Here is a 54,068-nt window from a genome sequence, read left to right on the forward strand (position 1 = left end):
ACGCGGACGCCGCGCTCGCGGGGCAGCTCGCGACCACCGAGCGCGTCGCCAGTCACGTCCGCGCCATCCGAGAGCTCGTCGCCGAGCACGAGTCCACGCTGATATTCGTGAACACGCGCCAGACCGCGGAGGCGCTCGGTTCGCGGTTCACGGAACTGGACTGCCCCATCGGCGTCCACCACGGCAGCCTCTCGAAGGACGCGCGCATCGAGGTCGAGGACGCGTTCAAGGCCGGCGAGCTCGACGGCCTGCTCTGCACGTCCTCGATGGAGCTGGGTATCGACGTCGGCCGGGTCGACCACGTCGTCCAGTACCAGAGCCCGCGGCAGGTGACGCGGCTCCTGCAGCGCGTCGGGCGCGCCGGCCACCGCAGTGACCAGGTCTCGAAGGGAACGGTCGTGACGACGCGCGAGGACGACACGTTCGAGGCCGCAGCCATCGCCCGACGCGCGAAGACCGGGGAGGTCGAGCCCGCGGGCATCCACGAGGGCAGCCTGGACGTCGTCGCGAACCAGCTCCCGGGGCTCGCGATGGACGGCGACCACGCCGACGGCGGCGCCGACGCCGCCTACGGGCCGAGCACCGTCGGCGAGGAGTCAGGCGGCGTCTCGGCGCGTGCGGCGTACGAGCTCGTCACGAGCGCGCAGCCGTTCGCGGACCTCACCGAGGACGCGTTCCGCGAGGTCGTCGAGGAACTGCACTCGAACCGCATCGTGTGGCTGGACGCGGGCGCGGACCGCATCGAGACCGCGGGCGGCACCCGCCAGTACGTGTACCAGAACCTCTCGATGATACCCGACGAGGAGACGTACGACGTCAACGACGTCGCCTCGAGCCGCCAGGTCGGGACGCTCGACGAGCGGTTCGTCGTGAACTTCGCCCAGCCCGGGGAGGTGTTCGTGCAGCGCGGCGAGATGTGGCGCATCGTCGAGGTGGACGACGACGACGGCGAGGTGAACGTCGCGCCCATCGAGGACCCCGCCGGCGAGGTACCGTCGTGGACGGGCTCGGAGATCCCGGTGCCGCCGGGCGTCGCGGGCGAGGTCGGCGAGATGCGCGCGGTCGCCGGCCCGCAGTTCGAGCGGGGCGCACCCCGCGACGCGGTCGCGACCGAGTTCGCCTCGCGGTACCCCGTCGACGAGCCGACGGTCGCGAGCGCGCTCGACCAGCTGGAACGCCACGTCGACGCCGACGCCCCGATGCCGACGACCGACCGACTCGTGGTCGAACAGCACGGCCGCACCGTCGTCGTGAACGCGCCCCTCGGGCACAAGGCGAACGAGACGCTCGGGCGCGTCCTCTCGTCGATGCTCGGCCAACGCACGGGGTCGTCGGTCGCGCTGGAGACCGACCCCTACAGGATAGAGCTCGAACTCCCGAGCGGCCTCGGGACGCCCGAGGTCGTCGAGGTGCTCGAGTCCACCGACCCCGCGCACGTCGAGTCCATTATCGAACTGTCGCTGAAGCGCTCGGACGCGCTGAAGTTCCGGCTCAGTCAGGTCGCGGCGAAGTTCGGCGCGCTCCGCACGTGGGAGGGGTCGACCGACGTCAGCCCGCAGTACCTCGTCGCCGCGCTCGAGGACACGCCCGTCTACGACGAGGCCGTCCGCGAGGTCTTCCACGAGGACCTCGCCGTCGAGCACGCCGGGGACGTCCTCGACCGCGTCCAGTCGGGGGACATCGCCGTCGAGACCGTCGGCGAACGCACGCCCATCGGGACCGCCGGGCACTCCTCCGGGAAGGAACTGCTCGCACCGGAGAACGCGGACGCGAGCGTCGTCCAGACCGTCAAGGAACGCCTGCAGGACGACAGGGTCGTGCTCCTGTGCGTGCACTGCGGCGAGTACAAGAAACGGACGAAGGTCAAGCGGGTGCGCGACCAGCCCGAGTGCGCCGAGTGCGGTTCGACGCGCATCGCCGCGCTCTCGCCGTGGGACGACGAGACCGTCCCTGCCGTCCGCGCGAGCGAGAAAGACGAGGAGCAGGACGAGCTGACGAAGAAGGCCCACCGCCGCGCGAACCTCGTCCAATCCCACGGCAAACAGGCCGTCGTCGCACTCAGCGCGCGCGGCGTCGGCCCGCACAACGCCGCGCGCATCATCGGCCAGCTCCGCGAGAACGAGACCGACTTCTACCGCGACATCCTCGCCCAGGAGAAACAGTTCGCCAGGACGCGGTCGTTCTGGGACTGACGGCCTGGGAGTCTCCGAGCGGCGCTCACAGCAGGTACTCGAAGACCGGATAAGAGGCGGCGACCGCCATCGACGGCGTCAACACCCACATCGTCACGATGCGCTTGGCCGCCGACGGGTCGAAGAGACTCCGCTCGTCGAGTTCCGCCGGCCCCTCGGAGCCGACGTCCGGGACGTCCGGGAGCTCCTCGGGCGTCTCGGGCGGTTCCTCGTGTCGCGCGATGTCCCCGATGGTCGGACTCGCAGGCGCCTCCTCGGCGCGTGAGGTGACGAGCGCGCCCGTCGCGACGTCCAGGTCCCCGCCGTCGGGCTTCGGCGTCGCCAACTCCGCGAGCGTCGCCGCGCGACTCGCCCGACCCCAGCCGAGACCGATGATAGTCGAGGTCGTACTCACCGCGAGACTCGCGGGAATCCCGGCGTAGGAGAGGAGCGTGATGACCGTGCCGCCGACGATGGACACGATGAGCGACGCGAGGATCGGGAGTTCCGTGATGTCGTCGCCGACCGTCTCCAGGGTGCGGCGGGCGATGGTGAAACTCCCCAGCGCGAACGCCCCCACCGCGAGCAGCACGCCCTGGTCGACGGTGAGCGTCCCGCCCTCGCCGACGAGCGGCGCCACGGCGTTCGCGGCGTTCGACGCGCCCGCCGAGAACGCCATATAGCAGCCGATGGCGACCACCGAGAGCGACCCGACGACGTCCTGAGCCGACGCGTTCGGATTGACGTACGGTCGCGGAATCGCTCCCGAGCGGTCGAGCTGGATGAAGTGGAGGTCGAACTTCGTGAACGCGACGTACCGGTCGAGGTACGGGTAGAGATAGCGGCCGACGACGAGACCGATGGCGAAGCTGATCAGTGGCGCGACGATCCACGCCGAGACGATGACGAACATCAGCGCCTGGTTGAGGGTGTCCGACGCGAGACCCAGGCCGACGATGGCGCCGACGGCCGTCATCGACGTCGACGCCGGAACGCCGTAGAGGTTCGAGACGAGTAGCGACAGCCCGGTGAAGAACAGGACGGCGACGCTCGCGACCGGCGTGAACTGGGCCGCCGGGACGATACTGCTGCTCATCGTGGCGATGACGTTCCGACCGACGGTCCACGCCCCCAGGAAGCCGAAGCCGACGAACAGGGTCGCTGCGGTCGCCTTCCGAACGAGCCGCGAGCCGACCGCCGGACCGAACGCCACGCCCGTCGACGACCCACCGATGTTGAACCCGACGAATACCGCGACGACGATACCCGCGACGACTAGCAGTGACACCATCTTGTTGTACCTTGACAACGTCTCGGGTCACGCTGATATAGTCCCGGGGTGACCGCTCGCCGGCGCTCATCCGAGCAGCCGAGCACGTCGTCGTCCACTGTGGGCTTCGGCCGTGGTCTCGAGGTCCCGTCGACGCGTTCGTCCGGTCGAGTGGTCGCGACCGAAACGCCTTCCCGGATGCCGTCCGGCGTTGGAGTATGCGACTCGCGCCCGGTGCGTACGACTACGCGGCCGTCCCCGCTGTGCTCGCACTCGTCCTCCTCGTCGCGTTCCCGCCGGCGAGCGTGGTGGCGCTCGCGCTCGCGTTCGCGGTGCTCGCGTTCTTCCGCGACCCCGAACGCACTCCGGCCGAGGGCGTGGCGCGCGACGCCGCCGTCGCCGCCGCCGACGGCACCGTCTCGGTCGTCCGGACGGAGACCGACGAGGACGGCCGGGAGCGCGTGCGCGTCGGCGTGTTCATGAACGTCACCGACGTGCACGTGAACCGCGCGCCGCTCCCCGGCACCGTCGAGGCGGTCGAGCACGTCCCCGGCGGCCACATGCCCGCGTTCACGAAGACCGCCGAACGCAACGAACGCCTCCACGTCGACGTCGGGGGCCTGAACAGCGAGAACGAGTACCGCCTCACGCAGATCGCGGGCACCGTCGCGCGACGCTGCCACAGCCACGTCGACGCGGGCGACGAACTCGCCGCCGGCGAGCGCTTCGGACACATCGCGTTCAGCTCGCGCGTCGACGTCCTCCTCCCGCCGCGGTTCGACGAGACCGACGTCCTCGTCGACGAAGGCGACCGGAGCGTCGCCGGCCGCACGCTCCTCGCTCGCGACCCCCGCGCCGCGTCCCACGACGGAGACGAACCCCAGTAACCACGCGACACCACCGCTCTCGCAGTACCCACGCGACACCACCCTTCTCGCACTCCCTCCGCGATACCACCGCTCTCCGGTTCTCGCGCGGCATCGCTCGTGGCCGTCGCTCGCGAGCGTGGAATCGACGGGGTAGGCCAAGTCGGGTCTCGTAGCGTTGCGTGTCAAATGCACGCGGGCAGTTCACCGACTGGCCGTGCCGTCGACCACTAGTCGACGACGTCGGTACAAGAGCCCTCCGGTCGACGCGCCGACGACGCGGACGCGGTCAGCCCCGCGCACGCCGCTGCGGTCAGCGGTCGAGCCGCTCGCGCGCCGCCTCGAAGTGCGCTCGCGTGATCTCCAGCTCGTCACCCATCTCGTTGGCCTCCTCGGGCGACCGACCCTCCGCTATCTCGCGGATGGCGCGCATCGACGCGTCCCGGACGAACGCGTCCAGCTCCGCGCCCGAGTACCCCTCGAGGTCCGCGGCGAGCGCGTCCAGGTCGACGTCCTCGGCGAGCGGCCGACCCTTCGCGACGACCGACAGTATCTCGCGACGGCCGGTCTCGTCCGGCTCCGGGACCTCGATGTGCGTGTCCAGCCGGCCCGGGCGAAGGAGCGCGCGGTCGATGGCTTCCTTGCGGTTCGTCGCCGCGACCACGACGAGGTTCGGGTTGTCCGCCAGCCCGTCCAGTTCCGTCAACAACTGGGAGACGACGCGGTCCGTGACGTCGTCCCCACCGCCCCCGCCGCCGCCCTCGCGGGACTTCGCGACCGAGTCGATCTCGTCGAGGAACACGATCGAGGGCGCGGCCTGCCGCGCACGATGGAACAGCTCGCGGACCGCCTTCTCGGACTCGCCGACGTAGCGGTCGAGCAACTCGGGGCCCTTCACCTCGATGAAGTTCACGCCGCTCTCGCCAGCGAGCGCTCGCGCCAGCAGCGTCTTCCCCGTCCCCGGCGGGCCGTACAGCAGCACGCCAGACGGCGGACTCGTGTTCGCCGCGTCGAACAGCGGGCCGTACGACAGCGGCCACTCCACGGCCTCCTCCAGCGTCTGCTTCGCCGTCGAGAGCCCGCCGACGTCCTCGAACGTGACGCTCGGCTGCTCGGCGACGTACTCGCGCATCGCCGACGGCTCGACCTCCGCCATCGCCCCGTCGAAGTTCGCTCGCGCGACGCTCGGATCGTCGCTCCAGGCCTTCCGCGCCTCCCCCTCCGCCGGCCGATTCCGGATGGCGTGCATCGCCGCCTCGCTCACGAGCACGTCCAGGTCCGCGCCGACGAACCCGTGCGTTCGCGACGCGAGCGTGTCGAGGTCGACGTCGTCCGCGAGCGGCATCCCGCGCGTGTGCACGTCCAGAATCTCTCGACGCCCGACCTCGCTCGGCACGCCGATCTCGATCTCGCGGTCGAACCGCCCGCCCCGCCGGAGCGCCGGGTCGATGTCGTCCACGCGGTTCGTCGCGCCGATGACGACCACGTCACCGCGGGACTCCAGGCCGTCCATGAGCGAGAGGAGCTGCGCGACGACCCGGTTCTCGACGTCGCCGTCGTCGTCGCGCTTCCCCGCCACCGAATCGATCTCGTCGAAGAAGACGATCGAGGGCGCGGTCTCGCGAGCCGTCTCGAACACCTCGCGGACGCGCTCCTCGCTCTCGCCCTTGTACTTCGACATGATCTCCGGGCCCGAGACCGTGTGGAACTCCGCGCTCACCTCGTTCGCGACCGCCTTCGCGATGAGCGTCTTCCCCGTCCCCGGCGGCCCGTACAGGAGGACGCCACGCGGCGGGTCGATGTTGAGCTTCTGGAACAGCTCCGGCTCGCTGAGCGGGAGCTCGATCATCTCCCGGACGCGCTCCAGTTCGTCCTCCAGGCCGCCGATGTCCTCGTAGGTCACGCCCGACTGCTCCTCCTCCTCGTCGCTCTCGCCTTCCTTCCATTCACCCGAGGAGTCGGCCTCGACGTCCCCGGACTGCCCGCCGTCGTTCGCACCCGGCGTCGGGTCGCTCTCGGCGTCGAACACCTCGTTCCGCACGCTCACGTTCGTGTGCCCTTCGACGCGAACCGGCCCGTCAGGTGTCGTCTCGACGACGTGGAACGGCGACTGACTGATGCGCTCCAATCGCACGTGCTCGCCGACGGAGACGGGACGCCCGTCGAGATCGCGGCGGACCGCGCGCTCGACGACGCCCGACGGGACCGACCCCATCTCGCTCGGCGGCGCGAGCGTCACCGACTGCGCGTCGTTTATCTCCCTCGCCGTCACCGTCACGAGCTCCCCGACCTTCGCGCCGGCGTTCGTCCGCGTATCCGCGTCGATACGTATCGTTCCCTCGTCCTGGTCGGTGTCCGCCGGCCAGAACTTCGCCGCCGTCACGTGCGTCCCCTCGATGACGACCGTGTCGCCGCTCAAGATACCGAGCTCGCGACGCGCGGCCTCCGAGAGCCGCGCCACGCCACGCCCGGCGTCGCGCTTCTCCGCCGCCCGCACGGTCAACGTCACGCCGTCGTCGCCGTCCGTACTCATAGCGGTTTTTTCTCGCCTGGATGACTTGAATCGCTCGGGACAGACCACTGAACCGGTCGCCGCGAGTCACCGGGATGCTCGGGACAAACCACTTGTCCGAGGGCGTCGTCGCCCTACGTATGGTCAGCGAGACAGAGCGCGACGGCGAGACGTGGTACGAGTGCGACGCCTGCGGCCTCATGTTCGACGACCAGTCCGACGCGAGCGCGCACGAGGCGAACTGCGACGCCGAGGACCCCTCCTACATCCAGTAGCACGCCGTCCCCCTCGCGGTCGGCCCGCCACAACGGCCGGTCTCGGACCGAGCCCTGCCACGCCGCCACGCGGTCAGTCCGCGCGTTCGCGGTGCTCCGCGGCCAGCTCTTCGGCCTGCTCGCGCGTCTGCACGGGCTTCCACCGCACCTGCGTCGCGCCCCGAGGGCCGTACGATAAAGCGTCCTTCAACTCGTCGGGGAGCACGCCCCAGTCCACCGCGAGGACGGTGCCGTCGTCGTCACCGAGCTCGTACACGCCCAGCCGGTCGGGCGCCGCCCCGACCGCCGACCGGTCGAGCGCCCGCCACTGTTTCCGGAGCGGCATCAGACGATCTCGTACGCGTGCTCGGCCGTCTCGTCCTCCGCGAACACGAACACGCGACCACGCGCGGTCTCCGGGTCCGCCTCCACCTCCACCGCGTACGCCTCCGCGCGCACCGTCACGCCCGGGAACAGCTCCTCCTCCGCGTCGTTCTCGAGCATCACGCGACCGACGCCCGTGTCCTCCAGGATGGACTCGTCCGTGTTCCGGTCGTTCACGTACATCAACACGCCCTCGGTCTCCGTCGGGTCCGTCACGAGAACCTGCGTCAACTTCCCCGGCGGCGCCCGCACCGACTCCTCCACCGTCTCCGGCGGACCATGATAGAACACCGTCCGCCCGTCCAGATACTCGACGACCACGCCGTCCTCGGTGAGTTCCACGCCGAGCGTCGACGGCGCGACGTCAGCTCGAAAAGTCATGCTCGAACGTAGGAGGCTCGCACGCAAAAACCACTCCGTTTCCGGCCGACCCCGCGAGACCGCGCTCCCCGGCCTCGCGCGGTCGACCCCAGCGACCTCAGGCGGGCTTGAACGTCTTCGCGATAGCGGAGACGACCGCGTTCAGGACCGCGTCGCGCTCTCCGGCGAGGTACTCGAGATGGCCCTCGCGTCCACCGACGACCTCGATACCGGCCTCGGGTGCCGCACCCGCTGCCTGCTCGGCGACCCGGCGAACGTCCAGGGACTCCTCGGACCGCAGCCGCATGTCGTCGCGACCCATCCCGACCGTGACGACCGGCTCGTCGTACTCCTCGCGGAGCGTCCGGTGGAGCTCGTCCACGAGCAGCGCCTCCGGCGGGAAGTCGAACCGATGCGAGAACGCGTCCGTGTCCACGACCGCGAACGTCACGCCTTCGGCGGTCCGTTCCGTGAGGTTCCGGCGCGCCGTCTCGACCTCCTTCTCCATCTTCTCGCGGAACTGACTGCTCACGTGCCCGGACAGGCCCTCGCGGCGACCGAACAGGAGGTCGTCCACGAGCTCGCGCTTGTCCTTGTACGACTGGTAGAACGCCTCCAGGGCGACCGCCTGCCGGAGCTCAGTGACGTCCTCGACGTCGTAGTCGGCGTCGCGCGCCAGAGCCACGTAGCCCTCAGGGGTGTCCTCCCAGTAACTCACCGCGGGCAGGTGCGAGAGGTCCTCGCGGACGGACTCGTTCACGTGCGCCGCGACGTTCGCCGCGAGCGCGGTCGTCGTCACCGCATCATCGGCGCCCGCCGTATGCGGGTTCACGTACGCCGCGAGCCCGTCGAGGACGTCCTCGTCGGGCGTCGTCGCGTCCACCGCGACGCGCTCCACGTCGTAGACGTCGAGGAACTCGTAGCCCTCGACCGACTCGGCGGTCGACCCGGCGTCCGCGAGGACGACGAGCGGGAACTGCTCGCCGTGTCGCTCGCGGTCCGAGAGCATCTCCGTGACGTCGTCCGTCGCCGCGTCCATCCCGTAGAACGGGTCGTCGAGCGGTCGGCGCTCGAAGAAGTGGTACTCGGCATCGTCGCGCGCGTGCTCCTCGCGGACGAGCGGGAGGACGGCGCGCTCGATGGCGGCGCCCGCCGCGTAGCCGTCCGCCGTCGCGGTGTGACGCACGACCACGGGGCGTCCCGTGAACACGGCCTGCCGGATGGTCGCCGCGACGTCCCGGATCTCGTCGCCGACCGCCGCGACGGACTCGTGGTCCGCGAGCAGGTCGACCGCGCCGGGGTCGGCCTCGGCGGCGAGCGCGTCTTCGAGGCGCGTGCGGACCGCGTCCGCCTCGTCGCCCTCGAGGACGTTCAGGACCTCCGTCTCGATCTGGAGGTCGCCGTTGTGCCGCTCGACCTCGCCGTCGATGCGGACGACGTCGTCAACCTCGACGTCCGGGTACGCGCGAACGCCAGCGGACTCGAACGCCGCCGCCTCGATGACCGCGGTCTCGTCGCGCAGCTCGAACACCGTCGGGCCCGAGGTCTGCCGGATGCTCACGACCTCGCCCTCGACGCGGACGACCTGCCCGACGTCGTCGGCGACGGCCTCGAGCGTCGTCCGCGACAGCTCCTCGCTCGCCGCGTCGTCCTCGTCGTCGGCCGCGGCGTCGTCGTGCTCTTCGCTTCCGGTGTCCTCGTCCGCCGCATCGACCGCATCGTCTGCATCGACCGCGTCGTCCGCGTCCCCGTCGTCCGCATCGCCAGCGTCCGCGGACGCCTCGGCCGCCGCGTCCGCGTCCTCGCCATCGTCGCTCCGCGTGGCGGGTGCGGCGCCGGCGTCCGGGTCGGCCTCGGTCGTCGTCGTATCGTCGGTCTCGGCCTCGCCGGCGCTCGGCGCGTCGGACTCGGTCGTCCCCTCGGGCTCGGCGTCCGCCGCGGAAGGCGTGCGCGTCTCGGTGTTCCCCGAGCGCGACGCACCCTCAGAAGGGCGGTCGTCGTCCTCGTCGTCCGCGTCGGGCAGCTCGTCGCCCTGCGGCGTCTGGACCAGGTGGCCGCGGAACTCGCGCTTGCGCTGGCGGATCGACCAGCCGAGGTCGACGTTCCCGTTGTCGCGGACGTCCGTCACCTGCACGTAGACGCTATCGCCCGGCTCCCAGTCGAGGGAATCCAGGCGCTTGTCCAGTTCGCTCCGATGCAGGAGACCGGTGACGTGGTCGCCGATGTCGACGAACACGCCGAACTCGGCGTAGCCGTCGACGGTGCCTTCGTAGTAGCGTCCGGGCGTGAGCTGTTCGGGGTTGCTGCCTTCGAACTCGAAGACGGCGTCCTCTTCGTGACTCGAACAGATGTGCCCGTCCACGGGCGTACCGCAGATGATACAGTTACCCATTTGCTCTGGTAGAAGGAACCCGGCCTAAAACTGTTGTCGAAAACCGCTCGCGCTCGACGAACCTCGAACTGACGGTGTCGACGACCCGGCACCGCTCGCTTCGCGGCCCCGTATATCGCCCGACTGAACGGGGTCGATCGGTCGGCGCTGATTCCTCGTCGCGAACCTTTACGGAACGTGCAGGCGTATCTCGGCACGACCATGGAAATCACCTGGTACGGTCACTCCACGTTCGGCGTCGAACTCGGCGAGGCCAGCCTCCTCATCGACCCGTTCTTCGACAACCCGAAGACCGACACGGACCCGGCCGACCTCGAGCCGGACTACGTCCTCCTCACACACGGGCACGCCGACCACGTCGGGCACGTCGGGCACTACGAGGGCGCGACGCTCGTCGCGACGCCCGAGGTCGTCGAGTACTGCCGCGACGAGTTCGGCGACTACGAGGCCGTCGGCGGCATGGGGATGAACATCGGCGGGACCGTCGAGTGCGGGGACGCGTACGTCACGATGCATCGCGCGGACCACACGAACGGGATGGAGACCGGCTACGGGACGAGTGGCGGGATGCCCGCCGGGTTCGTCGTCTCGGACACGAAGCCGACACAGGTCAGTGACGAGGACTCCGTCGCGTTCTATCACGCCGGGGACACGGGACTGATGACGGAGATGCGCGACGTCATCGCGCCGTTCCTCGAACCGGACGTCGCCGCCGTCCCGATCGGCGATCACTTCACGATGGGGCCGTGGCAGGCCGCGGTCGCGGTCGACTGGCTGGACGTCGACCACGCGCTCCCCATCCACTACGACACGTTCCCGCCCATCGAGCAGGACCCCCAGGACTTCGCGAAGGAGGTGACGGCGACCGGGAGCGACGCCGAGGTGCACGTCCTCGAGGGCGACGAGACGTTCGACCTCAGCGAGAACCGCATGGACTGACCGCGAGCCCACGACCACGGACTACCGACCGCCGACCACCGACCGCCACGTCGCACCGGTTCCCGGGCCTCGTCGACGCGCGGAACCCACCTCTCTCGGGCCGGCTCTCGCGGGGGCACGCCACCGCGTTCTCACGCCAACGGAGTCCCACGAGAACGCGTCCCCACGGGAGCGCGTGGCGAAGCCCTCCGGCGACGAAACGCTTAATTACTGGGGACCATTGAGAAGGTGAAAACGGTGATTCTCTATGGAACTACATGTCGACGATACGGCGGCCCAGAACGAAGCGATAAGCACCCACACCGGTCGGTCCTTCCGGCCGCTGGACCCGGCACCCGAACAGATCGCGCTCGCCGACCTCGCGCACGGGCTGTCTAACGTCTGCCGCGGCGCGGGCCAGACCGCGTTCTTCTACAGCGTCGCCCTGCACTCCATCCACGTGACCGAGGAGCTGAAGCGCGCCGGCGAGAGCGAGCGGGTCCAGTTCTACGGGCTCCTGCACGACGCCGCGGAGGCGTACGTCACGGACGTCCCCAGCCCCCTCAAACGCCACCTGCCGGGGTACCGCGAGATCGAGGACGACATCCAGGCCGCGGTCTGGGCGGCGTTCGACGTTGCCCCGCCCAGCGACGAGCAGTACCGCGCCGTCAAGCGCGCCGACCGCGCGCTCGGCCAGTACGAACTCCCCGAGCTCTTCCCCCAGCAGACCTGGGAGGGCGAACGCCCCGACCTCGACTACGACCTCCGCGCAGACGCCCGGTTCGACGTCCCGCGACGGTTCGAGGCGATGGCCGGCGACCTCGCCGACCGCGTCGGCGCGAACATTCCGAACTGAGCGACGCTTTCGGCGTTCCCGTGAGGCGCAGTCGAACTGCTGGCGAGGACGCCACCGACGTCGACCGTCCTGCACCTAACTTCCTCGTGGACCGGCGTTCCGGTGACGACGAGTCCCGGTCTACCCAGAGATTCCCCGCCTGCATTGTGTGTCAATAAAACGTTAGATATCGGGGCGCTCCTCGGGTTCGGACTCAAGTACAGTTATAACAGATAGTTGTAGTGATTCCGGTATGGAAACAGAGCCGTCTCCAGAGCTGAATTCGCACCTCCGGGCGATTCGAACTGCGATCGTCGGTGTAGCGCTGGGAGTGGTTACTGCTGCCCTTATCGTTCATAATGAACCCTTGGCATTCCCGCTGCTCATCATGACGTGTCTTGTTTCGGGGTACGCGTTCGTCCCGACTCTCCGGGCCTGAACTGCCCGATGTCGAGGATTCACCCTCCCAATGTGAGCGTAGACGCCGTCACTTCGTCGCGTCCGCGACCCAGTCGCCGTAGGCGTCGAGCAGCCCGCTCTCGTCGAACCGCTCGATGCACGGGACGTCGTAGGGGTGGAGTTCCGCGACGCGCGCTTCGAGGTCGTCGTAGCGGTCGTCGGTGGTCTTCGCGAGCAGGACCACCTCGTCGTCGCGCTGGATGGCGTCCGCGCCGTCGGCGGCGCCCTCGTCGGCGTCGGTCCAGCGGTACGTGGAGCGGCACTTCAACTGGTTCACGCACGCGGCGAGGCGCTCCTCGACGAGTGCGGTCGCGAGGTCGGCGGCGGCGTCGGGCGGTGCGGTGACGAACGCGGTCGGCATCGTCACGCGAGCACCTGCCGGGCGGGACGTTCGCTCGCGTGCATCGCTACTCGATGGGGCGGAACGACCCGTCGATGTCCCACTCGTGCACGCAGTGAACGTCGCCGACAGCGCTCGCGTCCTCGCGGTCGGGGACGCGCCACGTGTCGTGGTCGTCGTCCCATACCTCGCGTCGCCCGCAGCGCTCGCACTCGCGTTCGTCGGGTTTCCGTAGGTCGGCCATGCGTCGTCGTCGTCGCCGCGTGAACTTGAACGTTCACCGTCGCGGCGAATCTCGTCGAGCGACGCGGCCGGTCCGGGCCGTTCGACGCTCCGGCCGCGGCCGGTTTCGTTCCGAGCGTGGCCGTCCGACGACGGGTCGCGGGTCGTGCGGTCGCCGACCGGGGAAACGCTGATGTTGGAACGGAGACACGTTCTGCGTATGGGCAGTCACTGGTCCCCTCTGGAGGTGTCGCACTGATGCCCGGTGCAGGCCGGTCGAACTCCCGCACGATGCGGGTCGTCGGTGCGCTCGTCGCCATCGTCGCCGTCCTCGGCGGCGCGTTCGGCGACTGGAGCTTCGACGGCCTCGCCGACGGCCCCCTCCCGGTCGTCATCGGCGTCGTCGCGGCCGCGCTCGCGCTCGGCGCGACGTGGTACGCGAGAACCGACTGAGCGAGCGCGTCGACGCCCGGAACGGTCCGAACGCGAACGCGAGTAACCGCCCGTCTGTCCGGGCGCGAGCAACTGTCCGCCTTCGGCTCAGTAGACGGCGTCGAGGACGTCGTCGTCGAGCTCGGGGAACCCGGCGAGGTACTCGCGGCGCTCCTCGCGCAACTCGGCGGCCGCGGCGTCGTAGTCGTCGACGTGGTCGGGAACGCAGAACTCGTCAACGTCGATACCGGGAACGCGACTGGGGACGGTCATGCCCGTGCGGTCGTCGCGCTCCCAGTCGACGCTCCCGCGCGCGAGCTCGCGGAGGATGGTGACGGACTCGCGGACGCCGACGTCCTGCGGGTCCTCGGTCGTCCCGACGCAGCCCGTGTTGAGGACGTAGCACTCGACGTCGAGGTCGCGAACGAGCTCGCGGAACCGGTTCCCCTCCTCGCCCTCGCTCCCCATGATGAACGGGTTCGTGCCGACGACGCGGATCGCCTCGCCCGCGGCGTCCGGGTCGCCCGCGCTCGTCTGGATGGACTCGCCGAGCATGAACGCGACCGCGGCCTCGGTCTCGTCGAGCTTCGCGACCGGCGGCATCAGCGGGTTGCGGGTGATGAAGAACACCTGGTCGACGCCCTCGAGGTCGACGTCGTCCGCGGCGCTGTCGAGGTGCTCGCGCTGGACGACCGCCCGCGAGTTCGTCCCGTACCGGTCCTCGTCGAAGTGCACGGTGCCGTCGTCGTCCACCGCGACGTTCTCGAGGACCGCGGACTCGTGGGTCGCGGCGTCGTACAGCGCCTCCTGTTCGTCGCGGTCCAGCCCGATGGTCTTGATGTAGAGACCGGCGCCTTCGCTACCCGCGACCTCGCCGTCGGGCGTGAGCGCGCACACGTCGTCCTGGAGCATCGTCGCGGACTCGCCGTCGCCCTCGTCGAGCCAGAGACCGTGCGCGGTCAGCGTCGACTTCCCGGTCGCGGACAGCCCGAGGAACACCTGTCCCTTCGTCTGGAGGTCGCCCGCGTCGTCGCGGACGGTCACGCGCTTCGAGCCGGCGTGCAGGCCGAGCCCTCCCTTCCGCTTGGCTTCGAGCATGAACAGCCGGAGGAAGCTCTTCTTCGCCTCGCCCGTGTAGTCGCTGCCGACGACCGCGGTCACGCCCTCCTCGGCGAGCACGCGGATGGCGACCTCGTCGGCGTCGGGCACCTGCACCGTCACGTAGTCCGGCTCGACGGGCTCGCCCCCGGTGTCGACGGGCTCGAAGAGCTTCGCCCACGCGAGCGCGATCCGGCCGTACTCGCGGGGCACGAACAGCCGACAGACCGACGACGCGTCCTCGTGGCGACCCATCCGGCGGTCGAGGCACACCCACTCGCCGTCACCGATGCGGTCGACGGCGTCCGCGACGACGCGGTAGTCCTCGGCCGCGAACTCGTCGTCGACGGTGGTCTTCGTCCGGTCGGCGCTCCGCGACCGGTACTCGCTCACGTAGCTCGGCGAGCCGTACTCCGTCGTCGTCTCGAGGTGGGAGGAGGCCTCGCGGAGCGCGTCGAGCGACGGGTTGTACGTCACGTTCGACGCCGACCGCGGGTCCGGTAGGTCCGACCGTCGTGTGACGGTCGCAGGTATCCCCATGTCTGACATCGTGATTGATTAGATTGCGTAACGCTGTATAAATATGCTGGAAGTATTCGGCGAGTAGGCGGTGGCTTCGCGCCCGAATCGACGACGGATTCGCGCCACGCCCTCCCACGGTCCGAATCGGGCGAGGAGGACGTCAGCGACCGTCACCTGTAAGTCACGGCTCCGCGTGGGTCAGCGCATGATTAAGCTGGTGAACATGCTCGTCCGCGCGGACGACCTGACCCACGAGGAGTTCGTCGAGTACTGGTACGAGGAGCACGTCCCGCTCGCCGAGGACCTGCCGCACGCGAAGAAGTACGCGACGAGCGTCGCCACTGACCCCGAGCGCAGCGCGTACGACGGCGTCGTCGAACTGTACTTCGAGGACATGGGCGACCTGCAGGCGGCGTTCGAGTCGGACGTCGGCCGCGAGGTCCAGGCGGACCTCGAGCACTTCGCGAAACCCGACGAAGGGCCGACGCTGTACGTCGAGGAGACGGTGCAGTTCGACGAGACCGCCGACGCGGCGGCAAGCGATTCGGACGCGGCGGCCGACTCCGGAGGCGACGCGGCATGAACACGGCCGAACGCGTCGTCGAGACCCTGGACGCGCTCGACGTCGAGTACGTCTTCGGGTACCCGGGCGGTCGCGTCATCGAACTGTTCGAGACCATCGCGCACGGCGACAGCGACGTCACGGTCGTCCGGCCGCGCGACGAGCGCGAGGCGAGCCAGATGGCCGAAGCGTACGGGCGGATGACGAGTACGCCCGCCGTACTCGCCGGACAGGGCCCCTGGATCGGGAGTCTCGGGAACATGGGGCAGATGGAGGCGCGACTGGCGTCGTCGCCGCTCGTGACGCTCACCGAAGCGAGCGAGCGCGGGGACTACTCGACGCTCGCGCCCTACCAGCAGTCCCGCGGCGACTACGGCGGGCTGTCGCTGCCGAAGATCCTCGACGGCGTGACGAAGGAGTGGTGGTTCCCGCGCACGAGCACGGAGACGGTCCGGTCGGTCCAGCTCGCGTTCAAGCACGCGACCGCCGGCCGGCCCGGTCCCACCGCGGTCATCCTCGACGGTGACGCGGTGAGCGACGAGTTCCCCGAGGACGCGACCCCGTCGGTGTGGGACGACGAGCGCCAGGTCCGGAACTGGCAGAGCCAGCCGACCGACCGCGACGTCGCGACCGCGGTCGAGCACCTCGAAGCCGCCGACCGGCCCGTGATAATCGCGGGGAACGGCGTCCACGCCGCTGGTGCGTACGCGGAACTGGAGGCGGTCGCGGACGCGTACGATGCCGTCGTCGCGACCTCCTATCTCGGGAAGTCCACCATCCCCGAGACGGACGAGCGCGCGGCGGGCGTCATCGGGTCGTTCGGCCACGAGGGCGCGAACCAGGTCGTCTCGGAGGCCGACACGCTCCTCGTCGTCGGCTGCCGCATGAACCCGATGGACACGAACTGGCAGGCGGCGTCGTTCATCCGCCCGGACGAGCAGACCATCATCCACGCGGACATCGACACGCGGAACGCCGGCTGGGTGTACCCCGCGGACGTCGGCCTCATCGGTGACGCCGCGGAGACGCTCCGCGCGCTCGCCGCGACCGGCGACGGCGAGAGCGGCGACGACGGCGACTGGGCGCTCGACCGCGCCGCGGAAGCGCGCGACGACTTCGCCGTGGAGAAATGCGAGAGCGACGCCGTCCCCATCAAACCCCACCGGGCGTGCAAGGCCATCGAGTCCGTCGTCGACGAGAACACGGTCGTCACCGCGGACTCCGGGAACAACCGGTTCTGGCTGCTGAACTACCTTCAGACCGACTCGACGGGGTCGTACTACGGCTCCGGTGGCGTCGGCGGCATGGGATGGGCTCAGCCCGCCGCGGTCACCGCCGCACTCCTCGGGAAGGACGCCATCGCGGTCGCGGGCGACGGCGGGTTCACGATGACGATGACCGCCGTCGAGACCGCGGTCGACCACGACGTCGCGCCGACGTTCGTCGTCCTGAACGACACGAGCCTCGGGATGGTCCGCCAGATGGACGAGGACATCGCTGGCGTCGAGTTCCACGACACCGACTTCGTCAAGATGGCCGAGGGGATGGGCGGCCGCGGCGTCCGCGTCACCGACCCGGACGACCTCGTGCCCGCGCTCGAGAACGCGAAGGGCGCGAGCAAGCCGACGGTCGTCGACGTCCGCATCGACCGCGACGAGGACATGGCCGACCAGCTCGCCTCGTCGTTCTACGACGAGGTCGGTGGCCTGCACGAGTAACGCGTGGCTCGCGACGGGTCCTCGCGACTCCACGCGACCCTCCACTCCGTCCGGCGGTCGGTCGACACGTCGGCGCTCCTCGACGTCCTCGTCGCCGCGTTCGCGCTCGGCGTCGCCGACCGCGGCTTCCTGCTCGCCGCCGCGACCGCACACGACGGTGCGACCGGCTACGTCTCGGCCTCCGCCGCGCAGGACTACGCCGGCTGGGGCGTCGCCGCACAGCTACGCGTCCTCCTCAGACCCGACGCACACGCCTGGTTCGGCGTCCTGTCCGTCATCCTCGCGTTCTGGCCGTTCGTCGCCGGGTCCGTCGTCGGGTACGCCGCCCGGTACGCGAGCGGGTCGTGATTCGGTACCACGTCGAGCGACCGACGCGCGATATCAGGCGGTCGCGGGCGACGGCGGGTTCACGATGACGATGACCGCCATTTCGTCCCTGTCAGGGCAGCGTTCGCACTGGGTGGAACTCCCTCGTTCCGGCTAGCAGTCGGCCCGAAAGCACAGGGAGCCTGCGGGATACCCCTCGCCTGCGTTCCCGTCACCGCCGTCGCGGTCGGCGGTCGGTTCGACGAGCTCCCGGAGTTCGAACCCGGCGTTGAGCAGCGGAGAAACGACGGCCTCGAACGACGCCGGTAGTACGTGCCTCGGTTGGCGCTGGGGCCGTCGCCGTAGACGACGTCGAAGCGTTCCGTGTCGCCGTAGGTCGGCTGGTCGGCGTACGAGTGGACCGTCGTTTCGGGGTCGCTCGGTTCGGGCTGGTGTTCGTTCCGGACGACGCAGAAGTCGTACGCGGGGTTGTGCGTGGAGACGACGAGCGTCCCGCCGTCGTCGAGGACGCGCGAGAACGCTTCGTAGGCCGCAGTCAGGTCTTCGACGTGGGAGAGGACGTGCTGGCAGAGGACGACGTCGACGCTGTCGTCGTCCAGCCAGTCGAGCGAATCCGTGACGTCGTCGCGTCTGAACGCCGCATCGGGGACTCGGTCGCGCGCCTCCTCGAGCATCTTCTCGCTCACGTCGACTCCGACGACGTCCGCGCCCGCGTCGACGAGCCGTTCGGAGTAGACGCCGGACCCACAGCCAGCGTCGAGGATGCGCTCGCCCGCCACGTCCGGCAGCATCGATTCGAGCGTCGACCAGAGGACGTCCTCGCGCGCTCCCATGTCGACGATCTCGTCCCACTTGTCGGCGATGGCGTCGTAGTGCTCGCTGATCTGCGGCTGGTCGCTCATGCAGGCCCTCCGCCGAAGACTTCTATAAAGGCTGGGACGGTGAAGCATTCGGTGACGCAAGCACGTTCGACGCGTCATCGCACTGCTCAGAACGGCAGGAGCGACCGGACCATCCAGTACGGCCCTTCGAGCTGGTTCTTGAAGGCGCCGACGACTGTCGTTCGCGGTGCGCTCGCGGGGTCGAGCGCGTTCGCGTCGGCGGCGTCGACGCGCACCACCTCGCCGGTGACCTCGCGGCGACCGTCGGCGTCGGTGACGCGCAGGCAGACGAGCGCGTCATCGGGGGTGCCGACGACGCGGTAGACGCCTCGCGGGGCGGGTCCGTCCGCTGGCGATTCGACGAACTCGCCCACCTGAACGGCGTTCGAGTCGACCATGCGACCACGTACTCGCGGCGCCGACGTAAACGTCGGTGCCGCCCCGGCGTTCGCCGAGTGTGCAACCTTTTTCGTGCCAGTGCGTGAACCACCGGTCGATGAGCGACAACACAGTCCTCGTTACCGGTGGCACGGGATTCATCGGGTCGTACGTCGCGAAGGACCTCGTCGAGCACGGGCACGACGTGGTCGCGTACGACCTGTCGACGGACGAGCGCATCCTCGAGAAGGTCGGCGTGGCCGACGAGGTCGAGACGCGTCGCGGCGACGTCACCGACCCGACGGACGTCGTGAACGCAGTTGCGGAGACCGGGACGACGCACATCGTCCACCTCGCGGCGCTCCTGACGAACACCGCGGAGGAGAACCCGCGCGCCGCGATGAACGTGAACGTCGAGGGCACGAGCAACATCTTCGAGGCGGCGCGCACGCTCGACGACCAGGTCGAGCGCGTCGCGTGGGCGTCGAGCGCGGCGATCTACGCACCGCCCCGGCACTACGACGACGGCGGCGACTGGTGGGTCACGGAGGACGACCTCACGTACCCCGACACGCTCTACGGCGCGACGAAGGAGTACAACGAGCACCAGGCCCGCGTCTACCGCGAGGAGTACGGCGTGAGCGACGTCGCGCTCCGCCCGACGGTCGCGTACGGCCCGTACCGCGAGACCGGTGGCTCCGCGTTCCTCGCGAACATCATCGAGAAGCCGGCGCTCGGCGAGCCGTTCGAGGTCGACTACGGCACCGAGGAGATCGACTGGCAGCACGTCGCCGACATCGCGCAGGCGTTCCGCCTCGGCGCGTTCGCGGACGAGGACGACCTCACCCAGCGCGTGTACAACGTCCGCGGCGAGCTCGCGAGCGTCCGCGAGGCCGCCGAGACCGTCGAGGGCATCATGCCCGACGCCGACATCACCGTGAACGACGACGGGGAACTCCCGTGGACGCAGCGCCTCGACATGACCGCCGCGCAGGAGGACCTCGGGTACGACCCCGAGTACGACCTCGACACCGGGTTCCGCGACTACATCAACGTCCTCCGCCAGGAGAACGGCCTCGACCCCGTCTGACCTCGTCGGACCGCCACGTCAGACGTCGACCGTCGTCGGCTCCGTTTCGGCCGCGTGTTCGAGCGCGGACGCGAGGACGACGGTCGCCGTACTCGTCGCCACACCGACGACGACCGGTGGGACCGTCGCGAGCACGGGGCCGAGGACGGCGGTGGCGTCGGCGAGGACGTGCCAGGTGACGACCGCGCCCAGTCCGGTCAGGACGCCCGCGAGCGCGCCCACGGTCGTCGTCCGCTCCCAGTGGAGTCCGAGGAGAATCGGCGCGAACAGTGCGCCGGCGAGCAGGGCAGCGTACAGTGCGACGATGAGCTGGACGAGCCCGCCGAGGAGCGACGGCCGGACGACGAACGCGAGCGGGACGACCGCGGCGAGGGCCGTCGCAGCACGTGTGGCGACCAGCACGTCGTCGACCGACTCCAGTCGGTCGAAGCCGCCCGTCGGTCGGAACACGGCGGCGTAGAGGTCGTACGCGAGCGCCGACGAGGAGACGAGTAGCACCGAGTCGATGGTGCTCAGGACTGCGGCGAGCACGGCGAGCAACAGCAGTCCACCCGCCAACGGGCCGAACAGGGACATCGCGAGTTCGGCGACCGCGGTGTCGGGGTTCGCGAGCTCGGGGAACGCGACGCGTGCGACGAGTCCGAGGACGGCGATGCAACCGGCGACGAACGCCTGCAGGACTATCGAGCGCCTGATCGCGGACGTGACGGTGTCGGGGTCCCGCATCGCGTAGATGCGACTGACCTCGTAGGGCGCGACGGTCATCCCGAGCCCGAACGCGAGCGCGAACCCGAGGATTCGCGTCGGCGCCATCCCCCACTCCAAGAGGGTCGCGTCGACCGTGCGGACGCCGTCGAGGAGTTCGCCGACGCCACCGACGTGGTGGACGCCGACGACGACGGCGACCGCGAGCGCCACCACCATCAGCGCCATCTGGAGCGCGTCGGTGACGATGCTGGCGCGAATCCCACCCGTGGACGTGTACGCGAGCGCGACGGCGACGATGGCGAGCGCGCCGTACAGGCGCGGGATGCCGAGGACGGATTCGAGGACGACGGCGCCGGCGACGTACTGGGCGGCGGTGTAGACGAGGTAGACGACGGCGATGGCGGTGGCGACGAGCGCTCGCGACCGCGCTCCGTTCGCGCCGTCGTCGTCGAACCGGTCGGCGACGAAGTCCGGAACCGTCATGCCGGCGAACGCCCGGAGCTGCGGGGCGACGAGGTACATGGAGACGAGCCACCCGAGCCAGATGCCCGGCCAGATGGCGAGGAAGCTGACGCCGACCGCGTAGTGGATGCCGACGGTGCCGACGAGCGTCCCCGCGCTCATCTGGGTGGCCGCGAGCGACGCAGCGCCGACGGACGCGCCGACGTCGCGGTCCCCGACGAAGAACCGCTTCACGTCCCCGGAGACGGACGGGCGGTTCGACGGCCCGCCGTCCGCCGCTACGTCGGGTGACCGGTCGCCTGCGTCCGCCGACCCGTCATCCGCGCCCGTCGACCCATTGGCCGCGCCCGTCGGCCCGTCGCCATCGGAGGGAGAATCCCTCGGCATACGAGAGAACAGTTCATAACTGAGTCCAAACGACATAAACCGTTTGGGCCCGAAAACGGGTTCATGACACTCGGTCGTGAGGAGGTGACGGTCCTCCACGTCGACGACGACGAGGCCCTCCTCTCGCTGCTGGAGGCGATGATGGAACGCGTCGACCACCAGTTCTCGGTTTCGACGCTCCAGCGACCGACCGAAGCTCTCGAGCGACTCGACGACGGGGACATCGACTGCGTCGTCTGCGACTACGACATGCCCCGGATGAACGGACTGGAGGTCTTGAAGGCGATCCGCGAGGAGTACCCGGACCTGCCGTTCATCCTCTACACCGGGAAGGGGAGCGAGGAGATCGCGAGCGACGCCATCTCCGCTGGCGTGACGGACTACCTCCAGAAGGGCTCGGGGAGCGAGCACTACGAGTTGCTCGCGAACCGCATCCGGAAGTACGTCGAACGGTATCGCGCGAACCGCGAGTACGAGCTCACCGAGGAACGGTATCGTCGACTCGTCGAGCAGTCGATGGTCGGCATCGGGCTCTCGCAGGACGGCGTGTTCGAGTACGTGAACCCGAAGTTCGCGGACATCTTCGGGTACGAAACGGCGGAACTCACGGGAGCATCCATCGAAACCGTCGTCGCGCCGTCGGACGAGGACCGCGTGCGCCGTGCCCTGGCGTCCCGCGAAGCCGGCGACGTCGAAAGCGTCCACTACGTCATCACGGGCCAGCACAAGGACGGCGAGCGCTTCGACGTCGAGGTGAACGGGAGTCGCGTGACCTACGACGACGGCCCGGCGGTGCTGGGGCTCGTCCAACCGCTCTCGACCCGTCGTCGGGCCGAGGCGTCGGTGGACGCGGCGACGCGGACCGAGCTCCGGGTTCGACTGGAGCACGCGCTCGCGGAGCTCTCCGACGGCGGACGCGATGGCGACGCGGTTCGAGATTCCATCGTCGCGGCTCTGGAGGTGCTCGGGAAGCCCGACGACGGCGGCGAGGCGGCCGACCGAGCGAGCGTCGACCTCGCGAGCGCCTGCCGGAGCGCGCTGTCGGCGTCCGACTCGGACGTCGACCTCACCGTCGAGACGTCCCGTCTCGTCGTCGGGAGCCAGACCGCAGTCGAGCAGCTGTTCCGCTCGCTCTGGGACGTCTGGGGCGAGACGGGCGTGGCGCCGACCGCGACGCTCGACGTCACCGAGGACGGCTTCGAGGTCGCGTTCCGGCCGAGCTCCGCGCCGGCGGGGTTCGAGCATCCACCGAATCCGCCGGCTGTCGGTCGCGCCGCGGAACTCCTCGGGTGGGACGTCCACGTGTCGAGGACGGCCGAGGGCGGACGGACGTACGCGTTCCACGGCGTCGGCGACGGCTGATTCCGACGGTGTGGTCGACCACGCGAGAATCGGGAGGGAGAGGGGTGTAACCGGCCGAACGGTCGCCCGTGGACGGACACCGGGGTAACGTCGTAGATGCCCGGCCCAGACTCACGAGTCATAGCTACGGAATGGCTGTGGCTCGGGTTCCGTCGTCGACCGGGTCACACAGACCCGATTTCACCAGCGGGGAAATATTTATTATCTGAAAACTGGACCGTTGACCATGGAGAGACGGAGGTACCTCGGTGCACTGGCGGGTGTCGTGGCGTCGACGGCGGTGGCGGGCTGTCTGCAGGGGGAAGCCGTGCTCCACGAGAATCGGATCACGGCGACGACGCCGACCAAGGAGTGGACGGTCGACCTGGAGGAAGGGAACAACATGCGACTCGAGGTGAACAAGGAGGACGACGACGGCGTCGCGACCGTCACCGGATACGTTCATCGGTCCGACACGGGCGAGGAGGTCGTGGCGACGTCCGCGAGCAGCGGACACGAGCGGTTCGACGTCCCGGCGACGGGGACGTACGTCGTCTCCATTGAGGTGAACGGTGGAACCGGCGAGATAATCCTCCGGGACATGAACTGAACGACGTCGACGCGCTCGGCGGTGGCGCCCTCGCCGCCGGCGTCCTCGTGCTCGCCGCGGTGCGGGCGCAAAAACGCTGACCTCGGGGCTGGTCCGGCGGTGCGCGAGTGCTCGCTGGTCGTCGTCGGTTCGCAGAAGGCGCAGGGCGTTCGACCGCCACCCACCGGGGTCACGGTGACTGTACGTGGCCGTCGCGGCTAGCGCGGGATGGCGGCGTTCTCCATGTCGCCGCCGCACTTGCTGCAGGTTCGTTCGACGTGCGGTGTCTGGCGGCCGCACGCTGTGCACTCGTACCGAGACATCACCTGCGTCATGTGGTAACAATCGACGCGTCCCGTCATAAGGGTTGTGGGGGTATCGAGTCTCGCAACGAGACCACCGAGAACGCCCGAAGGGACCCGCCAGCCGACCGCCCGCGCTAGTCCTGTGTCTGGCTGTACTCGTCGACCCACTCCTTCAGCGTGATACCCATCGCGGCGTCCGTGATGGCGTTCGAGGACGCCGAGTTCGCGGACTTCACGAGCTCGGCCTCAAGCGTCCGCGTCGGGACCTCGCCGAGGAAGTGCGGGATGGCGCGCTGCACGCTGATGGGCGCCCCGACCTCGTGCGCGAGCGCGTACCCCGAGATGGAGTGCGGGACCGCCTCGGTCGCGTAGTGCTCGCGGTCCGGGTCGACGAGCAGTTCGGCGTCGACGTGGTCGACGTACTCGTAGCACTTCCCGACGTCGTGCAGCAGGCACGCCGCGACGACGACGTCGACGTCGACGTCCGCCCCGTGGAACTCCCGCTGGACGTGCGCCGACTCCAGCGCGACCTTCGTGACGCCGCGGACGTGCTCGACGTTCGACACCTCGTGGATGTTCCACGCGTACGGGATGTCCGCGATGTCCTGCCAGCCGCCGCGTTCCAGCCCGAGCGTCCACGCCTCGACGACCTGCTCGCGGAGCGCGTCGTCACCGATCTCCGCGAGCTCCGGGTACGCGTCCCGGACCTGCGCCTCGTAGTCCGGCGCGTCGGTGGCGTCGTCGTCGCCCATCAGTACCCCTCGGCGTCGACCTCGTCCTTCTGGACGACCTCTCGGCCGATGAACCGCGGGCGCTTCTCGACCGCGAGGAAGTTGTTCACGTCCTCGCGGGCCGCCGCGGCGACCTCGCGGGTCGGGTCGTAGTCGCGGGAGCCTTCGCTCCCGAGGGCCTCGTGGAGGTCGTCGAGCGTCTCGAAGTACAGTTCGGCAACGCCGTCGAACTCGGCGTTCTCCGGGTCCGTCGGGTACACGGTCTGGTAGCGGACGACGCCCTCGATGTCCTTCGCGAGCGGACTGTGGTTGTTCTCCCAGTAGTCGCGGAACTCGTCGTGGGTCATCCCGTCCTTGCGGACGAGGAACGCCGAGTGCTTGTAGAGGCCGTCCGTGTCGCCGTCGACCTCGTCCTTCCAGACCTTCTCCTCGCCGATGAAGCGCGGTCGCTCGTTCACCGCGAGGAAGTTGTTCACGTCCTCGCGGGCCGCCGCGGCGACCTCGCGGGTCGGGTCGTAGTCGCGACTGCCTTCGCTCCCGAGGGCCTCGTGGAGGTCGTCGAGCGTCTCGAAGTACAGCTCAGCGAGCCCGTCGAACTCGCTGTTCTCGGGGTCGTTCGGGTACACCGTGTGGTAGCGGACGACGCCCTCGATGTCCTTCGCGAGCGGCGAATGCTGGTTCTTCCAGTAGTCGGTGAACTCCTCGTGAGTCATGTCGTCCTTCCGGACGAGACAGGCGACGTGCTTGAACATACGTTCGAGTCGACGCCCGGCGAGCCGATAAAATGGGGGGAACCGTCGCGGCGTGCTCCCGCGACGGTCCGTGGGGCGTTATCGCATCTCGTCGAGCGTGTAGACGGTGTCGGACATGATCCAGGCGTCGTCCTCGTCGGCTTCCTCGATGGAGATCGCGTAGAACGAGTCACGGCCGTCGTCGACCGTGATGTGGTAGCCCTCGCTCGTGAGGACTGGGCCGGCCACGGGAGCTGATTCAGGCATATTCACACGTTCCCTCGGGGAGGGCCATGGATAACGGGCACGGTTTCGGTCGTTCGCGGCCCGAGACCGCCCTTGAGGGCGGTACGCGGGGTCGCCGGCTGGTGGTTTCCGTGCGGATGCAGCGCTCCTCGGGACGAACCGCCGTCCGCGTCGCTGCGGACCGCGTTCAGTGCCCGCCGCGGTGGTCGTGGACGCGTTTGACCTTCCCGACCTCGGTGCGGTCGATGGTGTCGGGCGGGACGACGTCGACCTCGTCGGGCGTGAGGCCGAGGGCGTCGGCGAGCCGGTCGGTGACGTCGCTCGCGAGGTCGTTCCGGGTGGGGGCGGCGACGTCGTGGTCGGGGTCCACCTCGACGGTCACCTCGATGGTGTCGAGGCGCTGCTGTCGGTAGACGTCGATGCGGTACTGGGGGGCGAGCGCGTCGAACTCGAGGAGGACGTGCTCTATCTCCGTCGGGTAGACGTTGACGCCGCGGACGACGAGGAGGTCGTCGCTCCGCCCGACGACCCGGATGCGCGAGTGGGTTCGGCCGCACTCGCAGCGGTCGGTGGTGCGTTCGACGACGTCCCCGGTCCGGTAGCGGAGGACGGGGACGGCTTCCTTCTGGAGCCCGGTGAGGACGAGTTCGCCGCGGTCGCCGTCGGGGACGCGCTCGCCGGTGTCGGGGTCGACGACCTCGACGAGGTAGTGGTCCTCCCAGACGTGCATGCCGTCGGTGGCTTCGGCGCATTCGGTGGCGACGCCGGGCCCGTAGAGCTCGGTGAGGCCGTAGTTCTCCGTGACGACGGCGTCGAACGCGTCCGCTATCTCCTCGCGCATCGCCGCGGTCGAGGCTTCGGCGCCGACGGGGACGTGCGTGATGGGGAGGTCGCGCGGGTCGCCGCCGCGGTCGCGGACGTGGTCGGCGAGGTAGAGCGCGTAGCTCGGCATGCAGACGAACCCGGAGACGCCGAGGTCCCGGACGAGGTCGGCCTGGCGGCTCGTGTTCCCGCCGCCGGCGGGGACGACGCACGCGCCGAGTTCCTCGACCGCGTCGTGCCAGCCGAGACCGCCCGTGAAGAGGCCGTACCCGCACGCGTTCTGGACGACGTCGCCCGGTCGGAGGCCCGCAGCGTACAGCGAGCGGGCGCCGAGCGCACGCCACTTCTCGAGGTCGCCCGCGGTGTACGCGACGAGCTTCGGCTTGCCCGTGGTCCCCGAGGAGGCGTGGACGCGCCGGAGGTCCTCGCGCGGAACTGCGAACAGGCCGTCGGGGTAGTTGTCGCGGAAGTCCGCTTTCGTGGTGAACGGGAGGTCGGGGAGGGTCGCGTGCGCGAGGTCACCGGGTTCGAGTCCGGCGTCGGCGAAGCGCTCGCGGTACAGCTCGACGCTCGTGGCGCGTTCGGCCGCTCGCCGGAGGTGTTCGCGCTGGCGGTCGCGGAGGCGTTCGCGCGAGACGGCCTCCACGTCGTGGTACGTCATAGCTACACGCGCGTCGGCGAAGACGAAAAGCGTTGCCCGCGACCGCTGTCGGCGGCAGGAACCCACCCGTGTTGCAGTCGACGCGCACCGCGGCTTGGACGCCAACCGTTAACCTCTCGCACGGAGAACCCCGACGCATGCCGACAGACCCATCGACCGTCGACGACGAGCGAAGGGCCGACGACGGCGACCGCACGGACGCGACCGTCCTCCAGGGACTCGTCGACGACCTCCTCGTGCAGGACGCCGACCGCCACGAGCGCGCACTCGCCGAACTCGCCGCGGTCGGCGACGAGCGCGTCGTCGCGCACCTCGTCGACGCCGCCGCCCTCCAAGCGGTCGCGAGCGACTGGGAGAACCTGGGATTCCCCGAGGTGTTCAGGGGCCGCGACCCACCGTACGCGTTCCAGCACCCGGAGACGCGGTTCCCGGGCGTCCTCGACGCACTCTGCGCGGTCGCTCCCCCGGAGTTCGACCAGCCCGGCGTCGCCTGGCTCCAGTGGGAGTCCTGGTACACGCAGACCGACCCCGACACGCTCGACGGCTACGTCGACTGGAAGGTCCGCTTCTACCGCACGTACCACCCGACCGTCGGGCACCTCCTCGACGTCGAGCCGAAGCACCCCGACTTCGACGGCGTCCGCTGGGGGAGCACCGACCCGACCGTCCTCCATCCGCTGAACTTCCCGGACTGGACGACCGACGACGCGCACCTGGCGGACGACGACCTCGTCTACGGGTTCCGCGCCGACGACGCCGCGTACGCCGTCCCGCGCTACCTCCTCTTCCCCCACGAGTTCGCGAACCTCGACGTCGGCGACGACCCGCTCGCACTCACCTACTGCACGATGTGTAACTCGCCGATCCTCTACGACGCCACGGTCGAGAACGGAAGCGTCGACGCCCCCCGCCAGTTCGCCTCGACCGGCTGCCTCTGGAACGGGAACAAGCTCATGTACGACGAGGAGACCCTCACGCTCTGGAACCAGCAGACCGGAACGCCCATCGCTGGCCCCGACTACGCTCGCCACTGCGACCCGAACGAACCCGACGTCGCGCTGGAGTTCCGCCCGGTCACGCAGACGACGTGGGGCGAGTGGCGCGACGACCACCCCGACTCGGCGGTCGTCTCTAGGGACACCGGCTACGACCTCGACTACGAGTTCTACCGCGACTACGACGGGTTCGTGAAGCGCCACTACTGGGAGAACGACGACGTCTTCCATCCCGGCGTCCGCGCCGAGGAGAGCGCGCTCGACGACCGCACCGCCGTCTACGGCGTCGAGAGCGACGACGGCCTGCACGCGTTCGTCGTCGAGCGCGTCCGCGACGCGTGGCCGGTCGCGGACGAGATAGACGGCCGCGCCGTGGTCGCGCTCCCGTTCGACGGCGACGTCGCGGTCTACGACGCCCCCGGCGGCTCCCTGGAACGGGCCGACGCCGCGGACGACGGCGCGGTCCTCGTCGACGGCGACGGCCGCCGCTGGCGGCCGACCCACGACGCGCTCGTCCCCGCAGACGACGAGGGGTCACCGAGGGACCGCGTCTCCGGGCGGCACGGCCTCTGGCTCGCGTTCCGCCCGCACTACGAGACCGTCCACGTCGCCGGAACCGACTCGCCCGGAACCACCGGGAGCGACGAGGAGGCACCGGAGCGATGACTCACGGCACCCCCATCCGCGTGGAGCACACCGGTATCGCGGTCGCGGACTTCGACGCCGCCGAGAGCGTCCTCCAGGTGCTCGGCGCGCACAAGTACGTCGACGACACCGGCCCCGACGACGGGTTCCGCTGGGCCGGGTACGTCCTCGGGGACGCCAGCCGGCTCGAACTCGTCACGCCGCTCGACGACGACAACTTCATCCGCGAGTTCCTCGACCGGCACGGTCCCGGCCTCCACCACGTCACGTTCGAGGTCGCGGACATGGACGCGGTCGTCGACGCCTGCGAGGCGAACGACATCACCGTCGTCGACCGCGCGCAGTACGACACCTACGAGGAGGCGTTCCTGTCGCCCGCGAACCCGACGGGCGTCCTCTTCCAGTTCATGCGGTACCGCGACGGGTACGCCGACAAGTACGACAGTCCCGACACGTACGTGAACGGGATGCCCGTCCGCGACGCGTTCGCGGACGAGGACTGACCGCCCGGCGAACCCCTGGGCGTCGTCGCGCTCGCCGCGACGCGAACCGTTAGGTGCGCCGCGAGCGACCGCCTCGACATGACGACACCGTCCGTGACGCTCCCGAGCGGCGACGCACTCCCACTCGTCGGGATGGGCACGTACAAGCTCGAAGGCGCCGCCGTCCGCGACCCCGTCCACGCGGCGCTCGACGCCGGCTACGACCACGTCGACACCGCGGAAGGCTACGCGAACGAGGACGCGCTCGGTGACGCGCTCGCCGCGAGCGACGTCGACCGCGACGACGTCTTCCTCACCTCGAAGGTCCTCCCGAAGCACCTCGCGTACGAGAGCGTCATCGACGCCTGCGAGCGCACGCTCGACGCGCTCGGCGTCGACGCCCTCGACCTGTACCTGATTCACTGGCCGAACCCCGCCATCTCGATGCGGGAGACGCTCGACGCCATGGCGACCCTGCACGACCGCGGGCTCGTCCGGAACGTCGGCGTGTCGAACTTCGACACCTACCAGCTCGGGGTCGCCCTGCACGTCTCGGACGTCCCCATCGCCGTGAACCAGATCGAGTACCACCCGTGGCTCCAGCGCCCGCAACTCGTCGACTTCTGCCGCGAGCGCGACGTCGCCGTCGAGGCCGCGGCACCGCTCGCCCGCGGCGAGTTCCTCGACGACGACGCGCTCGTCGATATCGCCGCGAAACACGAGAAGACGCCCGCGCAGGTCGCCCTCCGGTGGGCGATCGAGGACGACGTCGTCGTCCTCCCGAAATCGAGTTCGCCCGAACACGTCCGCGAGAACCACGACGTCCTCGACTTCGAACTCGACCCCGAGGACCGCGAGCGCATCGACGCGCTCGACCGCGACCACGCCGTCTACGACGACCGCGAGCGCGACTGGACGCGCGACGTCTTCGGCATCGCCGAGTGAGGAGGCCGGTGCGAAGCGCGGTCGCGCGCTCGCGGTCAGTCCGCGAAGGAGACGCCGAGGTAGCGTTCGACGGTCTCCTCGTCCGCGCGCAGGTCCGCTGGCGTGGCCTCGTGAACGATCTGGCCGTGCGCGAGGACGTACACGCGGTCGGCGAGGTCGAGCGCGACGCGGACGTTCTGCTCGACGAGCAGGACGGTGATGCCGGCGTCGCGGACCTCCTCGACGACCTCCATCACGCGGTCGACGATCATCGGCGCGAGCCCCTCCGTGGGTTCGTCGAGCATCAGGAGGTCGGCGCCGGAGACGAGCGCGCGAGCGATCGAGAGCATCTGTTGCTCGCCGCCCGAGAGGTCGCTCCCGCGGTTCTCGCGGCGTTCGCCCAGGTTCTCGAACGTGTCGTACACCCACGCGAGGTCACGGCGGTTCTCGGTGTCGGCACCGCCGTAGCTCGCGAGCTCCAGGTTCTCCTCGACGGAGAGCCCCGGGAAGATGCGCCGTTCCTCGGGAACGAGACCGATGCCGCGACGCACGGTCTCCACCGGGCCGAGGTCCGTGACGTCCTCACCGCGGTACGTGACGGTGCCGTCCCACGGTTCGACCGACCCGAGGACCGTCCGGAGGGTCGTGGTCTTCCCGACGCCGTTCCGGCCGACGAGCGCGACGATCTCGCCCTCGTCGACGTGCGCGTCGATGCCTTCGAGGACGCGCGTCTCGCCGTACCCCGACTGGACGTCGTCGAGTTCCAGCATGCTCATCGCTCGACACCTCGCTCGTGGTTGTCGTGGTCGACTCCCGTCACCTCGTTCGCTCGCGGTTGCGGTCCATTCATGCGTGACTCCCTCCGAGGTACGCCGCCTGCACCTCTTCGTTGCTCGCGACCTCCTCGGGCGTCCCCGTCGTCACCACGCTCCCGCGGTTGAGGACGGTGATGCGGTCGGAGACGTCCATCACGAGGTCGATGTCGTGCTCGATGAGCAGCAGCGTCTGGTCCGCGAGGACGTCGTCGACGAGGTCCATCGTCGCCGCCGTCTCCTCGACGCCCATCCCCGCGGTCGGTTCGTCGAGCAGGACGACCTCGGGGTCGGTCGCGAGCACCAGTCCGATCTCGAGTCGGCGCTGGTCGCCGTACGCGAGCGTCGAGGCGCGCGTCGCCGCCTTCTCGCCGAGTCCGACGTCCTCGAGCACGCGCTGGGCGTGCTCCGTGACGTCCTCGAACCGGGTCTTGTCGCGGAACAACTGCGCGCCCGCGCTCATCCGTCGACTCGGGATCGATTGCGCGGCGAGCCGGACGTTCTCCAGGACGGTCAACCCGCCGAAGACGTTCGTTATCTGGAACGACCGGCCGATGCCGCGACGCACGCGCTCGTAGCTCGGGAGGTCCGTGACGTCCTCGCCGTCGAACACCACCTGGCCGTCGCTCGCACGGAGCGCGCCCGTGATGGTGTTGAACAGCGTCGTCTTCCCGGCACCGTTCGGGCCGATTACGCTCCGGAACTCGCCGGCCTCGACCGAGAGGTTCACGTGGTCGACCGCGACGAGCTCGTCGAACCGCCGCGTCAGGTCGTGCGTCTCGAGGATGGCCATCAGTCGCCCACCTCCGGGTCGGTCGACTCGGTGACGGATTCGCCGCCGCCGCCACCGCCCGCGCCGAATCGCGCGCGGAGCGTCTCCGGGAGCGACACGAGCCCTTCGGGGACGTAGATGACGAACACGACGAAGATGAGGCCGAGGATGCCCTCCCACTGCGAGAGCAGTTCCCCGGCGAGTCCGGGCGTGGACTCGCCGAACGTCAGGAGCACCTCCTTCAGGCCGAGGAACGCGCCGGCGCCGAGCATCGGCCCGTACAGCGTCCCCATACCACCGAGCAGGGTCATGACGATGACCTCGCCGGACTTCAACCAGAACAGGAACGACGGGCCGACGCCGAAGCTGTTCACGGTCGCGAGCCCGCCCGCGAGCCCGGCGAGCCCACCGGACACCATGAACGCACGGCGCTTGTACGCGACCGTGTCGTACCCGAGGAACTCCGCGCGGTCCTCGCTCTCGCGGATCGCCTGCAGGACGCTCCCGAACGGCGCGCGCATCATCTGGCGCGCGACTAGGTACGAGCCGACGACGAGCGCGAGGACGACGTAGTAGAACAGCTCGACGTCGCCGAACAGGCTCACCTGCCCGACCTCGCCGATGCCGATGCCGTACGTCGGGTCGTAGCCCGTGTAGAGTCCGTCGCTGCCGCCGGTCGCGTCGAACTTCGTCACGGCGTTGTACGCCAGTTGCGCGAACCCGAGCGTGATCATCGCGAAGTACACGCCGGAGACGCGGATGGAGAGGTAGCCGACGAACCACGCCACGGCGAGCGAGAGCACGATGCCCGCGAGCAACCCGACCCAGAAGACCTGGGTGACGTACAGCGACATCATCACGGTCGCGTACGCGCCGACGCCGTAGAAGAGGACGTGCCCGAGCGACACGAGCCCGGCGTACCCCATCACGAAGTCGAGACTGAGCGCGAACAACGCCCAGACGAGGATGTTCAGGACGAGCGAGTTCGGGATGTAACTGGAGTAGACGACGCCGATGCCGAGCGGCACGAGCGCGAGGACGCCGACGAGCCCGACGGCGAGGTACCGTCGCGTCGTCGTGTCGAGGACGCCGTCGCCACCGCCGGTCAACAGGTCGCCCTCCTCGCCGCCCTGGTTCTGCCATTCGGGGTTCCCGAACAGCCCCTGCGGTTTGACGAGGAGGATGCCGACCATGAGGAGGTAGACGACGACGCCCGTGAGCGCCGGGACGTACGTCTGCGTGAGCGTCTGCACGATCCCGATTCCGAGCCCGCCCGCGACCGCCCCGCGGAAGCTCCCGAGTCCGCCGAGGACGACGACGACGAACGCCGGGATGATGATCGAGTTCCCCATGCCGAGCGCGACCTCCTGCTTCGCGCCGAGGACGATGCCCGCGACCGCGGCGAGCATGCAACCGAACGCGAACACGAGCGTGTAGTACCGGTCGATGTCGATACCGAGCGCGCGCACCATCCCGCGGTCCTGCGCGCCGCCGCGGATGATGATACCGACGCGAGTCTCCGTCAGCGCCAGCCACGTCCCGAGCGCGAGGACGCCGCCCGCGACGATGACGAAGTAGTTGTACAGCGAGTACTGGAAGCCCGCGATCGTGACCGGGCCCGCGAGCAGCGCGGGTTTCGCGAAGTTCTGCGGTTGCGTCCCCCAGATGAGTTCGATCGCGTCGGCGATGACGAGCACGAGCCCGAACGTCAACAGGATGTGGTAGAGCGGGTTCCGGCCGTACAGCGGACGGATCGTGATGCGCTCGGTGAGGCCACCGACGACGCCCACGATGAGCGGTGCGACGACGAGCGCGATCCAGAAGCCGCCCGACGCACCACCGATAGCACCCGCTATGCCGACCGCGAGGTACGCGCCGAGCGCGTAGAACTCGCCGTGCGCGAAGTTGATGACGTCCATCACGCCGAAGATGATGGACAACCCCGCGGCGAGCAGGACGTACACCATCCCGACGCTCAGGCCGTTCAGGAGCTGCGTCAGCAGCGCGCCTCCCGTGACCATTATAGGGAACAGTTCGTCGATTCGCAGGAGGGGATTGCGTCCTCTCCGCTGAACTTCTCGATGAGTTCGACGTCCGCGACCTCACCCGAGTCCGGTTCGACGTTCTGTCCGACCCACACGGGGTTCATCGCTTGCTGGTCGCACTCGCGATACCGGTTCGTGCCGAGGACGCTGTTCGTCTCCAGTCCGGCGAGGGCGTCCTTGACCTCCGTCGGGTCGGTCGAATCGGCCTCCTGGATGCCCATCGCGGTCATGCGGATGGAGTCGTAGCCGACGCGCGCGAAGTTCCCGGGTGCACCGTCGTCGGGGTACTCGCTCGTGTACGCGTCGACGAACTGCTGGTTCCATCCGGTCTCGAGGCTCGCGTTGTACCGGACGCCGCTGTAGATCCCGTAGCCGGCGGTGCCGAGGCCGGCGCGGAGGGACTGGAACGACGCGGTGGTCGTGATGATCTCGACGTCGTCGCCGAGGCCCGCGCTCGCCGCCTGGTTCCCGAACCGCACGAAGTCCCCGCCGGTGGAGCCGACGACGAGCACGTCCGCGTCCGAGCTCTGGATCTGGGAGATGTAGGACTCGTAGTTCTGTGCGCCGAGTTCGGCGCGCGACACGCCGACCTCGTTGAACTCCGCGTCCGCGGACTTCATGCGCGACCGCCACTCTCGGAGCACCGACTGCCCGTACGCGTAGTCCGCGATGTGGAACCAGACGTCGGACCCGAGGTTCTCGAGCGCCCACACCGCAGCGCCCTCGGCGATCTGGGCGGTGTTCGTCTCGGAGCGGAACACGTACTCGTTACAGCTCTCGCCGGTGATGGGGATCGCTGCCGCGCCCGGGTTATAGATCACCTCGTTCTCCTGAGCGAACGAGTTGAGCGCGAGCCCGACCTGACTGGAGATCGCGCCCATGACGAAGTCCGCGCCGTCCTGTTCGACGAGCTGGGACGCGGCCTGCGTCGCGGTCGACGCCCCGGTCTCGGTGTCGCCGTAGACGCCCTCTATCTCGTAGCCGAAGTCGTCGCTCTCGTTCAGGTGCTGGATGGCGAGCTCCGCGCCGTGGCGCTGGAACGGACCGAGCGACGAGTAGCTCCCCGAGATCGGGCTGACGACGCCGTAGGTGACGGTGCCGCCACCGCTGCCGCCGATGTTCGAGAGGCACCCGGAGAGCCCGGCGACGCCAGCGACGCCAGCGGCCTTCAGGACGTCGCGTCTGTCGACGCGGCCCCTGGATGCTCGCCGTTCCGTGCCACCATCCGTTCGAATGGTATTGTCTGCCACATGCTGTCTGCGTCGGGAGTCCTCTAAAGCGTAGTCGTTTATATCACGAACTTTTCTTCGAAACAGGGCGACCGCAGGTGATTCACCGGCAAGATTGACGACGACCGTCGGCGGGACGCGGTCGGGAGACGTGACGGGGACGAGTACCTGCCGCGGCCTGAACCTATATACTGGCGGGCGATATCGTTTCACACATGGTCTACAACGAGGTCGAGACCGCCAGTCGGGACGAGCTCCACGAGCTCCAGACCGAACGCCTCCGGGAGACGGTCGAGCGCGTCTACGAGAACGTGCCGTGGTACCGCGACCACTTCGAGGACGCCGGCGTCGCGCCCGCGGACGTCGACGACATCGACGACCTCTCCGCGCTCCCGTTCACCACCAAGGAGGACATCCGCGACAACTACCCCGACGGGCTCTTCGCAGTCCCCCACGAGGACCTGCGGCGGATCCACGCGTCCTCCGGGACCACGGGCAAGCCGAAAATCGTCGCGTACACCGAGGACGACCTCGGCGTCTGGCACGAGGTCATGGCGCGGTCGCTGTACGCCGCCGGCGTCCGCGAGGGCGACATCGTCCAGAACGGGTACGGGTACGGGCTCTTCACGGGCGGCCTCGGGTTCCACGACGGCGTGGAGGAACTCGGCGCGTGCGTCATCCCGACCGGCGGCGGGAACACCACCCGCCAGATCGACATGCTCCAGGACATGGGTTCGGACGTGCTCTCCTGCACGCCCTCGTACTGCCTCTACCTCGAAGAGCGCGCCGAGGACATGGGTATCGACCTCTCCGAGCTCGACCTGGAGCGCGTCATCATCGGCGCGGAACCGTTCACCGACCCGATGCGCGACGAGATCGAGGCGGCCCTCGGCGTCACCGCCATCGACGTCTACGGCCTCAGCGAGATCATCGGTCCCGGCGTCTCCATCGAGTGCGAGCACGCCCAGGACGGCCTGCATCTCTGGGAGGACCACTTCTACCCGGAGGTCGTCGACCCTGAGACCGGCGAGGTCCTCCCCGAGGGCGAGGAGGGCGAACTCGTCGTCACGAGCCTCACGAAGCAAGCGTTCCCGATGATCCGGTACCGGACCGGCGACATGACCCGCCTCAACTACGATACCTGTGACTGCGGGCGCACGATGGTCCGCATGGACAACGTCACCGGGCGCGCGGACGACCTCCTCATCGTCCGCGGCGTCAACGTCTACCCGAGCCAGATCGAGGAGGTCATGGTCGACATCGCCGACGTCGCACCGCACTACCGCATCGACCTCTACCGCGAGGGGAACCTCGACACGCTCGAACTCACCGTCGAGCACGCACACGACTACGACGACAGCCACGAGGCCCTCGAGGACGACATCGAAGCGCGACTCAAGGAGGTGCTGGACGTCAAACCCGACGAGGTCGAGGTCGTCGGCCCCGGCGTCATCGACCGCACCGAGGTCGGGAAGGTGAAGCGCGTCTACGACCACAGAGATGAGTGAACTCATCTCCGCCCCCGTTCGCTATCGCTCACGGGGACATCGGGACGAGTAGTCAGCCTCCGTCCTCGTTCGCCCCGTAACGCCTTCGGGCGTCGGCGTCGAAGCACGCACCATGGCCGACGCGAACGCGACCGCGGACGCGCCGACGACGTACGGTGGGCTGTCGCCGGTCGACGCGCTCGCGCTCGTCGGGAACGAGACGCGCGCCGGCATCCTCCTCGCGCTCTCGAACGCGCGGGAGAGCGAGGGCGACCCGCCCGTGCTCTCGTTCTCCGAGCTCCGCGAGCGCGTCGCGCCCGACGTCCCGTCGAGCCAGTTCAACTACCACCTCCAGGAGCTCGTCGGCCAGTACGTCGAACGCCGCGACGGCGGCACCCCCGACGGCGACGTCGCGACGCTCCACGACGATCGCGGCGCCGGGTACGCGCTCCACTCCGAGGGCACGTTCCTGACGCGTCTCGTTCGCGCCGGAACGTTCACCGGGCCGCGGACGCGCGGCCCCGTCCCGCTCGACGTCGACTGCTATCACTGCGGTGCGGGTCTCGCGCTCGAGTACGCGAACTGGATCGCGGAGGTCCAGTGCGACGACTGCGAGCACGTGTACGAACACAACCTCACTCCGCCGGGCGTCCTCGCGGCGGACCCCGAGGTGATGCTCGCGCAGGTCGCCGCGTTCAATCGCGCGCACCGGCTCGCGTTCGCTCGCGGCTCCTGTCCGCTCTGCGGGCACCGCGTGACCGCGTCGTTCGTCGACCCGGCGAGCACGTCGTATCCGCGCCCCGACCACCGCGAGGTCCTCGTGCACCGCGGCTGCGAGCACTGCGGGCACCTCGACTACCTCACCGTCGGCGAGCTCCTCCTGCGCGACCCCGCCGTCGTCTCGTTCTGCTGGACGCACGGCGAGGACGTCACCACCGCACGGCTCTGGGACCTCGCGTTCGCGATGACCGACGACGCGGTCACCGTCCGCGACCGCGACCCGTGGCGGGTCGCGTTCTCGCTCGACCGCGGCGCCGACCGACTGGAGGTCGTCCTCGACGACGACGTCACCGTCGTCGAACGCACTCGAACGTGACCCCGGAGTCTCCGTTCGTTCGCGCGGGGAACCCAGCTCGTCCCGCCTTCGAGAGAACCGTAATCGATGCCGACAGCGACCGAGGTCGCCCGTAACCGCCCGTTACGCGTTCGTGTCGGCGAGCGAGTCGTTGTTTCGTCCTGATTAACGATGCCGTAGTTTTATGCAGTTACTTCGAGGAATCATGACGTATGATGGACGAGCGAACGCGGCGAGCCGGCGAGCGCGCGGCGCAGGCACGCCGCCGTGCGTTCTCCGAGGGCAACGTCACGCCGAGTCGTGCGCGACCCCTCGGCGTCGTCCCCGTCCTCCTCCTGTGTCTCGTCGGCGCGGTCGTCGACGGGTACGCCGTCGTCGCGTTCGCCGCTGGACCGGGGTTCGCGGTCGTGAACCTCGGGCTCGCCGCGAGCGCGCTCGTCGCCGCGTTCGCGCTCACGACGGAGCTCTCGTGGGCGTGGACCGTGACGTGGATGTACCTCGCGCTCCACGTCTTCGTGGACTTCCTCACGGTCGACGTCGTCGGTCCGGTCGGCTTCGGTATCGCCGCCGTGTACGCCCTCGCGTTGACGTACGCGAGCGCACGCCGTATCGGCGAGGTCGCTGGTTGACGGCGGTCGGGCCGCGTGGTTCAGGCGTCGAGGCGGTAGACGCGACCGCGGAACGTCGCGACGCGGTCGCCGCCAGCGGTCACCTCGACCTCGTACTCGGCGGTCCGCCCGCTGACGTGGGTCTCCTCGGCCGTCGCGGTCAGGGTGTCGCCGACGTCGACGGGCTCCAGGTACGAGACGTTCGTCTCCAGGGCGACCGCGGGGTCGCCGCGGGAGTTCGACGCCGCGGCGAACGCGGCGTCCGCGACCGAGTACACCGCGCCGCCGTGGGGCGTCCCGTGGAAGTTCAGGAGGTCCTCGGTGACGACGAGTTCGGTGACGGCGTACCCGGGTTCGAGCGCGGCGAGGTCGATGCCGAGCGTCTCGCAGTACGCGTCGCTCCGGATGCGGTCCGCGACCTCGTCGGGGACGTGCTCGCGACCGTCGGCGGTGTCGTCGCTCATGAGTCAGTCGACGGCGACCGACAGCAAAACCCTACCGGCAGTGGCGTCGCGCTCGGCCGACAGCGGAACCCGACCGCGGTGGGTCCGCCGTCGGGACGGGTCGGTCAGACGTTCCGCTCGATGGTGTCGGCGAGCTTTCGTTCGGCGTCCTCGGCGTCCGCGGTCGCGAGGTCGAAGCGCGCGCGACGCTCGTCGGTCTCAGCCATCTCCGCGAGCAGCCCGCCGCGGCGGTCGACCTCGGCCTGGACGGTGAGCGCGTCCCCGCCGGGGACGAACACGAGCTCGATCTCGTCGAGGTCGCTCGCGTACGGGCCGCTCCGGGCGCGGAACTCGAACTCCTGCAGGAACGGCTGGCTGGTCCCCCAGGCCGCGCGCTGGCATTCGGACGTCGAGAACGATAGCCCGAGCGCGTCCGCGGCGTCGAACACCGCCTGCATGCGCTCGGTCGGCTCGACCTCGATGGGGTCCTCGTCGGTGGGGTCGACCGCCCAGTCGATGTCGAGTCCGGTCTTCAGGTGGACTGTCGGGCCGCCACGGGTGACGGGCGTCGACCGTGGAACCTCGAGGTCGACGCTGAACTCGCGGCGCTCGCCCTCGCCGACGGTGAACGACTCCCGGAGCGTCGACGTGCCCAGGACCGTCGACTCGTACCCCTCGTCGTCGCGGTAGCGCGTGACGAACGCGAAGTCGACGCGGTCTATCTCCTGTTCGGTCGACCCGCCTTCGACGTCGACGGTCGCGGCGACCGTCTCGCCCGGACGGAGGGTCGTCCGCGGCAGGACGGTGTCGACGGTCGCGGAGCCGATGCCGACGCTGGAGAGGATTCGCTTCATGTTCGCCGCTGACTCGGGCACCGACATATGTCTTCTGACGCGACTCGTCGGCGGGACGCGGATCGGCCGTTGCGCACGGCGGCGGGTCCAGGTACTTTCTTGGTGTCCCGGAGCGCGCGTTCTTGTATGTACGAGCGAACGTTCATGGAGGGGACGCGCGGCACCCAGGCGGTCGACTGGGAGGAGCGCATCGACGTGAAGCGCATGCGGACCGAACGCTACGAGAAGGCGCTCGACCGCCTCCAGGACTCGGAGCTTGGGTCGATGCTCCTGGTGTCGGACCCGAACATCCGGTACGTCACCGGACTGGCGATGACGGGCGGGAGCGGCGCGGACCACTACACGCTGCTGACGGAGGACGGCGACGTCGTCAACTGGGACACCGCGGACCACGCGAGCAACCAGCGGTTCAACTGCCCGTGGCTCACCGACGTCCGGTACGCGTGCCCGGGGCTCGGGAACGTCCCGCGCGCCAGCGGCCGCGACTCGGCGCGGGATTTCCTGAAACAGAAGATGGCTGACCTCGTGACCGAGGCGATGGCGGAGTACGGCGTCGACGACGCGCCCATGGGACTGGACGTCGGGAACGCCGGCCTGATGGACGCGTTCGAGCGCAACGACGTCGACGTCCGCACGAAGGCGTGCGTCGACCTGATGCACGACGCGCGGAAGGTGAAGACTCGCGACGAGGTCGAGTGCCTGCGGATGGTCGCCGCGATCTGCGAGGCCGGCTTCCAGCGCATCACGGAGACCGCCAAGCCCGGCATGAAGGAGAGCGAGGTCTGGGGCGAAGCCGTTCAGGAGCTGTGGCGTCACGGCGCGATGGCCCAGGGCGGATACGTCACCTCGGGGCCGAACACGTGGCCGAAGCACCAGGCGAACACGACGGACCGCCAGATGCGGCCCGGCGACATCGTGTACGCAGACTTCTACAACATCGGGTACCTCGGCTACCGCTCCTGCTACTACCGGACGTTCAGCCTCGGCGAGCCGACGCAGGCCCAGAAAGACGCGTACGAGATCGCGCGGGACAACCTCTACGACGTCCTGGAACGCATCGAGCCTGGCGCGACCACCGACGAGATCTGCAAGGGCTTCCCGGACATGGAAGGCGAGCACGCGGACTGGTACGACGCCGACGAGCACTGGCAGATGACGACGAACCACTGGGCGCACGGCCTCGGCCTCCAGCTCTACGAGCAGCCGCTCATCTGGCGCGGCCTGAGCCCCGAGCACCCCATCGAGATCGAGGAGGGGATGACGATGGCCGTCGAGACGATGGAGCCCGCGGAACGCCAGGGCGTCCGCGTCGAGGAGATGGTCGTCGTCCGCGAGAACGGCGTCGAGATACTCAGCGAGTGGCCGGTCGAGGAGATCACGCGCATCGACCACTGAGCCTCCCGCCGTCGACGACTGACTGCGCGGTCGGCGACTACCGCTTTGCTTCTCGCTGGAAGTGCGTCCAGTCGCTCGCGGCGTCGATCGCTGGCGGGTCGCGCATCTCGACGGCGGTCGCCTCGGCGCGGACGGTCGGGTCGCCGTCCTCGGGGCCGGCCTCGCAGACGACCTGGGTCTTCGGGCCGACGTCGCCGTCCACCCACGCGCGGAGGTGGATGGGTTCGTCCATCGGCGTGGGTGCGAGGTACTGCGTCGTCAGTTCGCCGGTGACGTACATGTGCAGCGGGTCGTCGTCGAGGAGCGGGCGTCCCGCGTCCGCGTACCGGAAGGTCAGGGCGGTCCAGATGCTGTGGCAGTCGACGAGGCTCGCGGGGAGGCCGCCGTACGCGAACTCGGGGTAGCCGGCGGCGTGGGTCGGCTCGGGGTCGAACGTCGCGACGAGCGCGTCGCAGTCGTCGTCGAGGTAGCTCTCGAGCTGGTGGCCGTCGGGGTTCGCCTGCCCGCAGCCGTAGCACGTGTTGTGCGGCCACGCGGCCTGCACGGGCTTGTCCGCGGGCCAGACCTCGGAGGTCGTCTCCGCCTGCGCGTCGTTCATTCCACGAGCCGGTACGCTCGAACCGGTCTTGAGGGTTGGGAAGCCGCCGCGGTCGCGGGTCGACGACCTAGAGATACTTGAGGTAGACGCGTTCGTCGTAGCCGTCGCCGCCGATGGTGGTGGTGTCGGTGGCGACGTGCTCGAACCCGAGGCGTTCGTAGAACGCGGTCCCGGGGTCGTTGCGGGCGAGGACCATCGCTTCGGCGCGGTCGCAGCCGCGGTCGCGGAACGCGTCGAGGGCGGCGTCGACGAGGCCGCGGCCGAGGCCGTCGCCGCGGGCGTCGGGGTGGACGTACGCGCGCAGGAGGACGCCGCGGTCGCCGTCGACGACGGCGTGGACGAATCCGACGACATCGGCGTCGCGGTCCTCGTCGTCCCCTGGGCCGTCGCCGGTATCGGTGGCGTCTCGTCGGTCGGCGACGAGGACGAGCGCGTCGCCGCGGCGGACGTCGGCGGCGAGCTGGTCGGCGTCGTACCACGCGTCGACGGTGTCGGTGATTGCCTCGCGGTTCACGACGGTCGGGTAGTCCGACTCCCAGGCGGTTCGGGCGACGTCGCGGATGGGCTCGACGTCGGCCGCGGTCGCTTCCCGGTAGGTGACGCTCGCGATGCTTGCCATGTGTTACCGTACGACGTCGGGCGTCCAAAGCGTTGCGGACGTCAGGCAGTCTCCGAAGCGTTGCGGACGCCGCGCCCGGTCGGGCGTCGCACCCCTCGCTCGGCTCGGCCTACTCGGCTCGCCAGCCTCGCGGCGAGTCGTTGAGGCGCTCGCAGCCGTCCTCCGTGACGACGACGAGGTCCTCGATGCGGACGCCGAAGCGGTCCTCGAGGTAGACGCCGGGTTCTATCGAGCACACCATCCCCGGTTCGAGCTCGCGGTCGTTGCCGTCGACGACGTACGGCGGTTCGTGGACGTCCAGGCCGACGCCGTGGCCGGTGCGGTGGAAGAACGCGTCGCCGTAGCCGGCCGCCTCGATGACCGCGCGCGCCGCCGCGTCGACCGCCCCCGCCTCGACGCCCGGTTCGACCGCCTCGACGCCCGCCTGCTGGGCGTCGCGGACGACCTCGTGGACGCGCTCGAACTCGTCGGGCGGGTCGCCCGCGAACACGACGGTGCGCGTCTGGTCGCCGGGGTAGCCGTCGACGAACCCGCCGAAGTCGAGCACGACGGGGTCGCCGCGCTCGATGACGCGGTCGCCGTGCGTGTGATGGGGCATCGCCCCGTTCGGCCCGCTGCCGACGATGACCGGGAACGCCGGGCCACTCGCGCCACGCTCCCGGAGCTCGCGCTCCAGCTCGCCGGCGAGGTCGCTCTCGGTCATCCCGACCACGTCCTCGCCGCGGGCGCGCACCCACTCGCTCACGTCGTCCGCCACCGCGCCCGCGCGCCGGAGCGCCGCCAGTTCCGCGTCGTCCTTCCGGACGCGCACCGGTTCGAGCGCCTCGCTCGCGAGCCCCCACGACGCGCCCGGGAGCACGTCGCGGAGGTCCTGCGTGAACGTCGCCCACATCGAGTCGTCCACGAGCACGCGCGGCGCGCTCCCCGAGTCGACCCCGAGGTCGTCGAGGACGCCCGCGACGACCCGCATGGGGTCCTCGCCGTCGCCGTACGCGCGAACGTCGGCCACCCACGACTCGTGGCGGACCTGGGTCTCGTAGAGGTCCGGGACGACGAAGACGGGGTCACCGGTGCGCCCGAGCAACAGGAACAGGTGGCGTTCGGCGGGCTCCTCGTCGAACCCCGAGACGTAGTCGAGGTTCGAGCTCGGGAACAGGACGGCCAGGTCGGCGTCGGCCGCGCGGAGCGCGTCCTGCACGCGGTCGGTCCGGTCGCGGAACACCGCCTCGTCGAAGTGCTCGGTCATGTCCGACCGGTGGAGCGGCCGACGCTTCAGGGTTCCCCACCACGACCGCCCCGCCGCCTCTCACCCACCCCGACCGCACCCGGCGTCCCCTCGGTTCGAGACGCGCCGCGGTCCCCACGGTTCAAGAGGCAGGCGGTCGGATACTGGAGTATGACCGACCGAACGCGAGCGCACGTCCACGTCTCCGGGCGCGTCCAGGGCGTGTTCTTCCGAGACACGACCCGGCAGACCGCGCAGGCCGAGGGCGTGGACGGCTGGGTGCGGAACCTCGACGACGGTCGCGTCGAGGCGGTGTTCGAGGGCGACGCCGACGCCGTCGACGCGATGGTCGAGTTCTGTCACGACGGGTCGCCCGCCGCGCGCGTCGACGACGTCGACGTCGAGTACGGCGACCCCGAGGGCGTCGACGGGTTCCGCGTGCGTCGCTAGGTTCGAAGGGCGGCCGTCGCGGGAATCGACGACGCGTCGACGCCTTCTTTTTCACCCCGGCGGGCGAACCGCCACGCATGATATCCAGCGACCGGATGGCGGTCGTCGACGCGAACGCAGCGGCGCTCGGCGTGCCGCGGAAGCAACTCATGGAGTCCTCCGGGCACGCCGTCGCGCGCGTCGTCCGCGAGCACGCCGACGCCGGCGACCGCGCGGTCGTCGTCGCCGGCCGTGGGAACAACGGCGGCGACGCGTTCGTCGCCGCGCGCTTCCTGGACGAGATGGACGTGACGACGCTCCTGCTCGGGCGCGCGTCCGCCATCGGCACCAGCATCGCTCGCGAGAACTGGGACGCGCTCCAGGCCGGCGAGTACGACGCGCGCGAGGTCGGCGACTCCACCGCGCTCTCGCTCCCCGAGTGCGACGTCGTCGTCGACGCGATGCTCGGGACGGGCGTCGCGGGCGCGCTCCGGGAGCCCGCGGCGACCGCCGCACGAGCGATCAACGACGCGGACGCGACCGTCGTCGCCGTCGACGTCCCGAGCGGCGTCGACGCCGACACCGGCGAGAGCGAGGGGGTCGCCGTCGACGCCGACCACGTGGTGACGTTCCACGACCAGAAACCGGGGCTCGTCGACGTCGACGCCGACGTGACGGTCGCGGACATCGGCATCCCCGCGGCCGCGGAGACGTTCGTCGAACGCGGCGACCTCCGGGCGGTCTCCCGACCGGCGGACGCGCACAAGGGCGACTTCGGGCGCGTGCTCGTCGTCGGCGGCGGCCCCTACACGGGCGCGCCGGCGCTCAGCGGGCAGGCGGCGATGCGCGCCGGCGCGGACCTCGCGTTCGTCGCCACGCCCAGTCGCGTCGCCGACGTGGTCCAGGGGTACGAGGAGGGGCTCATCGTCCGCGAACTCGCCGGCGACCTCGTGCTCGAACGCCACGTCGACCAGCTCATCGACGAGGCCCTGGACGCGGACTGCGTCGTCCTCGGGCCCGGCCTCGGCGCGTCCGAAGGCACGCTCGACGCCGTCCGGGACTTCCTCGAACTCTACGACGGCAGGGTGGTGGTGGACGCGGACGCGCTCCGGGTGGTCCCGGACGTCGACACCGACGCCGACCTCCTCTGCACGCCCCACCAGGGCGAGTTCGCGCGGATGGGTGGCGAGCCCGCCGAGGACTGGCGCGAGCGCGCCGAGAACGTCGAGGCGCTCGCCGCGGACCTCGACGCGACGCTCCTCGTGAAGGGCGCGCACGACGTCGTGAGCGACGGCGAGACCACGCGCGTGAACCGCACCGGGAACCCGGGGATGACCGTCGGCGGGACCGGCGACGTGCTCGCGGGCGTCTGCGGCGCGCTGTTCGCGACCCACGACGCCGTCACCGCGGGCGCGGTCGGCGCGTACGTGAACGGTGCGGCCGGCGACGCCGTCGTCGACGACCAGGGGTACGGCCTCCTCGCGAGCGACCTGCTCGCCGAGCTGCCGCGAGCGACGTGGGGCGAGACCGATGCCTGAGGGCGACGACGGTGACCGCCGTGATGCCGACGCTCCGGCCCCGGACGCCGACAGCGAGGACCTGACGCACGTCTCCGACGGCGAGGCGAGCATGGTGGACGTCGGCTCGAAGCCGGAGACGGCGCGGCGCGCGGTCGCCCGCGGTCGGCTCGCGCTCTCGCCGGCGTCGATAGCCGCCATCCGCGCGGACGACGTCGAGAAGGGCGACGTGCTCGCGACCGCTCGCGTCGGCGCCATCCAGGCGGTCAAGCACACGTGGGAGACGATCCCGCTCTGTCACCAGATCCCGGTCACGAACGTCGACGTCGACTTCGCGGTCGACGATGACGCGGTCGCGCTCTCGGTCGCCGTGGAGACCACCGGGAAGACCGGCTGCGAGATGGAGGCGCTCGAAGGCGTGACGACGGGACTGAACGTCGTGTTCGACATGGTGAAGGCCGTCGAGAAGGACGACGACGGCGAGTACCCGACGGCGTGCGTCGAGGACGTCCGCGTCGTCGAGAAGACCAAGCGCTCGCTCGCGGACTGACCGGGAGATGGTCCGTCGCTGACGGCCGGAGAACGGCCGGTCGTAGACGGCCTGGCAGACAGTCGGTCCCGGTACCGTGGGCTCCGTCGGGGTGGATGGTCGGAGAAGCGGTCGCGGCGCGGCGGTGCTGTCGGCGCGTTCAGGGAGCGGTGTGCTCGTAGGCGTGCTCCGTGGCCTCGACGAGGCGGTCGACCGGGAGCGTGAACCCGAACCGACGGGTGATGAGTGCCAGCGGGAGGAGCGCGATGCCCATCGCGATGGTGACCTGATACAGCGCGAACAGCGCGGCAGCGGATGCCCGTTCTATCATCGAACTTCACCCGGACCTACCCGACTGGCTATATAAGTCTGTCGGGCGGATTCCGGGGCAAGATGGGTGTGTTCCTCTCGCACGACCCGACGCAGTCTGCGGGTTCAAGCGGAGTTGTCTCCGAGACGACCTGAGTGGTGTTCGGGGCGTCCGTACGGGTCTCCAACCTCGCGCCAACCACGGTCGTTCGCCCCTCGTCTCCGTGACGTCGCCATAACTTACGCAATGATGGGACACGCCGGCTCGGTTCGAGTGAGGGCGCGGGACGCGGGGACCGGTGGTGGGTCGAGTGACGGTGCGGGTCGTGGCACGCCACGCCGGCCCGTGGGGCGGACGAACCGCAAACCTAGCCTTACTCGAACCCACACGGGTTGGTATGAGCAATTACCTCGTTGCGATGGAAGCCGCGTGGTTGGTTCGTGACGTCGACAACGTCGAGGACGCCATCGGGGTTGCGGTGAGCGAAGCCGGGAAGCGACTGAACGACAAGGGGAAGGAGTACGTTGAGGTGAACGTCGGCGGCACGCAGTGTCCGGCGTGCGCCGAGGTGTTCGACTCTGCGTTCGTGGCGGCCGACACCGCGCTCGTCGGCCTCCTCCTGGAGATGGACGTGTTCAACGCGGACAGCGAGGAGCACGCGAAGCGCATCGCGAAGAGCGAGGTCGGGGGCGCGCTGCGGGACGTCCCGCTCTCGGTCGTCGAGACGATTCTGACCGAGGAAGACGAGGACGAAGACGACCAGTAGCCGCGACCGACAACACTTTTATTACTTCGGGTAATCGCGTTCGGGTATGGAACTGCCGACGGAGGAGGAGTTGCGGGAGCGCCGGGAGGCGCTCGACCTCACACAGAGCGAACTCGCGGACGCCGCGGACGTCTCCCAGCCGCTCGTCGCCCGCATCGAGGGCGGTGACGTCGACCCGCGGCTCTCGACGCTTCGCCGGATCGTCGAGGCGCTCAACGAAGCCGAGGGCGAGATCCGGCGAGCGCGAGACATCATGCACGTCGACGTCTACACCGTCCGGATGGACGATAGCGTCGCCGGTGCGATAGACATCATGGGCGAGGCCGGGTTCAGTCAGCTCCCGGTCGTCGACGAGACCGGAACGCCCGTCGGAATCATCTCGAACAGCGACATCCGCGAGCACCGCGAGGACCGCGACGTCGAATCCCTCCCGGTCGCGGACGTCATGAACGAGGGGTTCGCGACCGTCGCGCCCGAGGCGACCGTCGACGAGGTCGACAACTACCTCGACCACCAGGACGCCGTCATCGTCAAGGACGGCGGCAAGCTCGTCGGAATCGTCACCGAGGCGGACATCGCCACGCACCTCCCGGTCTGACCAGTCGCGGCGGCGGGTGGCCGTCGCTCGACGTCGGCCGACCGAACGCACCGCCTAAGTATCACCGACGGTAATCGCCGCGTATGGTATCCGGATCGACGACCAGGCGTGGCGCCGGGCTCGTCGTCATCGTCGGCGCGTTCGTCCTCCTGTACGCACTCGCCGCGAGGAACGACCTCACGCCGGCGTTCGTCGCCTCGACGCTCCCCCTGTTCGGGCTCGGAGCGGCGCTCGTCGTCGGCGGCGGACTCGTCCGCCGGTACGTCCACCACCTCCACGGACCGACGGACTGAGCACCAACTACGCGTGTTTGTACCGCGGCCCGCGTCCGAGTAGCTGGCAGTCATCGTGGAGTTCACCATCGACGCGGACGCGTTCGACGCGGCGCGAACAGCGGTCTGAGTCTGAGAAAGGCGCTCGACGAGCATACGGGCGGCGACGGCGTCCAGCGGCGGTCGCGGTCGCTACAGTTCCATCCCGCGGACGGCGACGCAGTCGCCCTCCGCGACCCCGCCGATGACGCGGCCGTCCTCGGTCGCGTCAGCGAGCGCCGCGCCCTCGCCCTCCGGCACCGCCGCGACGAACCCGGTCCCCATGTTGAACGTCTCGTACATCTCGCGCGGCGCGACGTCCCCGAGCTCCTGGACGACCGCGAACACGTCCTGTGCCGGGAACGGGTCGTCGATCTCGTACCGGAACTCGCCCATCCGGGAGAGGTTCCGCCAGCCGCCGCCCGTGACGTGCGCCGCCGCGCGAACGTCGTGCTCGCGCATCGGCCCGAGGAGGTCCGTGTAGATCCGCGTCGGCTCCAGGAGGGCCTCCCCGACGGTCCGCTCGGGGTCGGCGGGGAACGGATCGTCGTACTCGTACTCGGACCGGACCGCCTTCCGGGCGAGCGTCAGACCGTTCGAGTGGATGCCCGAGGACGGCCACGCGACGAGTTCGTCGCCGACCCGGGCGTCACCGTCGAACACCTCGTCCTTCCCCGCGAGCCCCGCGGCGGTCCCCGCGAGGTCGAGCCCGGACACGACCTCGGGCATCACCGCCGTCTCGCCGCCCAGGAGGGAGACGTCCGCGCGCTCGGCGGCCACCCGGAGGCCCTCGCCGACCTGCTCCGCGAACCCCTCGTCGGGTTCGTCGACCGCGAGGTAGTCGACGAACGCGACCGGTTGCACGCCCGCGGCGACGAGGTCGTTCACGTTCATCGCCATGCAGTCGATGCCGACCGTCGAGTAGTCCTCGAGCGCCTCCGCGACGAGGAGCTTCGTCCCGACGCCGTCGGTCGCGAGCGACAGGAACTGGTCGCCGATGTCGAGCAGTCCGGCGTACTCGGTCTCGACGACGTTCCCGACCGCCGAGAGCAGGGCGGCGGTCGCCTGCTCGCTCTCCTCGACGTCCACGCCCGCGTCCGCGTACGTCATCCCCTCGTCGTCGTCGGTCGATTCGGTCGCGTCGGCGTTCCCCTCGGCCGCGTCTTCGGTCATGCGTGAACGCCCGCCCGGCCGGCACATAGGTCCGTCGGAATCCCCGACCGCCGACGCCGTGACGTCGGTGAATCCAGGGACCCCGACCGCCGACGCCGTGACGTCGGGGAATCCCGCACGGATTCTAGAGAGAACCCGGAAAACCCTCTTGCCCGGGAGGTGCCTTCCTTCCAGTCAGCATGCCACTCTCCCGCGACGACGCGCTCGTCGTCCTCGCCGCCGGCGTCCTCTCGGTCGTCGGGAACGTCGCAGCGGTCGGGTTCGCGACGACCAGGCTCGTCCTCGGTCGCGTCGACGCCGTCGTCGTGAACGCGACGCCGTCCGCGCTCGTCACGTTCAGCATCCAGCAACTCGGGAGCGCCGGCAACCTCCTGCATCTCGCGCTCTCGGCGGCCGTCACCGTCGGCGCCTTCGCCGCGGTCGCACTCGGCGGACTCGCCGTCGCCAGGCGGACCGAGACGACCGCCGCGGGCGTCACCGCGACCGCTGGCGTCGCCGCCCTCGGCGCGTACGCCGCGACCGCGTCACCGCTCGCCGCCGTCGGCTCCGGCGTCGGCGCGAGCGTCCCCGTCGCGGTGGCGGTCGCGCGCTCGCCCGGGTCGACCGTCGACCTCGACCGACGCCGCACCATCGAGTTCGTCGGGAGCGTCTCCGCGCTCGCCGCCGTCGGGTCCGCGGCAGGCGTCCTCCGAACGCCCGAATCCGCCGCCGACGTCGGCGGGCGGGAACCCCGCGAGATGCTCGACGCCGCCGCCGCGGCCTCGTTCGACGTCGACGGCCTCGGCGGCCTGGTCTCCACGCGGCGCGCGCACTACGAGGTCGACATCAACGCCATCGACCCGTCACCCAGCGCCGGCACGCACACCCTCACCGTCACCGGCGCGGTCGACGCGGAACGCGAGTTCACGATGGCGCAACTCCGCGCGCTCCCCACCGAGAGCCGCTACAACACGCTCCGGTGCGTCGGCGACGACCTGAACGGCGAGAAGATAGACACCGCCGTCTGGACCGGCACGCCGACCGACGTCCTCCTCGAAGGGCTCGAACCGGAGGGCGACTGCGAGTGCGTGATGCTGCGCGCCGCCGACGGCTACCACGTCCAGTTCCCGCTCGACGCGCTCCGCGGCGGCCTGCTCGCGTACGGCATGAACGGGAAAGAGCTCCCGAAGGGCCACGGGTTCCCGGTTCGCGCGCTCGTCCCCGGACACTGGGGCGAGACGAACGTCAAGTGGCTCACGGAGATCGAGTTCCTCGACGAGGCCGCCGACGGCTACTGGGAGAAGCGAGGCTGGCAGGGGACCGGCCCGGTCGAGACGGTCGCGAAGATCCACGCGACGGAGCGCCACGGCGACGGCCGCGTCACCGTCGCCGGACCCGCGTACGCCGGGACCCGTGGCGTCGAGCGCGTCGAGGTCTCGACCGACGACGGCGACACCTGGCAGGACGCCGCCCTCACCGACCCCCTGCCCGGCGACGACGTCTGGCGACAGTGGCGGGCGACCGTCGAGCTCGACGAGCCGACGGAGGTCGTCGCGCGAGCCACCGACGGCACCGGCCGCCTCCAGCCCGCCGAGCAGTCCGGGTCCTACCCGAGCGGCGCGTCCGGGTGGGTCTCCACCGAGGTTCGACCGTGACGGCGTCACGGCGACGACCGCCCGATGCGACGGTGATTTAACCGATGTGTTCGATACGGAGAACAGACAGGTATGGAGAAGGCGCTCTGGTACCTCCTGGTCGGGACGCGGGGCGGCCAGAGCCGCGTGCAGATAATCCGCGCCATCGAGGACCGACCGCGGAACGCGAACCAGCTCTCGGAGGTCGTCGACCTGGACTACAACACCGTCCGCTATCACCTCGACACGCTCCTGGAGCACGACGTCGTCGAGAAGGGCGACGAGGACTACGGCGCGCTGTACTTCCTGACCGACCGGTTCGAGCACCACAGAGCGGACTTCGAGCGGATCACGGAGGAGATGGACTAATATGGCAATGAGCACCCTGCTGGTCGTCGCGAGCGCGTTCTCGGCGGTGAACGCCGTACTGCTTCTCACCCTCACCGCGGTGTGGGTGCGCAACTACCGGACGTTCCGGACGTCATTGACGGCCGGCCTCGTCGCGTTCGCCGCCGTCATGCTCCTCGAGAACGTCACCGCGCTGTACTTCTTCTTCTCCACGAACATGCTGTACAGCGGCGACACGGTCGTCCACCAGGCCGTCGCCGCGCTGCGGGGCCTCCAGTTCGTCGCACTCGTCTTCCTGACGTGGGTGACGCTGAAGTGACGCGAGTGCGTTCCCGCGGGCCGCTCTCGTTCGTCGGGTGGCCTGCGGGTTACCGACTCGGCATTAGTTTGATGATATCTCCGGTCGACACGTCTCACGAGGGGGTTGTCAATGGTTGACGGGGGGCCTGCAAGCGTCCTGCTACCGACCGTCAGGTGGACCGAAGCGTGCGAACAGATGGCCGCGCAACTCCGCCCGGACGACGAGCTCCTCGTCGTCTGCGACGGCCCCGATGACCCAGTCGCGGACCACGACCCGCCCGACGGCGTCGAGATACTCCAGGCGGGCGACCCCGAGGGGTGCTCCGGGAAAGCCAACGCCATCGCGTGCGGCCTCGAAGCGGCGTCGAACGACCGGTTCGTGTGGACGGACGCCGACTTCGAGCGCGAGGACGACTGGCTCGACCGACTCGTCCGGGCGGGACAGCGCCACGGGCCGGCGACGGCAGTCCCCATCTGGTACGGTGACGGCTTCTGGACGCTGCTGGAGGCCTGGACGCTCGTCTTCTCGTCGCTGCTCATCTACCTCGACGTCGGGAGCACCGGCAACATCGGCTGGGGCGGCGGGCTGACGTTCCGACGCGACGAACTCGACGTCTCCGTCGAGCAACTCGCCGCGGAACTCCGACAGGTGCTCAGCGACGACGGCCTCGTCTCCCAGCACCTCGCGGACATCCACCCGGTCCGCTCGATGGTGACGCCCGTCCGCGTCACCGGCGACCTCTCGACGTCTATCGCACGCGTGGTGCGGTTCAATCGCCTCACGCACGTCCACGAGGGCATGTACGGCGACCTCGCCGTCGCTCTCCTCGCCGTCTGCGCGGCCGTCGTCGCCCCACTGTACGTCGCCTTCGCCGTGACGGTGCTGACCGGCGCCGCGTACGCCGTCCTCCGGTTCCGCCGACCGACCTTCCTGCTCGCGTTCCCCGGCCTGTTCCTCGTCCCGCTCGCGATGCTCGCCGGAATCCTCGGCGTGGAGTTCGAATGGGCCGGACGCCGCTATCGGCTCGACGGCGAGTACGACGTCACCGTCGTCGACGACGCCGGCTGAACGACGACCATCACCGGCACCCCCGCCCGGACGGACTGAATCGCGGACCGACCGGTCGCGCCGGACCGAGTCACGAACTGACTCGAATCAACCAGTTCCTATTTAGGCTCCGTCCCGCAACTCCGTTCGAGAGCCGATAACATGACACGCGAGACAGACGACTCGCGCACCGTCCTGTTCGTCGTCGCCGACGCGGACACGCCGGTCGTCGACCACGTCGCGCGCGAGCTGGCGGTCCGCGTCCGCACCGAGGCCGGGTTCGAGGCGGCGCGAACCCGGCTCGCTGCCGGCGGCGTCGACTGTCTCGTCGTCCAGATCGACGCGCTCGCCGGCGACGCCGCCGGGTTCCTCGACGACGTCGACACCATCGCGCCGAGCTGCCCGGTCGTCGTCCTCACCGACGGCGAGACGACGGCGTCGGCCGACGTCCTCGACCGCGCGACGACGCTCGTCGAGACCCCCACCGACCCGGACAGCCTGGCGTTCCTCGGCGAGAAGATCCGGTCCGCGCTCGGGGACGGCCCCGCCGAACAGGACGAGCTCGGACTCTACCGGACGCTCGTCGAGACCGCGCGCGACGGCCTCTACCGGCTCGACGCGAACGGCGACGTCGCGTACGCCAACGAGTCGTTTGCGTCGATGCTCGGCTACGACCGCAGCGAGATACTCGGCACGCACGGGTCGACGGCGATGGCCGAGGACGAGCTCGAACGCGGCCAGCGCGTCATCCAGCGGGTGCTCGACGACGACGAACGCGAGAGCGAGATACTCGACATGGAGATGGTCCGCAAGGACGGCGAGCGCGTCATCGTCGCCGTCCACTTCGTCGTCCTCACGACCGACGACGGCGCGTACGACGGCGTCGTCGGCGTCGTCCGCGACGTCACCGACCGCCGCGAGCGCGAGCGCGAACTCCGACGGAAGAACGAACGCCTGGAGGCGTTCGCCTCGACGGTCAGCCACGACCTCCGGAACCCGCTGAACGTCGCGAACGGCCACCTCGCGCTCGCCCGCGAATCGTTCGAGAGCGAGAACCTGGCGGAGGTCGCGGACGCACTCGACCGGATGGACGCCCTCGTCGAGGACCTGCTCGCGCTCGCACGCGCCGGAGAACGCGTCAACGAGACCGAGCCGGTCGCGCTCGGACCGCTGGTCGACGCGTGCTGGTCGACCGTCGCGACCGGCGACGCGACGCTCGCGAACGAGACGACCGGGACGCTCCACGCCGACCCGTCGCGACTCCGACAGCTCCTCGAGAACCTCCTCCGGAACGCGATCGAGCACGCCTCTCCCTGCTCCCAGGCGGAACCCGGGAACGCAGTCGAACACGGCGAGATAGACGAGAACGACCGTGACGGCGTCCACGTCACCGTCGGTGCCCTCGACGACGGCCACGGGTTCTACGTCGCCGACGACGGCCCCGGCATCCCGCCCGAGGACCGCGACACCGTCTTCGAGTCCGGCGTCACGTCGAACGACGGCGGAACCGGATTCGGGCTCGCCATCGTCCAGGACATCGTGGACGCGCACGGCTGGACGGTCGACGTCGTCGAGAGCGACGCGGGCGGCGCGCGCTTCGAACTCCGCGTCCCCGACGCCGACTGACCGCCGGCAGCCCACGCACGCGACGGTCCCCTCAGATCGCGATGGGGACGACGTCGGTGAACAGGACGAGCGCGGCGAGTCCGCCCATGACGGCGAACGCCACCGCGAACACGCCGAGGTTCCAGTCCTTGACGGTCTTCCCGTCGAGCGGCCCGAACGGGATCATGTTGAAGCCCGCGAGGAAGGCGTTGATCCAGACGCCGAGGCTCGCCACGGCCCCCAGGATGCCGTCGGTGGGCGCGACGACGAAGAGCGCGAAGAAGACGCCCGCGAGGACGAGGTTCGTCACCGGGCCCGCGATGGCGATGAGGCCGTTCT

General features: G+C 69.8%; 59 protein-coding genes (2 of these 59 cut by a window edge). 31 read left to right on the forward strand and 28 right to left on the reverse strand.

Features of this window, described 5'->3' with window-relative positions; all coding sequences use genetic code 11:
* Positions 1–2,192, forward strand: the 3' portion of a protein-coding gene (locus SM754_RS15470) for a DEAD/DEAH box helicase (RefSeq protein ID WP_323677145.1). 697 nt of this gene lie to the left of the window's left edge; only the last 2,192 of its 2,889 coding nucleotides appear in the window; its start codon lies beyond the left edge, outside the window; the stop codon is at positions 2,190–2,192.
* Between the two features lie 25 nt (positions 2,193–2,217).
* Here the strand turns inward: SM754_RS15470 and SM754_RS15475 are convergent, their stop codons facing one another.
* Entirely contained in the window at positions 2,218–3,462 is a 1,245-nt protein-coding gene (locus tag SM754_RS15475) for an inorganic phosphate transporter (protein ID WP_323677146.1), read from the reverse strand.
* Positions 3,463–3,659: 197 nt separating this feature from the next.
* On the opposite strand from SM754_RS15475, the gene SM754_RS15480 reads away from it, so the two are divergent.
* Positions 3,660–4,328: a protein sorting system archaetidylserine decarboxylase gene (locus tag SM754_RS15480; protein ID WP_323677147.1), complete on the forward strand. Its 669-nt coding sequence runs from the start codon at positions 3,660–3,662 to the stop codon at positions 4,326–4,328.
* 292 nt (positions 4,329–4,620) lie between these two features.
* On the opposite strand, the gene SM754_RS15485 is transcribed toward SM754_RS15480, so the two are convergent.
* Positions 4,621–6,840, reverse strand: a complete 2,220-nt coding sequence (locus tag SM754_RS15485) for an AAA family ATPase (RefSeq protein ID WP_323677148.1) — start codon at positions 6,838–6,840, stop codon at positions 4,621–4,623.
* A 119-nt stretch (positions 6,841–6,959) separates the two neighbouring features.
* Here SM754_RS15485 and SM754_RS15490 point away from each other — a divergent pair, with 119 nt between their 5' ends.
* Positions 6,960–7,094: a DUF7128 family protein gene (locus tag SM754_RS15490; protein ID WP_323677149.1), complete on the forward strand. Its 135-nt coding sequence runs from the start codon at positions 6,960–6,962 to the stop codon at positions 7,092–7,094.
* 73 nt (positions 7,095–7,167) lie between these two features.
* Here SM754_RS15490 and SM754_RS15495 read toward each other — a convergent pair whose 3' ends face one another.
* The 3 genes from SM754_RS15495 to SM754_RS15505 all read right to left on the reverse strand — a co-directional run bounded on the left by SM754_RS15495 (position 7,168) and on the right by SM754_RS15505 (position 10,209).
* The gene (locus SM754_RS15495) at positions 7,168–7,419 is read right to left on the reverse strand and encodes a DUF7508 domain-containing protein (protein ID WP_323677150.1); all 252 of its coding nucleotides are present in this window, start codon (positions 7,417–7,419) and stop codon (positions 7,168–7,170) included.
* Entirely contained in the window at positions 7,419–7,838 is a 420-nt protein-coding gene (locus tag SM754_RS15500) for a DUF5796 family protein (protein ID WP_323677151.1), read from the reverse strand. Before SM754_RS15500 ends, SM754_RS15495 begins: the two co-directional genes overlap by 1 nt.
* Positions 7,839–7,935: 97 nt before the next feature.
* The gene (locus SM754_RS15505; protein ID WP_323677152.1) at positions 7,936–10,209 is read right to left on the reverse strand and encodes a DHH family phosphoesterase; all 2,274 of its coding nucleotides are present in this window, start codon (positions 10,207–10,209) and stop codon (positions 7,936–7,938) included.
* Positions 10,210–10,410: 201 nt separating this feature from the next.
* Here SM754_RS15505 and SM754_RS15510 point away from each other — a divergent pair, with 201 nt between their 5' ends.
* From SM754_RS15510 to SM754_RS15520, 3 genes are all read left to right on the forward strand, one after another.
* A complete protein-coding gene (locus tag SM754_RS15510; RefSeq protein ID WP_323677153.1) occupies positions 10,411–11,148 on the forward strand; it encodes a metal-dependent hydrolase in 738 nt (245 codons plus the stop codon).
* 247 nt (positions 11,149–11,395) lie between these two features.
* On the forward strand, positions 11,396–11,983 hold the full coding sequence (locus SM754_RS15515; protein WP_323677154.1) for a hypothetical protein: 588 nt from the start codon (positions 11,396–11,398) through the stop codon (positions 11,981–11,983).
* A gap of 232 nt (positions 11,984–12,215) precedes the next feature.
* Positions 12,216–12,401: a hypothetical protein gene (locus SM754_RS15520; RefSeq protein WP_323677155.1), complete on the forward strand. Its 186-nt coding sequence runs from the start codon at positions 12,216–12,218 to the stop codon at positions 12,399–12,401.
* A gap of 48 nt (positions 12,402–12,449) precedes the next feature.
* Here SM754_RS15520 and cutA read toward each other — a convergent pair whose 3' ends face one another.
* Complete coding sequence (gene cutA / locus SM754_RS15525; protein WP_323677224.1) at positions 12,450–12,782, reverse strand: divalent-cation tolerance protein CutA; 333 nt, start codon at positions 12,780–12,782, stop codon at positions 12,450–12,452.
* A gap of 46 nt (positions 12,783–12,828) precedes the next feature.
* A complete protein-coding gene (locus tag SM754_RS15530; protein WP_323677156.1) occupies positions 12,829–13,005 on the reverse strand; it encodes an HEWD family protein in 177 nt (58 codons plus the stop codon).
* A gap of 236 nt (positions 13,006–13,241) precedes the next feature.
* Between SM754_RS15530 and SM754_RS15535 the strand changes: the two genes are divergently transcribed.
* Positions 13,242–13,436 carry a hypothetical protein gene (locus tag SM754_RS15535; RefSeq protein ID WP_323677157.1) on the forward strand — a complete coding sequence of 65 codons (195 nt, stop codon included), beginning with the start codon at positions 13,242–13,244 and terminating at the stop codon, positions 13,434–13,436.
* An 87-nt stretch (positions 13,437–13,523) separates the two neighbouring features.
* Here SM754_RS15535 and SM754_RS15540 read toward each other — a convergent pair whose 3' ends face one another.
* The gene (locus SM754_RS15540; protein ID WP_323677158.1) at positions 13,524–15,062 is read right to left on the reverse strand and encodes a phosphoenolpyruvate carboxykinase (ATP); all 1,539 of its coding nucleotides are present in this window, start codon (positions 15,060–15,062) and stop codon (positions 13,524–13,526) included.
* A 196-nt stretch (positions 15,063–15,258) separates the two neighbouring features.
* Between SM754_RS15540 and SM754_RS15545 the strand changes: the two genes are divergently transcribed.
* Genes SM754_RS15545 through SM754_RS15555 form a run of 3 tightly spaced genes read left to right on the forward strand, consistent with a single transcriptional unit; the run spans position 15,259 to position 17,663 of the window.
* Positions 15,259–15,618, forward strand: a complete 360-nt coding sequence (locus SM754_RS15545) for an EthD family reductase (RefSeq protein ID WP_501993804.1) — start codon at positions 15,259–15,261, stop codon at positions 15,616–15,618.
* Entirely contained in the window at positions 15,615–17,315 is a 1,701-nt protein-coding gene (locus SM754_RS15550) for a thiamine pyrophosphate-binding protein (protein WP_323677160.1), read from the forward strand. Before SM754_RS15545 ends, SM754_RS15550 begins: the two co-directional genes overlap by 4 nt.
* 3 nt (positions 17,316–17,318) lie before the next feature.
* A complete protein-coding gene (locus SM754_RS15555) occupies positions 17,319–17,663 on the forward strand; it encodes a hypothetical protein (protein ID WP_323677161.1) in 345 nt (114 codons plus the stop codon).
* A 59-nt stretch (positions 17,664–17,722) separates the two neighbouring features.
* Here SM754_RS15555 and SM754_RS15560 read toward each other — a convergent pair whose 3' ends face one another.
* Together SM754_RS15560 and SM754_RS15565 are read right to left on the reverse strand one after the other, a co-directional pair.
* On the reverse strand, positions 17,723–18,544 hold the full coding sequence (locus tag SM754_RS15560; RefSeq protein ID WP_323677162.1) for a class I SAM-dependent methyltransferase: 822 nt from the start codon (positions 18,542–18,544) through the stop codon (positions 17,723–17,725).
* Positions 18,545–18,630: 86 nt separating this feature from the next.
* Positions 18,631–18,921: a hypothetical protein gene (locus SM754_RS15565; protein WP_323677163.1), complete on the reverse strand. Its 291-nt coding sequence runs from the start codon at positions 18,919–18,921 to the stop codon at positions 18,631–18,633.
* A 98-nt stretch (positions 18,922–19,019) separates the two neighbouring features.
* On the opposite strand from SM754_RS15565, the gene SM754_RS15570 reads away from it, so the two are divergent.
* Positions 19,020–19,991 (forward strand): NAD-dependent epimerase/dehydratase family protein, encoded by a 972-nt coding sequence (locus SM754_RS15570; protein ID WP_323677164.1) that lies wholly within the window; start codon positions 19,020–19,022, stop codon positions 19,989–19,991.
* Between the two features lie 18 nt (positions 19,992–20,009).
* On the opposite strand, the gene SM754_RS15575 is transcribed toward SM754_RS15570, so the two are convergent.
* A complete protein-coding gene (locus SM754_RS15575; protein ID WP_323677165.1) occupies positions 20,010–21,548 on the reverse strand; it encodes a sodium:solute symporter family protein in 1,539 nt (512 codons plus the stop codon).
* 63 nt (positions 21,549–21,611) lie between these two features.
* Here SM754_RS15575 and SM754_RS15580 point away from each other — a divergent pair, with 63 nt between their 5' ends.
* Both SM754_RS15580 and SM754_RS15585 read left to right on the forward strand, forming a co-directional pair.
* Positions 21,612–22,910 (forward strand): response regulator, encoded by a 1,299-nt coding sequence (locus SM754_RS15580; RefSeq protein WP_323677166.1) that lies wholly within the window; start codon positions 21,612–21,614, stop codon positions 22,908–22,910.
* A gap of 226 nt (positions 22,911–23,136) precedes the next feature.
* Positions 23,137–23,499: a hypothetical protein gene (locus SM754_RS15585; RefSeq protein ID WP_323677167.1), complete on the forward strand. Its 363-nt coding sequence runs from the start codon at positions 23,137–23,139 to the stop codon at positions 23,497–23,499.
* Positions 23,500–23,696: 197 nt separating this feature from the next.
* Here the strand turns inward: SM754_RS15585 and SM754_RS15590 are convergent, their stop codons facing one another.
* From SM754_RS15590 to SM754_RS15610, 5 genes are all read right to left on the reverse strand, one after another.
* The gene (locus SM754_RS15590) at positions 23,697–23,840 is read right to left on the reverse strand and encodes a rubrerythrin-like domain-containing protein (RefSeq protein ID WP_501993801.1); all 144 of its coding nucleotides are present in this window, start codon (positions 23,838–23,840) and stop codon (positions 23,697–23,699) included.
* A 77-nt stretch (positions 23,841–23,917) separates the two neighbouring features.
* Positions 23,918–24,535: an HD domain-containing protein gene (locus SM754_RS15595; RefSeq protein ID WP_323677169.1), complete on the reverse strand. Its 618-nt coding sequence runs from the start codon at positions 24,533–24,535 to the stop codon at positions 23,918–23,920.
* Positions 24,535–25,266: an EthD domain-containing protein gene (locus SM754_RS15600; protein ID WP_323677170.1), complete on the reverse strand. Its 732-nt coding sequence runs from the start codon at positions 25,264–25,266 to the stop codon at positions 24,535–24,537. The genes SM754_RS15595 and SM754_RS15600 overlap by 1 nt, the downstream gene beginning before the upstream one ends.
* A gap of 78 nt (positions 25,267–25,344) precedes the next feature.
* The gene (locus SM754_RS15605; protein WP_323677171.1) at positions 25,345–25,512 is read right to left on the reverse strand and encodes a hypothetical protein; all 168 of its coding nucleotides are present in this window, start codon (positions 25,510–25,512) and stop codon (positions 25,345–25,347) included.
* Positions 25,513–25,678: 166 nt separating this feature from the next.
* The gene (locus SM754_RS15610; protein WP_323677172.1) at positions 25,679–27,040 is read right to left on the reverse strand and encodes a phenylacetate--CoA ligase family protein; all 1,362 of its coding nucleotides are present in this window, start codon (positions 27,038–27,040) and stop codon (positions 25,679–25,681) included.
* A 71-nt stretch (positions 27,041–27,111) separates the two neighbouring features.
* Here SM754_RS15610 and SM754_RS15615 point away from each other — a divergent pair, with 71 nt between their 5' ends.
* The 3 genes from SM754_RS15615 to SM754_RS15625 all read left to right on the forward strand — a co-directional run bounded on the left by SM754_RS15615 (position 27,112) and on the right by SM754_RS15625 (position 30,041).
* Entirely contained in the window at positions 27,112–28,635 is a 1,524-nt protein-coding gene (locus tag SM754_RS15615) for a DUF3179 domain-containing (seleno)protein (RefSeq protein WP_323677173.1), read from the forward strand.
* Positions 28,632–29,117, forward strand: coding sequence for a VOC family protein (locus SM754_RS15620; protein ID WP_323677174.1), 486 nt, complete (start codon positions 28,632–28,634; stop codon positions 29,115–29,117). The genes SM754_RS15615 and SM754_RS15620 overlap by 4 nt, the downstream gene beginning before the upstream one ends.
* 78 nt (positions 29,118–29,195) lie before the next feature.
* Positions 29,196–30,041: an aldo/keto reductase gene (locus SM754_RS15625; RefSeq protein WP_323677175.1), complete on the forward strand. Its 846-nt coding sequence runs from the start codon at positions 29,196–29,198 to the stop codon at positions 30,039–30,041.
* 35 nt (positions 30,042–30,076) lie between these two features.
* Here SM754_RS15625 and SM754_RS15630 read toward each other — a convergent pair whose 3' ends face one another.
* The 4 genes from SM754_RS15630 to SM754_RS15645 form a co-directional block, all read right to left on the reverse strand.
* Complete coding sequence (locus SM754_RS15630; RefSeq protein ID WP_501993805.1) at positions 30,077–30,790, reverse strand: ABC transporter ATP-binding protein; 714 nt, start codon at positions 30,788–30,790, stop codon at positions 30,077–30,079.
* 76 nt (positions 30,791–30,866) lie between these two features.
* Entirely contained in the window at positions 30,867–31,625 is a 759-nt protein-coding gene (locus SM754_RS15635; protein WP_323677177.1) for an ABC transporter ATP-binding protein, read from the reverse strand.
* On the reverse strand, positions 31,625–33,625 hold the full coding sequence (locus tag SM754_RS15640) for an ABC transporter permease (RefSeq protein WP_323677178.1): 2,001 nt from the start codon (positions 33,623–33,625) through the stop codon (positions 31,625–31,627). Before SM754_RS15640 ends, SM754_RS15635 begins: the two co-directional genes overlap by 1 nt.
* A complete protein-coding gene (locus tag SM754_RS15645; RefSeq protein WP_323677179.1) occupies positions 33,625–34,899 on the reverse strand; it encodes an ABC transporter substrate-binding protein in 1,275 nt (424 codons plus the stop codon). Before SM754_RS15645 ends, SM754_RS15640 begins: the two co-directional genes overlap by 1 nt.
* A gap of 194 nt (positions 34,900–35,093) precedes the next feature.
* On the opposite strand from SM754_RS15645, the gene paaK reads away from it, so the two are divergent.
* The 3 genes from paaK to SM754_RS15660 all read left to right on the forward strand — a co-directional run bounded on the left by paaK (position 35,094) and on the right by SM754_RS15660 (position 38,069).
* Complete coding sequence (paaK, locus tag SM754_RS15650) at positions 35,094–36,386, forward strand: phenylacetate--CoA ligase PaaK (RefSeq protein ID WP_323677180.1); 1,293 nt, start codon at positions 35,094–35,096, stop codon at positions 36,384–36,386.
* A gap of 112 nt (positions 36,387–36,498) precedes the next feature.
* Positions 36,499–37,461 (forward strand): DUF7351 domain-containing protein, encoded by a 963-nt coding sequence (locus tag SM754_RS15655; RefSeq protein WP_323677181.1) that lies wholly within the window; start codon positions 36,499–36,501, stop codon positions 37,459–37,461.
* A gap of 191 nt (positions 37,462–37,652) precedes the next feature.
* Positions 37,653–38,069, forward strand: coding sequence for a hypothetical protein (locus SM754_RS15660; RefSeq protein WP_323677182.1), 417 nt, complete (start codon positions 37,653–37,655; stop codon positions 38,067–38,069).
* A 20-nt stretch (positions 38,070–38,089) separates the two neighbouring features.
* Here SM754_RS15660 and paaI read toward each other — a convergent pair whose 3' ends face one another.
* Positions 38,090–38,512: a hydroxyphenylacetyl-CoA thioesterase PaaI gene (paaI, locus tag SM754_RS15665; protein WP_323677183.1), complete on the reverse strand. Its 423-nt coding sequence runs from the start codon at positions 38,510–38,512 to the stop codon at positions 38,090–38,092.
* 104 nt (positions 38,513–38,616) lie between these two features.
* The gene (locus SM754_RS15670) at positions 38,617–39,345 is read right to left on the reverse strand and encodes a sporulation protein (protein WP_323677184.1); all 729 of its coding nucleotides are present in this window, start codon (positions 39,343–39,345) and stop codon (positions 38,617–38,619) included.
* 126 nt (positions 39,346–39,471) lie between these two features.
* Here SM754_RS15670 and SM754_RS15675 point away from each other — a divergent pair, with 126 nt between their 5' ends.
* Positions 39,472–40,740 carry a M24 family metallopeptidase gene (locus SM754_RS15675; protein WP_323677185.1) on the forward strand — a complete coding sequence of 423 codons (1,269 nt, stop codon included), beginning with the start codon at positions 39,472–39,474 and terminating at the stop codon, positions 40,738–40,740.
* Positions 40,741–40,777: 37 nt separating this feature from the next.
* On the opposite strand, the gene SM754_RS15680 is transcribed toward SM754_RS15675, so the two are convergent.
* From SM754_RS15680 to SM754_RS15690, 3 genes are all read right to left on the reverse strand, one after another.
* A complete protein-coding gene (locus SM754_RS15680; protein ID WP_323677186.1) occupies positions 40,778–41,338 on the reverse strand; it encodes a PaaI family thioesterase in 561 nt (186 codons plus the stop codon).
* Between the two features lie 67 nt (positions 41,339–41,405).
* A complete protein-coding gene (locus SM754_RS15685; RefSeq protein WP_323677187.1) occupies positions 41,406–41,957 on the reverse strand; it encodes a GNAT family N-acetyltransferase in 552 nt (183 codons plus the stop codon).
* A 109-nt stretch (positions 41,958–42,066) separates the two neighbouring features.
* On the reverse strand, positions 42,067–43,203 hold the full coding sequence (locus SM754_RS15690) for a M24 family metallopeptidase (RefSeq protein ID WP_323677188.1): 1,137 nt from the start codon (positions 43,201–43,203) through the stop codon (positions 42,067–42,069).
* Positions 43,204–43,353: 150 nt separating this feature from the next.
* On the opposite strand from SM754_RS15690, the gene SM754_RS15695 reads away from it, so the two are divergent.
* The 3 genes from SM754_RS15695 (at position 43,354) to moaC (ending at position 45,678) form a co-directional block, all read left to right on the forward strand.
* A complete protein-coding gene (locus SM754_RS15695; RefSeq protein WP_323677189.1) occupies positions 43,354–43,632 on the forward strand; it encodes an acylphosphatase in 279 nt (92 codons plus the stop codon).
* Positions 43,633–43,709: 77 nt separating this feature from the next.
* Positions 43,710–45,149, forward strand: a complete 1,440-nt coding sequence (locus tag SM754_RS15700; protein ID WP_323677190.1) for an NAD(P)H-hydrate dehydratase — start codon at positions 43,710–43,712, stop codon at positions 45,147–45,149.
* On the forward strand, positions 45,142–45,678 hold the full coding sequence (gene moaC / locus SM754_RS15705) for a cyclic pyranopterin monophosphate synthase MoaC (protein WP_323677191.1): 537 nt from the start codon (positions 45,142–45,144) through the stop codon (positions 45,676–45,678). The genes SM754_RS15700 and moaC overlap by 8 nt, the downstream gene beginning before the upstream one ends.
* Before the next feature lie 139 nt (positions 45,679–45,817).
* Here the strand turns inward: moaC and SM754_RS15710 are convergent, their stop codons facing one another.
* Entirely contained in the window at positions 45,818–45,988 is a 171-nt protein-coding gene (locus SM754_RS15710) for a hypothetical protein (RefSeq protein ID WP_323677192.1), read from the reverse strand.
* A gap of 376 nt (positions 45,989–46,364) precedes the next feature.
* On the opposite strand from SM754_RS15710, the gene SM754_RS15715 reads away from it, so the two are divergent.
* From SM754_RS15715 to SM754_RS15725, 3 genes are all read left to right on the forward strand, one after another.
* Entirely contained in the window at positions 46,365–46,733 is a 369-nt protein-coding gene (locus SM754_RS15715) for a DUF555 domain-containing protein (RefSeq protein WP_323677193.1), read from the forward strand.
* Positions 46,734–46,779: 46 nt separating this feature from the next.
* On the forward strand, positions 46,780–47,331 hold the full coding sequence (locus SM754_RS15720; protein ID WP_323677194.1) for a CBS domain-containing protein: 552 nt from the start codon (positions 46,780–46,782) through the stop codon (positions 47,329–47,331).
* Positions 47,332–47,414: 83 nt separating this feature from the next.
* Positions 47,415–47,624, forward strand: coding sequence for a hypothetical protein (locus SM754_RS15725; protein ID WP_323677195.1), 210 nt, complete (start codon positions 47,415–47,417; stop codon positions 47,622–47,624).
* Positions 47,625–47,795: 171 nt separating this feature from the next.
* Here the strand turns inward: SM754_RS15725 and purM are convergent, their stop codons facing one another.
* The gene (gene purM / locus SM754_RS15730) at positions 47,796–48,815 is read right to left on the reverse strand and encodes a phosphoribosylformylglycinamidine cyclo-ligase (RefSeq protein ID WP_323677196.1); all 1,020 of its coding nucleotides are present in this window, start codon (positions 48,813–48,815) and stop codon (positions 47,796–47,798) included.
* Positions 48,816–48,994: 179 nt separating this feature from the next.
* Between purM and SM754_RS15735 the strand changes: the two genes are divergently transcribed.
* The 5 genes from SM754_RS15735 to SM754_RS15755 all read left to right on the forward strand — a co-directional run bounded on the left by SM754_RS15735 (position 48,995) and on the right by SM754_RS15755 (position 53,750).
* A complete protein-coding gene (locus SM754_RS15735; protein WP_323677197.1) occupies positions 48,995–50,449 on the forward strand; it encodes a molybdopterin-dependent oxidoreductase in 1,455 nt (484 codons plus the stop codon).
* 72 nt (positions 50,450–50,521) lie between these two features.
* On the forward strand, positions 50,522–50,797 hold the full coding sequence (locus SM754_RS15740) for a winged helix-turn-helix domain-containing protein (protein WP_323677198.1): 276 nt from the start codon (positions 50,522–50,524) through the stop codon (positions 50,795–50,797).
* A gap of 1 nt (position 50,798) precedes the next feature.
* Positions 50,799–51,095 carry a DUF8036 family membrane protein gene (locus SM754_RS15745; RefSeq protein WP_323677199.1) on the forward strand — a complete coding sequence of 99 codons (297 nt, stop codon included), beginning with the start codon at positions 50,799–50,801 and terminating at the stop codon, positions 51,093–51,095.
* A 111-nt stretch (positions 51,096–51,206) separates the two neighbouring features.
* The gene (locus SM754_RS15750; RefSeq protein ID WP_323677200.1) at positions 51,207–52,145 is read left to right on the forward strand and encodes a glycosyltransferase; all 939 of its coding nucleotides are present in this window, start codon (positions 51,207–51,209) and stop codon (positions 52,143–52,145) included.
* A 141-nt stretch (positions 52,146–52,286) separates the two neighbouring features.
* Complete coding sequence (locus tag SM754_RS15755) at positions 52,287–53,750, forward strand: hybrid sensor histidine kinase/response regulator (protein ID WP_323677201.1); 1,464 nt, start codon at positions 52,287–52,289, stop codon at positions 53,748–53,750.
* 31 nt (positions 53,751–53,781) lie between these two features.
* Here the strand turns inward: SM754_RS15755 and SM754_RS15760 are convergent, their stop codons facing one another.
* Positions 53,782–54,068, reverse strand: partial view of a zinc metalloprotease gene (locus tag SM754_RS15760; protein ID WP_323677202.1) — the end only. 328 nt of this gene lie beyond the right edge of the window; only the last 287 of its 615 coding nucleotides appear in the window; its start codon lies off the right edge, out of view — the gene reads right to left on this strand; it ends in the stop codon at positions 53,782–53,784.

The organism is Halorubellus amylolyticus, assembly GCF_034808145.1.
Taxonomy (GTDB): Archaea; Halobacteriota; Halobacteria; order Halobacteriales; family Natrialbaceae; genus Halorubellus.

Excerpts from the sequence above, each read along its gene's own strand:
- SM754_RS15475 (WP_323677146.1), bottom strand. The coding sequence starts at position 3,462 with ATGGTGTCACTGCTAGTCGTCGCGGGTATCGTCGTCGCGGTATTCGTC.
- SM754_RS15480 (WP_323677147.1), top strand. The coding sequence starts at position 3,660 with ATGCGACTCGCGCCCGGTGCGTACGACTACGCGGCCGTCCCCGCTGTG.
- SM754_RS15485 (WP_323677148.1), bottom strand. The coding sequence starts at position 6,840 with ATGAGTACGGACGGCGACGACGGCGTGACGTTGACCGTGCGGGCGGCG.
- SM754_RS15490 (WP_323677149.1), top strand. The coding sequence starts at position 6,960 with ATGGTCAGCGAGACAGAGCGCGACGGCGAGACGTGGTACGAGTGCGAC.
- SM754_RS15495 (WP_323677150.1), bottom strand. The coding sequence starts at position 7,419 with ATGCCGCTCCGGAAACAGTGGCGGGCGCTCGACCGGTCGGCGGTCGGG.
- SM754_RS15500 (WP_323677151.1), bottom strand. The coding sequence starts at position 7,838 with ATGACTTTTCGAGCTGACGTCGCGCCGTCGACGCTCGGCGTGGAACTC.
- SM754_RS15505 (WP_323677152.1), bottom strand. The coding sequence starts at position 10,209 with ATGGGTAACTGTATCATCTGCGGTACGCCCGTGGACGGGCACATCTGT.
- SM754_RS15510 (WP_323677153.1), top strand. The coding sequence starts at position 10,411 with ATGGAAATCACCTGGTACGGTCACTCCACGTTCGGCGTCGAACTCGGC.
- SM754_RS15515 (WP_323677154.1), top strand. The coding sequence starts at position 11,396 with ATGGAACTACATGTCGACGATACGGCGGCCCAGAACGAAGCGATAAGC.
- SM754_RS15520 (WP_323677155.1), top strand. The coding sequence starts at position 12,216 with ATGGAAACAGAGCCGTCTCCAGAGCTGAATTCGCACCTCCGGGCGATT.
- cutA (WP_323677224.1), bottom strand. The coding sequence starts at position 12,782 with ATGCCGACCGCGTTCGTCACCGCACCGCCCGACGCCGCCGCCGACCTC.
- SM754_RS15530 (WP_323677156.1), bottom strand. The coding sequence starts at position 13,005 with ATGGCCGACCTACGGAAACCCGACGAACGCGAGTGCGAGCGCTGCGGG.
- SM754_RS15535 (WP_323677157.1), top strand. The coding sequence starts at position 13,242 with ATGCCCGGTGCAGGCCGGTCGAACTCCCGCACGATGCGGGTCGTCGGT.
- SM754_RS15540 (WP_323677158.1), bottom strand. The coding sequence starts at position 15,062 with ATGTCAGACATGGGGATACCTGCGACCGTCACACGACGGTCGGACCTA.
- SM754_RS15545 (WP_501993804.1), top strand. The coding sequence starts at position 15,259 with ATGCTCGTCCGCGCGGACGACCTGACCCACGAGGAGTTCGTCGAGTAC.
- SM754_RS15550 (WP_323677160.1), top strand. The coding sequence starts at position 15,615 with ATGAACACGGCCGAACGCGTCGTCGAGACCCTGGACGCGCTCGACGTC.
- SM754_RS15560 (WP_323677162.1), bottom strand. The coding sequence starts at position 18,544 with ATGAGCGACCAGCCGCAGATCAGCGAGCACTACGACGCCATCGCCGAC.
- SM754_RS15565 (WP_323677163.1), bottom strand. The coding sequence starts at position 18,921 with ATGGTCGACTCGAACGCCGTTCAGGTGGGCGAGTTCGTCGAATCGCCA.
- SM754_RS15570 (WP_323677164.1), top strand. The coding sequence starts at position 19,020 with ATGAGCGACAACACAGTCCTCGTTACCGGTGGCACGGGATTCATCGGG.
- SM754_RS15575 (WP_323677165.1), bottom strand. The coding sequence starts at position 21,548 with ATGCCGAGGGATTCTCCCTCCGATGGCGACGGGCCGACGGGCGCGGCC.
- SM754_RS15580 (WP_323677166.1), top strand. The coding sequence starts at position 21,612 with ATGACACTCGGTCGTGAGGAGGTGACGGTCCTCCACGTCGACGACGAC.
- SM754_RS15585 (WP_323677167.1), top strand. The coding sequence starts at position 23,137 with ATGGAGAGACGGAGGTACCTCGGTGCACTGGCGGGTGTCGTGGCGTCG.
- SM754_RS15590 (WP_501993801.1), bottom strand. The coding sequence starts at position 23,840 with ATGACGGGACGCGTCGATTGTTACCACATGACGCAGGTGATGTCTCGG.
- SM754_RS15595 (WP_323677169.1), bottom strand. The coding sequence starts at position 24,535 with ATGGGCGACGACGACGCCACCGACGCGCCGGACTACGAGGCGCAGGTC.
- SM754_RS15600 (WP_323677170.1), bottom strand. The coding sequence starts at position 25,266 with ATGTTCAAGCACGTCGCCTGTCTCGTCCGGAAGGACGACATGACTCAC.
- SM754_RS15605 (WP_323677171.1), bottom strand. The coding sequence starts at position 25,512 with ATGCCTGAATCAGCTCCCGTGGCCGGCCCAGTCCTCACGAGCGAGGGC.
- SM754_RS15615 (WP_323677173.1), top strand. The coding sequence starts at position 27,112 with ATGCCGACAGACCCATCGACCGTCGACGACGAGCGAAGGGCCGACGAC.
- SM754_RS15620 (WP_323677174.1), top strand. The coding sequence starts at position 28,632 with ATGACTCACGGCACCCCCATCCGCGTGGAGCACACCGGTATCGCGGTC.
- SM754_RS15625 (WP_323677175.1), top strand. The coding sequence starts at position 29,196 with ATGACGACACCGTCCGTGACGCTCCCGAGCGGCGACGCACTCCCACTC.
- SM754_RS15630 (WP_501993805.1), bottom strand. The coding sequence starts at position 30,790 with ATGCTGGAACTCGACGACGTCCAGTCGGGGTACGGCGAGACGCGCGTC.
- SM754_RS15635 (WP_323677177.1), bottom strand. The coding sequence starts at position 31,625 with ATGGCCATCCTCGAGACGCACGACCTGACGCGGCGGTTCGACGAGCTC.
- SM754_RS15640 (WP_323677178.1), bottom strand. The coding sequence starts at position 33,625 with ATGGTCACGGGAGGCGCGCTGCTGACGCAGCTCCTGAACGGCCTGAGC.
- paaK (WP_323677180.1), top strand. The coding sequence starts at position 35,094 with ATGGTCTACAACGAGGTCGAGACCGCCAGTCGGGACGAGCTCCACGAG.
- SM754_RS15655 (WP_323677181.1), top strand. The coding sequence starts at position 36,499 with ATGGCCGACGCGAACGCGACCGCGGACGCGCCGACGACGTACGGTGGG.
- SM754_RS15660 (WP_323677182.1), top strand. The coding sequence starts at position 37,653 with ATGATGGACGAGCGAACGCGGCGAGCCGGCGAGCGCGCGGCGCAGGCA.
- paaI (WP_323677183.1), bottom strand. The coding sequence starts at position 38,512 with ATGAGCGACGACACCGCCGACGGTCGCGAGCACGTCCCCGACGAGGTC.
- SM754_RS15670 (WP_323677184.1), bottom strand. The coding sequence starts at position 39,345 with ATGAAGCGAATCCTCTCCAGCGTCGGCATCGGCTCCGCGACCGTCGAC.
- SM754_RS15675 (WP_323677185.1), top strand. The coding sequence starts at position 39,472 with ATGTACGAGCGAACGTTCATGGAGGGGACGCGCGGCACCCAGGCGGTC.
- SM754_RS15680 (WP_323677186.1), bottom strand. The coding sequence starts at position 41,338 with ATGAACGACGCGCAGGCGGAGACGACCTCCGAGGTCTGGCCCGCGGAC.
- SM754_RS15685 (WP_323677187.1), bottom strand. The coding sequence starts at position 41,957 with ATGGCAAGCATCGCGAGCGTCACCTACCGGGAAGCGACCGCGGCCGAC.
- SM754_RS15690 (WP_323677188.1), bottom strand. The coding sequence starts at position 43,203 with ATGACCGAGCACTTCGACGAGGCGGTGTTCCGCGACCGGACCGACCGC.
- SM754_RS15695 (WP_323677189.1), top strand. The coding sequence starts at position 43,354 with ATGACCGACCGAACGCGAGCGCACGTCCACGTCTCCGGGCGCGTCCAG.
- SM754_RS15700 (WP_323677190.1), top strand. The coding sequence starts at position 43,710 with ATGATATCCAGCGACCGGATGGCGGTCGTCGACGCGAACGCAGCGGCG.
- moaC (WP_323677191.1), top strand. The coding sequence starts at position 45,142 with ATGCCTGAGGGCGACGACGGTGACCGCCGTGATGCCGACGCTCCGGCC.
- SM754_RS15710 (WP_323677192.1), bottom strand. The coding sequence starts at position 45,988 with ATGATAGAACGGGCATCCGCTGCCGCGCTGTTCGCGCTGTATCAGGTC.
- SM754_RS15715 (WP_323677193.1), top strand. The coding sequence starts at position 46,365 with ATGAGCAATTACCTCGTTGCGATGGAAGCCGCGTGGTTGGTTCGTGAC.
- SM754_RS15720 (WP_323677194.1), top strand. The coding sequence starts at position 46,780 with ATGGAACTGCCGACGGAGGAGGAGTTGCGGGAGCGCCGGGAGGCGCTC.
- SM754_RS15725 (WP_323677195.1), top strand. The coding sequence starts at position 47,415 with ATGGTATCCGGATCGACGACCAGGCGTGGCGCCGGGCTCGTCGTCATC.
- purM (WP_323677196.1), bottom strand. The coding sequence starts at position 48,815 with ATGACCGAAGACGCGGCCGAGGGGAACGCCGACGCGACCGAATCGACC.
- SM754_RS15735 (WP_323677197.1), top strand. The coding sequence starts at position 48,995 with ATGCCACTCTCCCGCGACGACGCGCTCGTCGTCCTCGCCGCCGGCGTC.
- SM754_RS15740 (WP_323677198.1), top strand. The coding sequence starts at position 50,522 with ATGGAGAAGGCGCTCTGGTACCTCCTGGTCGGGACGCGGGGCGGCCAG.
- SM754_RS15745 (WP_323677199.1), top strand. The coding sequence starts at position 50,799 with ATGGCAATGAGCACCCTGCTGGTCGTCGCGAGCGCGTTCTCGGCGGTG.
- SM754_RS15750 (WP_323677200.1), top strand. The coding sequence starts at position 51,207 with ATGGTTGACGGGGGGCCTGCAAGCGTCCTGCTACCGACCGTCAGGTGG.
- SM754_RS15755 (WP_323677201.1), top strand. The coding sequence starts at position 52,287 with ATGACACGCGAGACAGACGACTCGCGCACCGTCCTGTTCGTCGTCGCC.